The organism is Campylobacter sp. VBCF_04 NA7 (genome assembly GCF_027737405.1).
In the GTDB taxonomy this organism is placed as follows: Bacteria; Campylobacterota; Campylobacteria; order Campylobacterales; family Campylobacteraceae; genus Campylobacter_B.
In genome coordinates, this window is the sequence record NZ_JAOVTT010000009.1 from 1 (window position 1) to 57,671 (window position 57,671).

General features: G+C 39.8%; 55 protein-coding genes, 1 tRNA gene and 2 rRNA genes (1 of these 58 running past the window's edge). 41 read left to right on the forward strand and 17 right to left on the reverse strand.

Going from position 1 to position 57,671, the window contains the following annotated elements; genetic code table 11:
- From OFO00_RS07290 to OFO00_RS07360, 15 genes are all read left to right on the forward strand, one after another.
- Nucleotides 1-87: ribosomal RNA gene (locus OFO00_RS07290) — 23S ribosomal RNA — on the forward strand; the annotation flags it as partial.
- A 125-nt stretch (nt 88-212) separates the two neighbouring features.
- Nucleotides 213-331, forward strand: a 5S ribosomal RNA gene (gene rrf, locus OFO00_RS07295).
- Nucleotides 332-606: 275 nt separating this feature from the next.
- Nucleotides 607-1,050, forward strand: a complete 444-nt coding sequence (locus tag OFO00_RS08055; protein ID WP_442867914.1) for a ComEA family DNA-binding protein — start codon at nt 607-609, stop codon at nt 1,048-1,050.
- A gap of 345 nt (nt 1,051-1,395) precedes the next feature.
- Complete coding sequence (locus OFO00_RS07305; RefSeq protein ID WP_270865488.1) at nt 1,396-1,683, forward strand: type II toxin-antitoxin system RelB/DinJ family antitoxin; 288 nt, start codon at nt 1,396-1,398, stop codon at nt 1,681-1,683.
- A 1-nt stretch (nt 1,684) separates the two neighbouring features.
- Nucleotides 1,685-1,960: a type II toxin-antitoxin system RelE family toxin gene (locus tag OFO00_RS07310; RefSeq protein WP_270863498.1), complete on the forward strand. Its 276-nt coding sequence runs from the start codon at nt 1,685-1,687 to the stop codon at nt 1,958-1,960.
- A gap of 70 nt (nt 1,961-2,030) precedes the next feature.
- Nucleotides 2,031-2,216: a hypothetical protein gene (locus OFO00_RS07315; protein ID WP_270865489.1), complete on the forward strand. Its 186-nt coding sequence runs from the start codon at nt 2,031-2,033 to the stop codon at nt 2,214-2,216.
- 156 nt (nt 2,217-2,372) lie between these two features.
- Nucleotides 2,373-2,930, forward strand: a complete 558-nt coding sequence (locus OFO00_RS07320) for a hypothetical protein (protein ID WP_270865490.1) — start codon at nt 2,373-2,375, stop codon at nt 2,928-2,930.
- A gap of 336 nt (nt 2,931-3,266) precedes the next feature.
- The gene (locus tag OFO00_RS07325) at nt 3,267-5,666 is read left to right on the forward strand and encodes an AAA family ATPase (RefSeq protein ID WP_270865491.1); all 2,400 of its coding nucleotides are present in this window, start codon (nt 3,267-3,269) and stop codon (nt 5,664-5,666) included.
- 248 nt (nt 5,667-5,914) lie between these two features.
- Nucleotides 5,915-6,649: a hypothetical protein gene (locus OFO00_RS07330; protein WP_270865492.1), complete on the forward strand. Its 735-nt coding sequence runs from the start codon at nt 5,915-5,917 to the stop codon at nt 6,647-6,649.
- A gap of 2 nt (nt 6,650-6,651) precedes the next feature.
- On the forward strand, nt 6,652-7,668 hold the full coding sequence (locus OFO00_RS07335) for a DUF1848 domain-containing protein (RefSeq protein WP_270865493.1): 1,017 nt from the start codon (nt 6,652-6,654) through the stop codon (nt 7,666-7,668).
- Nucleotides 7,669-7,681: 13 nt separating this feature from the next.
- A complete protein-coding gene (locus OFO00_RS07340; protein ID WP_270865494.1) occupies nt 7,682-10,771 on the forward strand; it encodes an ATP-dependent DNA helicase in 3,090 nt (1,029 codons plus the stop codon).
- A 136-nt stretch (nt 10,772-10,907) separates the two neighbouring features.
- Complete coding sequence (gene rpsL / locus OFO00_RS07345; RefSeq protein WP_270859212.1) at nt 10,908-11,282, forward strand: 30S ribosomal protein S12; 375 nt, start codon at nt 10,908-10,910, stop codon at nt 11,280-11,282.
- A gap of 74 nt (nt 11,283-11,356) precedes the next feature.
- Nucleotides 11,357-11,827 carry a 30S ribosomal protein S7 gene (gene rpsG / locus OFO00_RS07350; RefSeq protein WP_270859211.1) on the forward strand — a complete coding sequence of 157 codons (471 nt, stop codon included), beginning with the start codon at nt 11,357-11,359 and terminating at the stop codon, nt 11,825-11,827.
- A 9-nt stretch (nt 11,828-11,836) separates the two neighbouring features.
- Nucleotides 11,837-13,912, forward strand: coding sequence for an elongation factor G (gene fusA / locus OFO00_RS07355; RefSeq protein ID WP_270862327.1), 2,076 nt, complete (start codon nt 11,837-11,839; stop codon nt 13,910-13,912).
- A gap of 203 nt (nt 13,913-14,115) precedes the next feature.
- Nucleotides 14,116-14,643, forward strand: a complete 528-nt coding sequence (locus OFO00_RS07360) for a hypothetical protein (RefSeq protein WP_270862328.1) — start codon at nt 14,116-14,118, stop codon at nt 14,641-14,643.
- 141 nt (nt 14,644-14,784) lie between these two features.
- On the opposite strand, the gene fldA is transcribed toward OFO00_RS07360, so the two are convergent.
- From fldA to OFO00_RS07400, 8 genes are all read right to left on the reverse strand, one after another.
- Nucleotides 14,785-15,276, reverse strand: coding sequence for a flavodoxin FldA (gene fldA, locus OFO00_RS07365; protein ID WP_270862329.1), 492 nt, complete (start codon nt 15,274-15,276; stop codon nt 14,785-14,787).
- Nucleotides 15,277-15,279: 3 nt separating this feature from the next.
- Nucleotides 15,280-16,026, reverse strand: coding sequence for a hypothetical protein (locus OFO00_RS07370; protein WP_270862330.1), 747 nt, complete (start codon nt 16,024-16,026; stop codon nt 15,280-15,282).
- Nucleotides 16,027-16,147: 121 nt separating this feature from the next.
- A complete protein-coding gene (locus tag OFO00_RS07375) occupies nt 16,148-18,358 on the reverse strand; it encodes an endonuclease MutS2 (RefSeq protein ID WP_270865495.1) in 2,211 nt (736 codons plus the stop codon).
- A complete protein-coding gene (locus tag OFO00_RS07380) occupies nt 18,355-18,696 on the reverse strand; it encodes a hypothetical protein (protein ID WP_270865496.1) in 342 nt (113 codons plus the stop codon). Before OFO00_RS07380 ends, OFO00_RS07375 begins: the two co-directional genes overlap by 4 nt.
- 9 nt (nt 18,697-18,705) lie before the next feature.
- Nucleotides 18,706-20,013 carry a UDP-N-acetylmuramate--L-alanine ligase gene (murC, locus tag OFO00_RS07385; protein WP_270865497.1) on the reverse strand — a complete coding sequence of 436 codons (1,308 nt, stop codon included), beginning with the start codon at nt 20,011-20,013 and terminating at the stop codon, nt 18,706-18,708.
- An 18-nt stretch (nt 20,014-20,031) separates the two neighbouring features.
- The gene (gene recR / locus OFO00_RS07390) at nt 20,032-20,601 is read right to left on the reverse strand and encodes a recombination mediator RecR (RefSeq protein ID WP_270865498.1); all 570 of its coding nucleotides are present in this window, start codon (nt 20,599-20,601) and stop codon (nt 20,032-20,034) included.
- On the reverse strand, nt 20,598-21,842 hold the full coding sequence (locus tag OFO00_RS07395; protein ID WP_270859201.1) for an ArsS family sensor histidine kinase: 1,245 nt from the start codon (nt 21,840-21,842) through the stop codon (nt 20,598-20,600). Before OFO00_RS07395 ends, recR begins: the two co-directional genes overlap by 4 nt.
- On the reverse strand, nt 21,839-22,510 hold the full coding sequence (locus tag OFO00_RS07400; protein ID WP_270865499.1) for a response regulator transcription factor: 672 nt from the start codon (nt 22,508-22,510) through the stop codon (nt 21,839-21,841). The genes OFO00_RS07395 and OFO00_RS07400 overlap by 4 nt, the downstream gene beginning before the upstream one ends.
- 115 nt (nt 22,511-22,625) lie before the next feature.
- Here OFO00_RS07400 and dnaJ point away from each other — a divergent pair, with 115 nt between their 5' ends.
- From dnaJ to OFO00_RS07425, 5 genes are all read left to right on the forward strand, one after another.
- The gene (gene dnaJ, locus OFO00_RS07405) at nt 22,626-23,720 is read left to right on the forward strand and encodes a molecular chaperone DnaJ (protein ID WP_270865500.1); all 1,095 of its coding nucleotides are present in this window, start codon (nt 22,626-22,628) and stop codon (nt 23,718-23,720) included.
- A 19-nt stretch (nt 23,721-23,739) separates the two neighbouring features.
- Nucleotides 23,740-23,967, forward strand: coding sequence for a FeoA family protein (locus OFO00_RS07410; RefSeq protein ID WP_270859198.1), 228 nt, complete (start codon nt 23,740-23,742; stop codon nt 23,965-23,967).
- A 24-nt stretch (nt 23,968-23,991) separates the two neighbouring features.
- Nucleotides 23,992-26,370 carry a ferrous iron transporter B gene (feoB, locus tag OFO00_RS07415; protein ID WP_270865501.1) on the forward strand — a complete coding sequence of 793 codons (2,379 nt, stop codon included), beginning with the start codon at nt 23,992-23,994 and terminating at the stop codon, nt 26,368-26,370.
- 1 nt (nt 26,371) lies between these two features.
- Nucleotides 26,372-26,533: a FeoB-associated Cys-rich membrane protein gene (locus OFO00_RS07420; RefSeq protein ID WP_270859196.1), complete on the forward strand. Its 162-nt coding sequence runs from the start codon at nt 26,372-26,374 to the stop codon at nt 26,531-26,533.
- 465 nt (nt 26,534-26,998) lie between these two features.
- A complete protein-coding gene (locus OFO00_RS07425; RefSeq protein ID WP_270865502.1) occupies nt 26,999-27,841 on the forward strand; it encodes a hypothetical protein in 843 nt (280 codons plus the stop codon).
- 186 nt (nt 27,842-28,027) lie between these two features.
- Here OFO00_RS07425 and OFO00_RS07430 read toward each other — a convergent pair whose 3' ends face one another.
- On the reverse strand, nt 28,028-29,008 hold the full coding sequence (locus OFO00_RS07430; RefSeq protein ID WP_270865503.1) for a M48 family metallopeptidase: 981 nt from the start codon (nt 29,006-29,008) through the stop codon (nt 28,028-28,030).
- Complete coding sequence (locus OFO00_RS07435) at nt 28,984-30,306, reverse strand: MATE family efflux transporter (protein ID WP_270865504.1); 1,323 nt, start codon at nt 30,304-30,306, stop codon at nt 28,984-28,986. The genes OFO00_RS07430 and OFO00_RS07435 overlap by 25 nt, the downstream gene beginning before the upstream one ends.
- Before the next feature lie 124 nt (nt 30,307-30,430).
- Here OFO00_RS07435 and abc-f point away from each other — a divergent pair, with 124 nt between their 5' ends.
- The 6 genes from abc-f to OFO00_RS07465 are packed head-to-tail and all read left to right on the forward strand — an operon-like array spanning nt 30,431 to nt 37,058.
- Nucleotides 30,431-32,383, forward strand: a complete 1,953-nt coding sequence (gene abc-f / locus OFO00_RS07440; RefSeq protein ID WP_270865505.1) for a ribosomal protection-like ABC-F family protein — start codon at nt 30,431-30,433, stop codon at nt 32,381-32,383.
- An 8-nt stretch (nt 32,384-32,391) separates the two neighbouring features.
- Nucleotides 32,392-33,621 (forward strand): M48 family metallopeptidase, encoded by a 1,230-nt coding sequence (locus tag OFO00_RS07445; protein ID WP_270865506.1) that lies wholly within the window; start codon nt 32,392-32,394, stop codon nt 33,619-33,621.
- Nucleotides 33,618-34,412 (forward strand): peptide chain release factor N(5)-glutamine methyltransferase, encoded by a 795-nt coding sequence (gene prmC / locus OFO00_RS07450; protein ID WP_270865507.1) that lies wholly within the window; start codon nt 33,618-33,620, stop codon nt 34,410-34,412. Before OFO00_RS07445 ends, prmC begins: the two co-directional genes overlap by 4 nt.
- Nucleotides 34,412-35,056: a uracil-DNA glycosylase gene (locus tag OFO00_RS07455; protein ID WP_270865508.1), complete on the forward strand. Its 645-nt coding sequence runs from the start codon at nt 34,412-34,414 to the stop codon at nt 35,054-35,056. The genes prmC and OFO00_RS07455 overlap by 1 nt, the downstream gene beginning before the upstream one ends.
- The gene (locus OFO00_RS07460) at nt 35,053-36,225 is read left to right on the forward strand and encodes a hypothetical protein (protein ID WP_270865509.1); all 1,173 of its coding nucleotides are present in this window, start codon (nt 35,053-35,055) and stop codon (nt 36,223-36,225) included. Before OFO00_RS07455 ends, OFO00_RS07460 begins: the two co-directional genes overlap by 4 nt.
- A gap of 29 nt (nt 36,226-36,254) precedes the next feature.
- The gene (locus OFO00_RS07465; RefSeq protein ID WP_270865510.1) at nt 36,255-37,058 is read left to right on the forward strand and encodes a transporter substrate-binding domain-containing protein; all 804 of its coding nucleotides are present in this window, start codon (nt 36,255-36,257) and stop codon (nt 37,056-37,058) included.
- 172 nt (nt 37,059-37,230) lie between these two features.
- Here OFO00_RS07465 and OFO00_RS07470 read toward each other — a convergent pair whose 3' ends face one another.
- The 4 genes from OFO00_RS07470 to OFO00_RS07485 form a co-directional block, all read right to left on the reverse strand.
- The gene (locus OFO00_RS07470) at nt 37,231-37,641 is read right to left on the reverse strand and encodes a hypothetical protein (RefSeq protein ID WP_270865511.1); all 411 of its coding nucleotides are present in this window, start codon (nt 37,639-37,641) and stop codon (nt 37,231-37,233) included.
- Nucleotides 37,638-38,045, reverse strand: a complete 408-nt coding sequence (locus tag OFO00_RS07475; protein ID WP_270865512.1) for a hypothetical protein — start codon at nt 38,043-38,045, stop codon at nt 37,638-37,640. The genes OFO00_RS07470 and OFO00_RS07475 overlap by 4 nt, the downstream gene beginning before the upstream one ends.
- 160 nt (nt 38,046-38,205) lie before the next feature.
- The gene (locus OFO00_RS07480) at nt 38,206-38,598 is read right to left on the reverse strand and encodes a YbgC/FadM family acyl-CoA thioesterase (RefSeq protein ID WP_270865513.1); all 393 of its coding nucleotides are present in this window, start codon (nt 38,596-38,598) and stop codon (nt 38,206-38,208) included.
- Nucleotides 38,588-39,091 carry a DUF4149 domain-containing protein gene (locus OFO00_RS07485; RefSeq protein ID WP_270865514.1) on the reverse strand — a complete coding sequence of 168 codons (504 nt, stop codon included), beginning with the start codon at nt 39,089-39,091 and terminating at the stop codon, nt 38,588-38,590. Before OFO00_RS07485 ends, OFO00_RS07480 begins: the two co-directional genes overlap by 11 nt.
- Before the next feature lie 171 nt (nt 39,092-39,262).
- Between OFO00_RS07485 and OFO00_RS07490 the strand changes: the two genes are divergently transcribed.
- A tRNA-Phe gene (locus OFO00_RS07490) sits at nt 39,263-39,338 on the forward strand.
- Between the two features lie 48 nt (nt 39,339-39,386).
- Nucleotides 39,387-40,283 (forward strand): metallophosphoesterase family protein, encoded by an 897-nt coding sequence (locus tag OFO00_RS07495; RefSeq protein ID WP_270865515.1) that lies wholly within the window; start codon nt 39,387-39,389, stop codon nt 40,281-40,283.
- A gap of 112 nt (nt 40,284-40,395) precedes the next feature.
- On the opposite strand, the gene uvrA is transcribed toward OFO00_RS07495, so the two are convergent.
- A complete protein-coding gene (gene uvrA / locus OFO00_RS07500; protein ID WP_270865516.1) occupies nt 40,396-43,212 on the reverse strand; it encodes an excinuclease ABC subunit UvrA in 2,817 nt (938 codons plus the stop codon).
- Nucleotides 43,213-43,340: 128 nt separating this feature from the next.
- Here uvrA and OFO00_RS07505 point away from each other — a divergent pair, with 128 nt between their 5' ends.
- The 13 genes from OFO00_RS07505 to tgt all read left to right on the forward strand — a co-directional run bounded on the left by OFO00_RS07505 (nt 43,341) and on the right by tgt (nt 56,223).
- Complete coding sequence (locus tag OFO00_RS07505; RefSeq protein WP_270865517.1) at nt 43,341-44,762, forward strand: TrkA C-terminal domain-containing protein; 1,422 nt, start codon at nt 43,341-43,343, stop codon at nt 44,760-44,762.
- Nucleotides 44,763-44,810: 48 nt separating this feature from the next.
- Nucleotides 44,811-45,845: a 3-dehydroquinate synthase gene (aroB, locus tag OFO00_RS07510; protein WP_270865518.1), complete on the forward strand. Its 1,035-nt coding sequence runs from the start codon at nt 44,811-44,813 to the stop codon at nt 45,843-45,845.
- Nucleotides 45,842-47,509, forward strand: a complete 1,668-nt coding sequence (locus OFO00_RS07515) for a mechanosensitive ion channel family protein (RefSeq protein WP_270865519.1) — start codon at nt 45,842-45,844, stop codon at nt 47,507-47,509. The genes aroB and OFO00_RS07515 overlap by 4 nt, the downstream gene beginning before the upstream one ends.
- Nucleotides 47,510-48,748 carry a tRNA (N(6)-L-threonylcarbamoyladenosine(37)-C(2))-methylthiotransferase MtaB gene (gene mtaB, locus OFO00_RS07520; protein WP_270865520.1) on the forward strand — a complete coding sequence of 413 codons (1,239 nt, stop codon included), beginning with the start codon at nt 47,510-47,512 and terminating at the stop codon, nt 48,746-48,748.
- Nucleotides 48,711-50,501, forward strand: a complete 1,791-nt coding sequence (locus tag OFO00_RS07525; RefSeq protein ID WP_270865521.1) for an AAA family ATPase — start codon at nt 48,711-48,713, stop codon at nt 50,499-50,501. The genes mtaB and OFO00_RS07525 overlap by 38 nt, the downstream gene beginning before the upstream one ends.
- Before the next feature lie 7 nt (nt 50,502-50,508).
- Complete coding sequence (gene mog / locus OFO00_RS07530) at nt 50,509-51,039, forward strand: molybdopterin adenylyltransferase (RefSeq protein ID WP_270865522.1); 531 nt, start codon at nt 50,509-50,511, stop codon at nt 51,037-51,039.
- A gap of 2 nt (nt 51,040-51,041) precedes the next feature.
- A complete protein-coding gene (locus OFO00_RS07535) occupies nt 51,042-51,359 on the forward strand; it encodes an HMA2 domain-containing protein (RefSeq protein WP_270865523.1) in 318 nt (105 codons plus the stop codon).
- Nucleotides 51,360-51,577: 218 nt separating this feature from the next.
- On the forward strand, nt 51,578-51,952 hold the full coding sequence (locus tag OFO00_RS07540) for a hypothetical protein (protein ID WP_270865524.1): 375 nt from the start codon (nt 51,578-51,580) through the stop codon (nt 51,950-51,952).
- Nucleotides 51,953-51,961: 9 nt separating this feature from the next.
- Nucleotides 51,962-52,261 (forward strand): Cys/Met metabolism pyridoxal-phosphate-dependent enzyme, encoded by a 300-nt coding sequence (locus tag OFO00_RS07545; RefSeq protein WP_270859170.1) that lies wholly within the window; start codon nt 51,962-51,964, stop codon nt 52,259-52,261.
- Nucleotides 52,258-52,626, forward strand: coding sequence for a YtxH domain-containing protein (locus OFO00_RS07550; RefSeq protein WP_270865525.1), 369 nt, complete (start codon nt 52,258-52,260; stop codon nt 52,624-52,626). The genes OFO00_RS07545 and OFO00_RS07550 overlap by 4 nt, the downstream gene beginning before the upstream one ends.
- Nucleotides 52,616-54,790 (forward strand): heavy metal translocating P-type ATPase, encoded by a 2,175-nt coding sequence (locus OFO00_RS07555; RefSeq protein ID WP_270865526.1) that lies wholly within the window; start codon nt 52,616-52,618, stop codon nt 54,788-54,790. Before OFO00_RS07550 ends, OFO00_RS07555 begins: the two co-directional genes overlap by 11 nt.
- Nucleotides 54,780-55,076 (forward strand): hypothetical protein, encoded by a 297-nt coding sequence (locus OFO00_RS07560; RefSeq protein WP_270865527.1) that lies wholly within the window; start codon nt 54,780-54,782, stop codon nt 55,074-55,076. The genes OFO00_RS07555 and OFO00_RS07560 overlap by 11 nt, the downstream gene beginning before the upstream one ends.
- The gene (gene tgt, locus OFO00_RS07565; RefSeq protein WP_270865528.1) at nt 55,066-56,223 is read left to right on the forward strand and encodes a tRNA guanosine(34) transglycosylase Tgt; all 1,158 of its coding nucleotides are present in this window, start codon (nt 55,066-55,068) and stop codon (nt 56,221-56,223) included. Before OFO00_RS07560 ends, tgt begins: the two co-directional genes overlap by 11 nt.
- A gap of 5 nt (nt 56,224-56,228) precedes the next feature.
- Here the strand turns inward: tgt and OFO00_RS07570 are convergent, their stop codons facing one another.
- Nucleotides 56,229-57,125: a hypothetical protein gene (locus OFO00_RS07570; protein WP_270865529.1), complete on the reverse strand. Its 897-nt coding sequence runs from the start codon at nt 57,123-57,125 to the stop codon at nt 56,229-56,231.
- A 65-nt stretch (nt 57,126-57,190) separates the two neighbouring features.
- A protein-coding gene (gene glmS / locus OFO00_RS07575; RefSeq protein ID WP_270865530.1) for a glutamine--fructose-6-phosphate transaminase (isomerizing) crosses the window boundary here: on the reverse strand, nt 57,191-57,671 show its end. Its footprint extends 1,343 nt past the window's final position; 481 of the gene's 1,824 nt are visible here — the last part of the coding sequence; its start codon lies beyond the right edge, outside the window — the gene reads right to left on this strand; the stop codon is at nt 57,191-57,193.

A 57,671-nucleotide genomic window follows, 5' to 3' on the forward strand; every position in this document is an offset into this window, starting at 1 on the left:
AGAAAGACTATCTGTTTGATAGGCCGGATGTGTAAGTGATGAAAGTCATTTAGCTGACCGGTACTAATAGCTCGTTTGCTTATCTTTTTAAGCATTACTTCCTTGTTAAAGGTATTAGAAATCCTTTGACAATATGGTAAAAGATTTTATTAGGCTTGATGACTTTTGCAGTGTTAAAAAAGCAAACTTACAAAGTTTCCTTTTTTAACACTGTCCGTGACTATACAGATGAGGAAACGCCTTGCTCCATACCGAACCAAGAAGCTAAGCTCATCATGGCTGATGATACTCTCCGTTACTCGGATGTCGGGAAAGTAGGTCGTTGCGGACTTTGTTTTTATTCTTTATGCTTTTTTAAATCAATTAAAATTTTATATCAATCAAATTTTAAATCAATTACAATGAAATTTTTAAAATTTTACTTGTAGTTTTTAAATTTTAAAATTCCAGATTCTATAAATTTTATCTTTAAATTTAAAATTTCACTTTGCGAATTTAACTTTATCGCTAAATTTTTAAATTATTCTTATCAAAATTTAAAAAAATTATTAAATTTTAAGTGGCTTAAATTTAGAATTATTTCTCAAATCAATTAAAGGAGAAAAAATGAAAATCTTTAAAATCCTATCAACAACCGCAATCTTTGCAAGCCTAGCTTTCGCTGGGATTAACCTAAACACCGCTACAAAAGACGAGTTAATGGCACTTCCTGGCATTGGCGAAGCCAAAGCAGAGGCTATCATCGAATACAGAAAAAGCAATAAATTCAACTCAATCGACGAGATTAAAAACATTAAAGGTATCGGCGAGAAGCGCTTCGAGGCTATCAAGGACGACCTAACTCTCACCGGCAAGACAGATACTAGCGATCTAAAATCTACCGTGAAAAAAGAAAAAGAAAAAGCCACAAAAAAAGCCGATAAAAAAGTCAAAAAAGAGATTGTGGATTTAAAAGATAAAGCCAAAAATACAGATACAGCCAAAAAAGCCAAAAAAGCAAAAGATACAGCAGACGAAGTCAAAAAAATCAAAAAAGCTGTGAGCGAGTAGGAAATTTAGAATTCATAAATTCTGCAAAATTTTCAAATTTCCAAATTTACGCTATGGGTTAAATTTTAAATTTAGCCCATAGCTTGAAATTTGAATTTTAAAATTTCTCATATTTTGTTATTGTAAGGAGCTATGCAATGGGCATGTAATCCAATGTGGCGGTTTTTGTAACCGAAATTTTATATCTTTATATCGGAATTTCGCTTTGTCTTTTAGCCACCGGTGGCGGACGCTTTGCGATTATTAAAGACTGAATTTATAATTTATTTTGACATTTCTTATTTGTATGAATTAAAAATATGATATAATACAAAATCAATCAAATTTCATACAAAAGGATTTAAAATGGCTACAAGTTTAATACAATTAAGAGTAGATGAAAAATTAAAAAAACAAGCAGATGAGTTGTTTGCTGATTTGGGACTTGATACTACAACGGCTCTTAGAATATTTTTAAAACAAGCTTTAAAAGTAGGCGGTTTGCCGTTTAAAGTTTTAAAAGAAAAACGAGATGGCTATTCGCTAGATGAAGCCCCGAGTATCAAAGAAATAAGAGCCGAAATTCAAAAAATGCCAATATCGGAGCAAGAAGCATTAAGAGCAGAAGTTAGAGCCGAAATGTTTGGTGAATAAAATGTATAAAATCAGACTTGTAAAAAAAGCAGACAAACAACTTACAAAAATTAAAATTGGTGATAAAAAAAGTGCAGAGCGAATTGTGATATTTTTGGAAGAGCTTGAAAAAATAGAAAATCCATTTGCGTTGAAAAACTGTGGCAAAATGGAAGGATACGAAAATCGCTGGAAATGGTATGTAGGAATTCATTACCGAGTAATCGGCGAAAAACACGATGATATACTGACAATCGAAGTTATTGAAATCACAACAAGAGAAAATGCGTATAAGTAAAATTCACAATGGTTTGTAATTGCGTTTTTTTTGATACAATGCCGAGTTTATAACATAACAAAGGATAAAAATGAAAAAATTTGTATTATTTAGTTTAATATTTGCAATAATGTTTGCAGACGAAGTTTCAAATTTAGAAACTTCTTGCGAAAAAGGCGACGGTAAAAGTTGCTATGAGCTTGGAATTTTGCACGGACAAAATAAAAAGGTAAAAAATGCTAGTAATGAAAATTCTATTGTCTTACGAAGCCGATAAACCTTAAAATTCCAAAAAAATTAGCTATATGCAAAGCCAAAATACTATAACAAATCTACTTCTTAAAAATTTTTAAGCATATATCTATATATATATCTGTATAATTCGTAAATTTCAATGAAAATTGTAAAAAATTTTATTATTTAGGAGTAAGTTATGGCAACTACATTAAATGAAATCAGAAATTATTACTTCAACGCAATGGGTCGTGGTTTGATGGAAATTAGCAATGGCGATCCTGATCCTGATCAATTAATTCTTACTAATTTTGTGGAATCATCGCCAGTTAAGACAATCGGTCACAATATTCAGACATATAATGATGGTACGATTGTTAATTTTAGATTGAAGCCACTGTTAGTGGGTATGGAACCTATCAAAATAGATAAAAATGCAAAATATTTTAATTTCATAATACAAGAACTTTTCGAATTGAACTCCCACTATGCTTGTGGTGCATGGGAGATTAATAGAGCTGGGGACCTTAATTATAGAGCGATGATTATTTTGGAAGATAATCCACTTACATTTAACCTTTTTAAAAGTGTCTTAGACTTTGTTATGGATTCGGTTGCCGATGTTAACAAAATTCTATATATGTTAGAAACAGGCGAACCAGTGCCTGAAAATTTTGATAACTCGTTTAAAATAGATAGAGGAGATGAATATAATTTTGCTTTCCCTACAACAGAGGAAGATGAATCTTCCATTTAATGAGAAAAATTTATGACAATAAAGGATATTTTTTTAGTGGCGAAAGCCATTGCAATTTTAAAACAAAATAAGGAAATTAGTAAAACTACCTTTTTTGAAGCTTTAAATCATTTTTACATAAAAAATGGAAAATTTTTAAAGCTTCTTAAAAGTCAGGGTTACGAGCCAAAAGAATTCGAAATAGAAATTAATAGAAATAAAATTCTGGAAGCTAAATATAGTGGCGAAGTAAATTTTACCCAAGAAATAATAGCTATAAGAAGGCTTTTTTTAGAAAATAATTTCTATATAGAAAAAACCGACATAGGAACCTTGAAGTCTAATACAAAGAGCCTTTTGGCTAAAATCAAGGATACAAAAGTCAAGCTAAAAGATAGAATTTTTTCGCAAGATATGGCAATTGATGCGGTTATGAGCAAGATAGCTGGGGTAAGCTCGAAAAATGCTAATTCTATAAGAGGAATTTTCTTTTTTCTAGGACCACCGGCTACTGGTAAAACCGAGCTTGCGAAGACTTTAAAGGATTTTTTTGACGGATATAGATTTAAAGAGTTTAGCATGGCGCATTATAAACATGAAGACGATGCTAGCTTTAAACTAGTCGGTTCAACGCCTGTGTGGAATAGAGCAGCCGAGGGCGAACTAACTAAATTTGTAAAAGAAAATCCAAGGTCTATAATCTTATTTGATGAAATTGAAAAAGCCTATATAAATGTCCAAGATATATTTTTAGATATTCTTGGAAGTGGTTTTACGAGAGATCAATTTAGCGATGAAGAGATCGATTTTAGGGAGTGTATTTTTGTATTTACCTCAAATGTCGGAAGTGAGCTTTATCGAAACGAAAGTTTCTTGAAACTTTTGGATGAAAATGCTAAAAACGCCGAGGATATGATTTTAGAAAAATTATCTTCCGAACACAATTATAGAGGGGAAAATTTATTCAAACCTGAGTTTTTATCTCGTATCTCTCAGGGCGAGATTGTGCTTTTTAATAAGCTAAATTACGAAGCTTATGAAAAAATCGCAAAACTTATCTTGGATGATAAGATTGCAAATTTTGAAGAAAATTTTGTAAAGATTAAATTTAATGAAACAGCAAAAAAAGAGCTAATTAAAATTTTAATCTTAAATATGCTTCCGTCATTTGATGCAAGAGGGCTAAAATCTAAATTTTCGCAAAAAATGTTTAAGCTTTTGCAAGATCGTTTGATAGATAGATTAGATCTTGATATCAAAGAAATTTGTATTAGTGTCGAGCAAGAGCTTATCAAATCGATTGATAAAATTCTAGAAAATACAACGATTGATAAGTTTATAAATGATTGTTTTAGAAAAAATCAAACAGTTGATTTAAAGCATAGCATTGATGTAAAAGACGGAATTTTAAATTTAACCTATAAAAATGCCGAGCTCAAAAAACTACCCAAATCAAGCGATTTTGGAGGGGGAGTTGGTTCGATTTTAGTCGATTTGCCAGATACTTGTTTTGAGGATATTGCAGGACACAATAAGGTTAAGGCTAGACTAAAAGAGATTACAAGGCTTTTATTAAACAAAGAAGAGCTCAAAAAATATGGAATTCACGCTCCGCGCGGAATGCTTTTGTATGGACCTCCTGGGACTGGTAAAACAATGCTTGCAAAGGCGTTTGCACATGAGGCTGATTTGCCTTTTATCCAGACGACTGGAACTGAAATTTTAGATATCGAAACCATGCAAAATGTCTTTAAAAGAGCAAGAGAGTATGCACCTTCTATCATATTTATCGATGAAATCGATGTTTTCGGTAGTAGAGAAGATGGAACGAGATTTGATGTGCAGATAAATCAACTCTTAACTGAAATCAATGGATTTTCAGACGGGGCTGACATTTTTATCATAGCTGCGACAAATTTGCCAGAAAAACTAGATCCAGCCATTACTAGAAGCGGTCGCATTGATTTAAAGGTTGAGGTTGGAATGCTAGACCCAGAAGCTAGGGGTTATTTTATCGATAAAATTTTAGAGCTCCCAACAGCTGGTAAAATCGATAGAGAAAAACTTATCAAATTTAGTTCGTTTATGAGTGGTGCCGATCTTTCCAAAGTCAAACGAGAAGCTTCGTATGAGGTCATAAAACGAGGTCTTGACGGAATTTCGCAAGAAATTCTTTTAGAGCAGATAAATACCGTGAAATATGGCGAAAAAATATCTAGTAAAAGTATCCAAGATGAGCTTAGTGCCACAGCATATCACGAAGCTGGGCATGCTGTGATTTCGCACTTATTGCGTCCTGAGATTAAAATCGAGCAGATTACGGTTATGCCAAGGGGCAAGGCACTTGGATTTGTTTCCTATAACCAAGATGAAATGCAAACTAGTAAAAGCTTTGAGGACATAAAAAACGAAGTTTTGATTTGTCTAGCTGGTAGAACTGCCGAGAAAAAAATCAGTGGCGAAAAGGGCATAAATAGCGGGGCTTCAAACGATTTAGAAAGAGCAACAAATTTGTTATTTTGGGCTACTAAAAATCTCGGCATGGGCAAATTTGGCTCGTTAAATTTAGCCAACCAAAGCAAAACTGGCTATATAGCGGAGTTAGCCGAAAAAGAAGTTTTAGAACTTATGGCAGAACTTAGCAAAAAATGCGAAGCATTAATCGAAGAAAACTGGGATAAAATCGATAAAATCGCAAAAACTCTTATAGAAAAAGAGATGATTGACGAGAGTGAATTTTTAGAAATTTTAAAATAGATGTAGTCATAACTTAAAGCAACAAAAGTAGCTTTAAGACAAGTAGGGTGGGCGTCCTTGCCCACCAAAATCAAAAATTTTTAGCCACTGGTGGCGGAAAATTTGCGATTATTAAAGACTAAAAAAATTATTGAATTTATAATTCAAATTTGATAAACTTCAAAACTAAACATAAAAAGCGTTGAGTTTTGATTTAAGGCTGTATTAAGCCTTTTTAAATTTGTGAATAGTCAAATAAAAGGAATCTAATGACATATAAAAAAGCTATAAAAGATTGTAAAAGTTTTAAAGACATTATAAAATGGCACGAGAAGAATATCCCAGGAGATTTGGCTACCTACTGCACAAATCGCGGAGAGAATATTTTAGAAAATGATACACAATTAGAAGCCTATATGCGGGATTATGGCAAGATGCATAAGCAAAAACTCGATTTCGCTCTTAAAAAAGGGTGGAAAGATACTTTTGATAATTGTAAAAGCATAAATGTGATTGATTATGGTTGCGGGCAGGGTATCGGGACTGGGTGTTTGATAGATTTTTTACAAGATAAAAATTTATCCATTTCTGCTAAACTTATAGAAGCTTCGAAAAAAGCTCGCGATAGGTGTGAAATAAATTTAAAACAGATTTCACCAAATACCAAATTTGAATTTATTCAGAAAGAATTTACAAATATTACAAAAGAAAATTTAGAATTTAGCGAAATTGCCGATTTAACGGTGCATATTTTTTCAAATGTTATAGACTTAGACGACAGTGTTTTTAATATAGAAAAAATTACTCAAACGATTAAAAATGCGATTAGTGGGCGAAATTTATTTATTTGTGTTAGCCCGGATATTAAAGATTATAAGCGAAAAGATAGAAATAAACGGTTAGATGACTTTATAAGTAAATTTATTACAAGTAATTTTGAAAAATTTAAAATTTCAGGCAATAAAATTTACGGATATGGTTTTGAATATTCATCAAAAGAATAGAAATGAGTTGGGAAAATAAAAAAATCATAATAAACGGCGAAGCGATAAATGCTTTATCTCCGATTATTATTTCTGCTTCTAGGGCTACTGATTTACCTGCGTTTTACGCTGATTGGTTTGTAAAGTCCCTTGAAAAAGGTTATTGCGAGTGGAAAAATCCATTTAACGGCAAAATTCATTATATTTCATTACAAGAAGTCCAAATGGCAGTGTTTTGGAGCAAATTTCCAAAAAATATTTTTAAATATTTAAATTTTATAGAAACCAAAATTCCAAATTTTTATTTTCAATATACTTTAAATGATTACGACGCCGAAAAAATAGAAAAAAATGTTCCGATTTTGGACACAAGAATAAAAGCTTTTAAGGAGCTTTCAAATTTGATAGGCAAAGATAGAGTTATTTGGCGATTTGACCCGCTTGTTTTAGGCGGTGCATTAGATATAAAAACCTTGCTTTTACGCATAGAAAATATAGCAAATGAGCTTGTAGGTTATACGGAAAAATTAGTTTTTAGCTTTTTGGATTTGTATGAAAAAACCCGTCGAAATTTGCAAAATGAAAATATAAAATTCAGCGAGTGGAACGAAGAGCAGATGAGTGAGTTTGCTATGAAATTAGCTCAAATGAATTCTCAAAAATGGAATTTTAAACTTGCGACTTGCTCTGAAAAGATAGATTTTAGCGAATTTGAGATTTCGCATAACAAATGTGTAGATGACGAGTTGATTTTGCAAATTCTTGCCAAAAAATATGAAAAAACAGGTGGGAAATTTGAAAAACTGGCAAATTTTTTGGGCTTTAAATATAGCCAAAATTTATTCGGCGATATTTTTGAAAAGATAAATGAAAAAGATTTAAAAGACAAAGGGCAAAGGACGGAGTGTGGCTGTATAATGTCAAAAGATATAGGATTTTACAATAGCTGTCCGTTTGGCTGTGCGTATTGCTACGCTAATGTTTCGCCAAATTCTGCTATGCAAAATTATAAAAAAATTCAAACCGAAAATGGTTTTTGATAAAGGATAAAATATGGAAAATTTAGAAATAATTAATGCGGAGATTGAAAAATTAATAGATGAAAATTCATCGTCGCAAGAGGATTTTTTAAAAAAAATGCAAGAGCTTTTTAGAGCTTGTTTGAAACATATAACAGGCAAAAAATTTAACATAGATTTTTATGAAGCTTTGCCTGAAAAATTGCAAAAAGATTTTAGATTTTTAAAGACACTTTATATGTATTATCTTGGTAGTTATAAATATGATAAAAAATTTGACGAAGAAGATACAGACGCAGCTGCAATAGAAGCAAATGCATATGGCGAAAAAGATGAAAGCAAGGGCGATGCAAATGAAAATAAAAGCAATGATATTAAATCATATATCGCTAAAATTTATCCTCAGTTAATAGAATTTAAAAATTTACTCAAAGATAAATGCGATATAAATATACTTAATAACATAGAAATTTTAAAGCCAAAAATAAATAAAAATTTGCAAAAGTATTACGAAAGTGTTTTTGAAAAACTGCAAATTCCAAGCAAGATTAAAACAGGACGGCAATATTATCTCACTAAACAAAAGGCTATCGTTTTAAACAACAATAAAATAATTTATGAAATTTCTCTTGTTAAAGCAACAGACGGTGCTAGCAAATTTAATCGTTTCATAGCTTTTAGTAAAGATAGGATTAATGATAATTATGCCTTAAATATCGCACTAAGAGCTGATAGCGTTGAAGTAAATGGAAAATCTATGCCGATTTTTGTAGTTGTTTGGCATAAGGTTGCTATCAGAACTTGTGAATTTAATAATTTTATTAGATTATTTGGTTTAGGACTAAAAATAGATAAAAAAGAAAAAAATAGAATTAATAATTATATGACTGAATATGGGGTAAGTTTATTTGATATTATCAAATTTAGCGATACAAAATATAATGAATTTGCAAATATAATTGAATATGGAAATGTGGGTAAAAGTCGTAAAATAGATGATCTAAATTTTATAAAACCAATATTGGAAAAATGTCGAGAGAAAATTAACAGAATGACATATTACTACGAAGAAGAAAAAGAAAAAGCAAAACTAAAAACAGGAGAAAAAATTATGTTATCGTATTTGCTTTATACGATGAAGAATAAGGTTCTAAAAAATCAACGAGACGATCGGGGGGAAAAGATAAAAAAAATGACCATATTTGATAACATATTTCATGAAATAAAATTCGATTATTTTAATCTTGTTTATTTTAATTCTGACAGTCTTCCTTTTAGACTAGCCCCATTTTGTATGAATCCAGCTGGACAAGGAAGCGAAACTAGGCTTATAGATTTGCTTCAATGTTTAATTTCAGGAGGCAGAGAAGATGAATTTTTATATAATCGTTTGTTAGAAAATACTGAAAAATTTGGTAAATTATATACAAACGAAAAATGTTTGCAAGATTTTTTGGATGAAAAAGATGTGCAAAATTTTACGAAATGGAATTTAAAATATCTTGAAGAAAAATTTAATAAAAAAGAGCTTTTTGAAAAAATAGACCATTATAACGGAAGCTATTTTATTGTATCAAAAGAAGATGAAATAGTTGAAATTATTACAAAACTTCAAGAAAAAGTAAAGCAAGGTGGTATTTCTGATTACACACAAAAAGCAACTAAATGGCTAAAACTTCATAAAGAAGAATTAGATGAAAAAGATGAAAATGGTAATAAAAAATGTAGTGATGAAAAACAAGAAATTATAAAATATTTATTTGACAAGTCAAAAGTCGTCTTTATTTATGGCTCTGCCGGAACTGGCAAAAGTGAGCTTATGAAACATATTTCAAATTTACATAGCGATGAAAAACAAATTTTTCTAGCACATACGGCTTCGGCAGTTCAAAATTTAAGAGATAGAATACCAAAGGCAAAAAATAACGCTAGAACATTAAAATCATTTTTATATAAATATAGATATAGATACATACCAGAATATTTTGACATTATATTTATCGATGAGTGCAGTATGGTTAGCAATTATGATATGCTTGAATTTTTAAATAAAAATGCATTTAAAAAACTTGTTTTGGTCGGAGATGATTATCAAATAGACGCTATACAATACGGCTCTTGGTTTGATATGGTAAAAATTTTCTTACCTATATTAAAAAAGGATAAGATTAGGAAAGATAAATTTAGCCAAAAAAATTCTGTTTGTCAGTTTGAATTAACCAAAACTTTTAGGGTAGAAATAGGAAGTGAAGAATTATTGGATTTTTATAAAGATGTTAGAGAAGCCAAAACAGAACAAGCTAAAACAAAACAACCCAAAAGAGATATTTTAAAAGCTAGTTTAAATGGAAGCGGAAAATATAGTAAATATTTTTTTGATTTAGATAAAAGCAGAGATAAAATTTTTGAAAAACAAGATGAATTAGATGAAATTTTACTTTGTCTAAATTACGACGGGCTTGATGGGATAAATAATATGAATATGTTTTTGCAAGTAAAAAATCAAGGTAAATCTTGCAAAATAGGTGTCTTGGAATTTAAAGAAGGAGACCCTGTTGTATTTGTCAGTGGAAATCGTTTTCTTAAAAATGAAGAAAACGAAGATATTTTGCACAACAATCTAAAAGGAAAAATAGTAAAAATTTCAGAATTGTCAAATAAAATATGCTTTGATATAGAAGTTAATAAAATTTTTGAAAATAAACAAGTCGGAAAGATATTGTCAAAGGCAAAAATAGAATATAATCAATGGGACGAAAAAGATAAACTAAAATTATTGGAAATTAAAGAAAAAACTTCCGTGATAAGATTTTATGAACCAAAGAAGACAAAAGTAGATAAAGACGGTGGTGGCGATATGCCGTTTGCACTGGCTTATGCTATATCTATCCATAAATCACAAGGCTTGGAATATGATAAAGTAAAAATTGTTATACCAGATGAAGCAAAAAATTTAATAACCCATAATATTTTTTATACTGCTATTACAAGAGCAAAGAAATATTTAGAAATTTATTGTTCAAAAGAGACTATGGAGCATATCATAGACAACTTCGGCAGAGATAGTATAAAAGCTGACGCTGCAATGCTAATCAATCGTGGAAAATTGGAGTTTTGTTATTAATCCGTATTATTAAGGTTGCAATATTTTGCAACCTTTATTTATAAATTCTACCTTATTTTCAACCACATTTAAGTAATTTTTTTGTAAAATCAATCTCTTTTTTATTTAATAAATTTTTTGATGAAAGGAATTTACTGTGCCAACCATAAATCAATTGGTCAGAAAAGAGCGCAAAAAAGTGACTGTAAAGTCAAAATCACCTGCGCTAAAAGAGTGTCCTCAAAGACGCGGAGTTTGCACCAGAGTTTATACAACAACTCCTAAAAAACCAAACTCAGCTTTGAGAAAAGTTGCCAAAGTAAGGCTAACAAGCGGTTTTGAAGTCATCAGCTATATCGGCGGTGAAGGTCATAACCTACAAGAACACAGCATTGTTCTAGTTCGCGGCGGTCGTGTAAAAGACTTACCGGGTGTTAAATATCACATTGTTCGTGGTGCGCTTGATACCGCAGGTGTCGCAAAAAGAACAGTTTCTAGATCTAAATACGGTGCTAAACGCCCTAAAAAATAGTTTAGCTAAGACAGATTTAACCCTTGGTTTTGGTTAAATTTGAGTAAAATTTTCAAATTTGAAGGAATAATAAAATGAGAAGAAGAAAAGCTCCCGTAAGGGAAGTTATGCCTGACCCAATTTATGGCAACAAAGTAATCACTAAATTTATTAATTCACTTATGTATGACGGCAAAAAAAGCGTTGCGACTGAGATTATGTATGGTGCGCTTGATTTAATCGACAAAAAAGGCGGCGAAGCCAAAGGTATCGATGTTTTCAACGACGCTATCGAAAATGTAAAACCACTTATGGAAGTTAAATCTCGCCGTGTGGGTGGTGCAACTTATCAAGTTCCAATCGAAGTTCGCCCAGCTCGCCAACAAGCTTTGGCAATCCGCTGGATCATCACTTTTGCTAGAAAAAGAAGCGAAAGAACTATGATTGAGCGTTTAGCTTATGAGCTACTTGATGCAGCGAATTCAAAAGGTTCTTCATTTAAGAAAAAAGAAGACACTTACAAAATGGCAGAAGCTAATAAAGCATTTGCTCACTATCGCTGGTAGGAGAAAACTATGGCAAGAAAAACTCCACTTAATCGTGTTAGAAATATCGGAATTGCCGCTCATATCGACGCCGGTAAAACAACAACAAGCGAAAGAATTCTATTTTTCACAGGTATGAGCCACAAAATCGGCGAAGTGCATGAGGGTGCTGCTACTATGGACTGGATGGAGCAAGAGAGAGAAAGAGGTATTACTATTACTTCTGCTGCGACTACTTGCTTTTGGAACGATCACCAAATCAACCTAATCGACACCCCAGGCCACGTTGATTTTACTATCGAAGTTGAGCGCTCAATGCGTGTTCTAGACGGCGCTGTTTCTGTATTTTGTTCAGTCGGTGGCGTGCAACCACAAAGCGAGACTGTTTGGAGACAAGCAAACAAATACCAAGTCCCAAGAATTATTTTCGTAAATAAAATGGACCGTGTAGGCGCAAATTTCTTCAATGTCGAGCAACAAGTCCGCGATAGATTAAAAGCTACACCAGTTCCGATTCAAATTCCAATCGGCGCAGAAGACAACTTCAAAGGCGTAGTTGATTTAATCACTATGAAAGCCCTTACTTGGGACGATGCAAAAGGCCCAAGCGCACCAGAAGTAGGCGAAATTCCAGCTGAATTAAAAGAAAAAGCACAAGAATATCGCGACAAAATGATTGAAGCGGTTGCTGAGACTGATGAAGCTTTAATGGAAAAATATTTCGCAGGCGAAGAGCTAAGCGAGGCAGAGATTAAAGCTGGTATCAAAAAAGGCTGCCTAAGCCTAGCATTTTTCCCTATGATGTGCGGAACAGCTTTCAAAAACAAAGGCGTTCAACCACTACTTGACGCTGTCGTAGCCTATCTACCAGCTCCAAACGAAGTTCCAGCTATCAAAGGCGTTTATGAAGACGGAAGCGAAGCAGAAGTTCTATCTACTGATGACGGCGAATTCGCAGGTCTTGGATTTAAGATTATGACTGACCCATTTGTCGGCCAGCTAACTTTCGTTAGAATTTACCGCGGTATGTTAGAGAGCGGAAGCTATGTAATCAACTCTGGCAAAAACAAAAAAGAGCGTATTGGACGACTTTTGCGTATGCACTCAAACAAACGCGAAGAAGTCAAAGAGCTTTACGCTGGCGAAATCGGCGCGATTGTAGGCCTAAAAGATACACTTACTGGTGATACACTAGCTAGCGAAAAAGACAAAGTTATCTTAGAGCGTATGGAATTCCCAGATCCAGTTATCAGCGTCGCAGTTGAGCCAAAAACAAAAGCAGACCAAGAAAAAATGGGTATCGCACTTCAAAAACTTGCACAAGAAGATCCAAGCTTCCGCGTAGCAACTGACGAAGAGAGCGGTCAAACAATCATTAGCGGTATGGGTGAGCTTCACCTTGAAATCATTGTCGATCGTATGCTACGCGAATTCAAAGTCGATGCAGAGGTTGGCCAACCACAAGTCGCTTATCGCGAGACTATCCGCAAATCTGTCGAGCAAGAATACAAATACGCTAAACAATCAGGCGGTCGCGGTCAATACGGCCATGTATATTTGCGCTTAGAGCCATTAGAGCCAGGTAGCGGATATGAGTTTGTCAATGACATCAAAGGTGGTGCGATTCCAAAAGAATATATCCCTGCTGTCGATAAAGGCTGCCAAGAAGCTATGCAAAGCGGTGTTTTAGCAGGATATCCAGTAGAAGATGTCAAAGTTACCGTATATGACGGAAGCTACCACGAAGTCGATAGCTCTGAAATGGCGTTTAAACTAGCTGCTTCAATGGGCTTTAAAGAGGGCGCACGCAAAGCTGGTGCAGTTATCTTAGAGCCTATGATGAAAGTCGAAGTAGAAACCCCAGAAGAGTATATGGGCGATGTAATCGGCGATCTAAACAAACGCCGCGGCCAAGTAAATAACATGGGCGAACGCGGTGGAAACAAAATCATCGACGCTTTCTGCCCACTTTCAGAGATGTTTGGTTACTCAACTGACCTTAGAAGCCAAACACAAGGAAGAGCTACTTACTCAATGGAATTTGACCACTACGATGAAGTTCCAAAAAATGTAAGCGAAGAAATTATCAAAAAACGCAACGGCTAAAATTTAGCCCGTTTGATACTTCACACAGGGATTTGGCGAATTTGCCAAATCCCTTTTTTATTTCTGTAAATTTACCCTTTGAAATTTTAAACTCGTAGATTGACTTCGTTGCTTTGCTCCTTGCAATGATAATACTGCGTGAAATTTGCAAATTTAAACAAAAAACAGGTAAAATTCGGCGAATTTTAAAAAAAGGAAATTTTATGAGTTTTAAATTTAACGAGCCAGATATAAAAGCCTTAGATAGCGTTTTAAAGCCGTTTTCAAGCGTAGGAAAAGAGTGGATGCTAGTTAGCAGCGGCACTAGCGAAAAATACCCACACTACAACACAATGACCGCCTCATGGGGTGGATTTGGCTATCTTTGGGAAAAGCCAGTAGCGCACATCTACATCCGCCCGCAACGCCACACCTTCAAATTTAGCGAAAAAGGCGAGCTTATGAGCCTTTCGTTTTTTGAGCCTGGACATAAAAAGGCTCTGGCATATTGTGGCAAAATCAGTGGAAAAGACGAGGACAAGGCCGCAAATTGCGGGCTAAATTCGGTTTTGTTAGAGCGGGATTTAATCGGTTTTAAAGAGGCAAATTTGATACTAAAATGCAAAAAACTCTATACTTCGTATTTTAAAGAAGAGGATTTCATAAGCTCGCAAGAGCCTGAAATGTGGTACTCTAACAAGGATTTTCATAGAATTTACATTTGCGAAATTTTGGGATTTTACACAAAATAAATTTTAAAATTTAGGTTTAGAAGTGGCGAGATTTCGCCACTTTGGTTAAAATTGCGCCACTAAATTTCGCGGCGCAGTATCTTAAAAAGGCGCACAAAATTTTAAAATTTCGCGGCACAGTATCCCCCAAACTAGATAAATTTACGCCAAATTTGGCTTTATTTGCTCCACCCACGCGCTAATTCTAGAATCCGTCAAATCGCTTTGGTTGTCGTTATCTAATGCAAGTCCTACGAATTTGCCATCTTTTACGGCGTTGCTAGCGTCAAACTCATACCCCTCAGTGCTCACCGCGCCTACGATTTTTGCGCCTTTTGATGTGAATTGTTCGTATAATTCCGCCATTGCGTTGCAGTAGGCGTCCGAGTAGCTAGCACTATCGCCCATGCCAAAGATCGCCACAGTTTTGCCTGTAACTTCAAGAGCGCTAAAATCGAAGCTCGCCCAATCGTCCTGCAACTCGCCGTCGTTCCAAGTCGAGCTTCCTACGATGAGCGAGCTGTATTTGCCAAGCTCGCTAGGGGCGATATCGGCGACATTTACGACCTCATTTTCTATGCCAAGTTGCGCTGAAATCGCCTTTGCGGCGTCCTCTGTGTTGCCCATAGAGCTACCAAAAATAATTCCTACCATGTTTTATCCTTTCAAAAAAATTTTATTATTTATGCTGTAAGGGACGAGTTTGAGAGTGAAATCCGGCGCGAAAGAGTGGGATTTGACCTCGATATGACGGCGAAAATGCTCACTTCTAGGATAGACTAGATATAGCGTGTCTAGATTTAGGTGCGAATTTTGCGAGATTGCAAGGGCGATGTCGCTTTGAATACCTGCGCCGTTTGCGTCGCCAACCTGCCTAAAAAAGGGCAAAATTCCAAGGCGAAATTCGCCCTTTTGTATGACGATAACCTCGCCATTTAGCGAGATTTGGCAGTTTTTGTTTTTGTATGAAATTTTGTCAAACACGAAATTTTTAAATCCGCTTGAAGCATCGAAATTAATGCCAAATTCGCCGTTGTTTTGAAGCAGGGCGATGATTTTGGCGACTTTGAGTTTTGGCAAGCTCGCGCAAAGTGGAGCCTTTTTGCCCTGTAAAAATGAGTAAATGATTAAATTTGAAGTAAGGCAAAATTTGGTTGTTTTTTTGAAATTTAGGCTGTTTTTGGCGAGTGAAAATTTGATAAATTTATCAAAAATTTGGCGAATTTTGGTGCAATTACGGCTAAATTTATGCGGGATTTGATAAGCGCTACCAAGATTTGCGTTATACAGCGTCAAAAAAATTTGGCAAACTTGCTCTTTGCAAAATTCTTTAAAAATATCTGGCACGAAATCTTTGTTTCCAGCAAAGCCGAAAATTTCGTTATTTGGTGTGAAATTTTTCATCGCTAACCTTTTATATTTTGATATTTGATATTATTATAGTGGATTGTAGATTAAATTTAACTGATACCAAATATCATAAAAGCAAAAATTTCACACTAAATTTTGAAATTTCACGCAAATTTTAGAGTTTGACGACCTTGCTTCCAAAACCCCCTTCGTTCGGGGCTCCGTCGCGGAAATCTTTCACGCTTGGGTGTGATTTGAGAAACTCTTTTACGGCGTAGGCTAGTTTGCCAGTGCCGATTCCATGCTTTACGATAACCTCGTCAAAGCCCATTACAAGGCTTTGGCTGATGAATTTATCAAGGCGCGTTATCGCCTCATCGGCGCGCAGTCCGTGCAAATCTAGCACGAGCGAGGCTTCGCGCGGTTTTTCGACCTTTATGCTGATTTTATTTGGCGCTGGGGCTGGCTGATTTCCGCTTAGTTTTAGCATATCGCGTGGCACACGAAGCCTTATTCCGTCGCTTTCAATCATTGCTATAGTTTTATTTAGGCTTACGATTTCGCCCTTGATTTTGCCGTATTTTACGCGATCGCCGACCTTGAAATCCACAGGCTCGCTGGCACTAAATTCCGGTTTAGAAATCGCCTTAACTAGCTCGTTTGCGTGGTTTATACTGCGTTGCTTTTCTTTGGTATCATTTAGCCTAACCGTGCGTTTGGCCTCGTTTATAGCGTGGTAATACTCGTTTTCTAGCCTAGAAATCGTGGCAGCTAGCTCGTTTTGCGCGTTTTCTTTTTGCTCTTTTAGTGTGGCGGTTAGGGCGTCTAGTTTGCGCTCTTTTTGCTCGGTGGTGATTAGTTTTTGCTTTAATTCTAGCTCTAAATTTATCGCTTTTGAGATTGCTTCGTTTAAATTCTCTTTATTTTCGCCGTAATTTTGGCGTGCGGCTGCGACTAAATTTTGCGCTATGCCATATCGTAGTGCCGTCTCAAAAGCGTATGATTTGCCGATAATTCCCTTTAAAAATTCGTATTTTGGGACGCTGTTTTTCTCATCATACAGCGCGGCGATTAGCTCGACATTGGCGTCTTTTGCCAAAAGCATTGCGAGGCGTTTGTGGTGGGTGGTGATGACCATTTTGATATCGTTTTGCATGAGACGCTCTATCATCGCGCTATACAGGCTCGCAGCCTCTTCGAAATCAGTTCCAAGCTCGATTTCATCGACGCCTACAATCATATCCTTGCGCCCAAAAAGCTTGCTAAATGCGACCATACGCCCAGCAAATGTGGAGATATCGTTTTTGGCATTTTGCGGATCTTCCATGATTAGCTCAAATTCCTTAAACGAGCCAATCTTGCTTTTTGGGGCGCAAATTCGCATAGGAAGCAGGTATTTGCCTAGCAGGCACGCACTCATTATGCTTTTTAAAAGCATTGATTTTCCGCCGGCATTTACGCCAGTAATCAGCAAAATTTTGCCCATAAATTCCACGCTGATTTTTTTAGGATTTTTTAGCGCAGGGTGTGCAAATTCGCTAATTACTATATCTTTTGAGCTATCAGCTAGCACGATTTCGTAGTCATTTGCCCTCATCATCTGCGCTCTTGCGATAAGTCCGTCAATCTCATCGAAAGATGAGTTTATAAATTTCAAAAACGGTAAATTTTTGGTGAAATTTGAACTAATTATTTTACAATGCTCGAAAATGATTTCTTCTTTTTTATCCAAAATCGCACTTTGAGCCGATTTGAGCGCGGTTACAGCATCAGGTGCGACATAAAAATATCCGTTTGCTGAGCGCCCCAAAACTGCGCCTTTTAGCGCGTGGTTAAATCCGCCTCGCACCAAAAGCGTCTCGCTGTCGTTGATATAGTGAATCTGCGTGTCGGCTAGGTAGGGCGAAATGGATTTTGTGTAGATTAGCTTTTTTAGGGTTTGATTAATCTCTTCGCGCTTGATTTTGTATGCCTCATTTAGCGCGATGAAACGCTCATCGACGCTGTCTTTGAAGGCGCCGTTTTCGTCAAAATAGTCTTTTATGGCTTTTATGCTATCTGGAATTTCGATTTTATCGAGATACGCGCGCAGTTTTCCTTCGAAATTTTGCCTTTTTAGATACAAAAAATAGCGGATAATCTTGCTAAATTCGTAAATTTCGCTTATGTGAAGCACGGCGTGTTTGCCAAGGCGCATTAGCGCGTCATCGAGGTTGGCTACGCTTTCGCATGGGCTTAGGTCAAATTTAGCGAATTCATTTATTTTTTCGAAATTTATCTTGCTATCGCCGTGCAAAAATAGCGGTTTTTCGCGCGCCAAATATGAGTTAAATTTCGCCAAATACTCGCTTAAATCGAGTTTTTTAAACAGCTCGTCTATGTTCATAATTCACACTCTTTAATCTCGTAAATTTTGCCGTTGTATGGGTGTGGGGCGTCTTTTTTGGCGATGAAGGAATTTAGCGAAAACGAGTAGGTAAAATGCGCGCTCTCCACGCTCTCGCCACGGCATTTCACGCTTTTTCCAGCGTTAAAGGCATTTACGATTTGCTGGGAATTTTTAGCAAAATTTGCGCTAAAATTTTCGTAAAAATAGACGCTACCTCCCACGCATAAAATAATCGCAGTAAGCAAAATTTTAAATTTTGTATTTAAAATTTTATTATCCACGAAAAAAATCGCCACTATGAATAAAAAAGCAAAAATAAAAATTAAAAATCGCACAACTTTTCCTTAAAATTCGCCACGCAACTGATATGTGATATCACCTGCGCCAAAGCCGATTACTAGGCCGTCATTGATGATATGGCGCACGCCAAAAATATCGCTGAATTCGATCTTTTCGCCATTTCTAAATACTCTCTCGGCAAAAAGCGGATTAAGAGCTTTAAACTCCTCTTTTAAATCCACGCCGTTTGGGTTCTCGCCGGCTGCATACACAGGCAAAATCACCAAATCTACGCCTTCTCCAAAGCACTCTTTAAACCCGGCTAAATTTGCCTTTAACCTGCTGTATCTGTGTGGCTGGAAAATCGCCGTAATCTTGCTAATGCCTAGCAAGGCGGCGTATTCTTTCGCGCTTTTTAGCGTAGCGGCGATCTCTGTGGGGTGATGACCATAGTCGTCGATTAGGACGAAATTTGGATTGGCGCAGAGTATGTCAAAACGCTTTTTAATGCCTTTGTAGTTTAATAAATTTTGGCGTATGTTTTCTAGCCCCGTTTCGCACGCAGCGGCTAAAATCGCTAGCGATGCGTCGATCGCGATATGCTCGCCAATCCCAAAAACCTCGAATCTGCCAAGCTCTTTGAGATTGAAGCTAAGATAGGGTTGATTATCACGCAAAACCATTTTTAAATCCGTGATATCGCGCGAAGGGTAGAGTTTAATCGCGCTTAAATTTAACGAGCCTAAAAATTCGTCCTCGGCGTTTATTACGCGAATTTTAGCCCTTTCTAAAAATCCACGATATGCGGCGTGAAATTTGTCTAAATCATTATCGTAATGATCCATGTGCTCAGGTTCTGCGTTGGTTACCACGGCGACATAAGGGTTGGAGTTAAGAAAGCTAGAATCGCTCTCGTCGGCTTCAAAAATGATATTTTCGCTGTTTTCGTATTTCATATTTGAGCCAAACTGCTTGCTAATCGCGCCGATGATAACCGAGCCATTTATCAGCGATGAGGCAATCGCGCTCGTGGTGCTTTTGCCGTGCGCCCCAGCCACGGCAAATACATGCTTGTCTTTTAGCACATAAGGCAAGGCTTCTTTGCGTGATAGGCATTTGATACCGCGCCTTTTGGCTTCGACTAGCTCGACATTATCCTCTTTGATAGCGGCTGAATACACCACGACCTCTTGATCTTTTATCGCCTCTGCGCTGTGTGGGGTGTTGATATCCATACCGCTTTCGCGTAGTTTTATCGTAGTAGGGCTTTCTGAAATATCAGAGCCTGAAATCGTGTAATTTCGCTCCTGCAAAAATCTAGCTAGCGCGCTGATTCCGATACCGCCAATGCCTATGAAATGAACTTTTTTCACTATTTTTTCCTTTTAAATTTATATATTTGTGCGCCCGTTGATTGCCTTCATAAGCGAAAGCATATCTATATTATCCAAGCTTACGCCAGTTGGCACGCCTTGGGCAAGCTTGCTAAAACGCAAATTTAAATCAGAGAGTTTATCCTCGACATAGAGCATAATCCCGTCTGAATTTATACTAGGCGTTAGCGCAAAAATCAGCTCATTTGCGCCATTTTGGATTATCATGGCGCGAAGTTTGTCGATGATTTCTTCGCTAGCGTCTTCTAAGACAAAATATTTGCCGTTAAAAATTTTATTACTCTCAAAGATAAAAATATCTTTCGGACTCTCTACAATGGCGATTTTCTCGCTCTCTCGCTCCTCATCGGCGCAGTATTCGCAAATCTCGTCCTCACAAATCGCACCGCAAATTTCGCATTTTTTTAGCCCCCGCACAGCTTCTTCGATATTGTGAGCTAAATTTAGCCCGAGGGTTGAATTTTGCACGCCGACATAATACGCAAAACGCAAAGCCGACTTTTTGCCCACGCCCGGGAGCTTTTCGAAGCTAGCAACTAGCTCTTCAAATTTATCATTTGCACTCATTTTTTACTGCCTGGATTGTTGAAAATTATAGAAAAATAATGTGTATTATCTGAATAATTATAAGTAAAGCTAAATTTGTGAAGTTCGCAAATTTTATCTATGATATACAGCCCAAGCCCCATGCCAGTGGCCTTTTCGTTTTTGTTGCGAATAAAGGCTTGTTTATAGTGCTCGAAGGATTTTTCAAGCGCGGCTCCGTGGTTGGCTACGCTGATTTTATTCTCGTCGCAAATCACGCTGACATGGTGATCGCTGGAATATTTTAGGCCATTGTCGATTAAATTTTTAATCGCCAAGGCAAAAAGCCCAAAATCGACATTGATAATGGCGTCATCTTCGATATTTTCGGCAACCAAGCTATCCCATTTATCTAGCATTGACATATCGCGAACCTGCTCTAAAATCAGGCTGAAATGGTATTTTTGGTAATTTAGCGTGTAGCTTTTCGATAGTAGTTGCTCGATTTTTGCAAATTCATTAATCAAAATTTCAAGCCGCTCAAAAACAGCCACAAGACGCGTCTTTTGCGTCTCGTCATCGAGCATTTCGGTGATTAGTCTGCCTTTGCCAATCGGAGTTTTTAGCTCGTGCATTATAGTGCGTAAAAACAGCTGTCGAGAGCGGATAAGCTCTTGAATTTTAATAATCGCGTTGTTAAATTCATGCGCTACTTGGCCGATTTCGTCCTCTCTGCGAATTTGTTTTAAATCAATCTCCAAATTTCCAAGTGAGAATTGTTTTATGTTTTTGCTAAGCTTTTTCAGTGGCGCAAAACTGCGTAAAATCGAGAGATACAGCGAAAACAAAACCACAATAGTAATCAAAAATCCCACCCAGAGCGGATCGTTTAAATTTTTGGTGCCAATGCTCTCAAAAACCACGACCATTGAGTTGTTTTTGATATTTAAAAACAGAGTGTTGTTATACTCGATCGAGCTAATCTCGCCTATGGCAGTTTCTTGCGCGAAGTATTTTTTGCCCGAAATAAGGACATTTTGGACTAAATTTTTATCCTTGACAAGCTCCAAGCCAAAATTTGAAAAATAGCTTTCGATATCTTGTGGCGGGTTGTTTCGTTTGTAGGATTCTAGCAGGTAATTTACGGCGTTGATTTGGTTTGCTTGCATGCTACCTAGGGCTTTGTTCATTTGAATTCGCCCAAATGTGATAAACAGCACGCAAACCAAAATTATCGCAGTTACGAAAAATATCGTAATTTTCGTGATTAAAGAGTGCTTCATCCGATGAGCTTATATCCGATTCCGCGAACTGAAAAAATATGTTTTGGTGATTTTGAGTTGTCTCCGATTTTGGTGCGAAGGCGACCGATAATGACATCAAGGCTCTTTGAGTCTTTGTCTTTTAGGCTCTTGCAGTGATATACTAACTGCTCGCGAGAAACTGAAAAGCTGTGTTGTTTGATGAGATATTCTAAAATTTCATATTCAGCCGGAGTTAGCACGAGTGCCTCTTCGCCAAAGTAAATTTCATGGCGTTTTTCATCTATGCGAAATACACTATCAGCGACGGTTTCTTCTTTTTCGATTGTTTTTTTGTAACGGCGAATTAGGCTCATAATGCGTGCGTGCATTTCCTTTGGATCGTAAGGTTTAGGTAGATAATCATCTGCACCGATTTGCAGACCCACGACCTTGTCGCTGACATCAGATTTGGCCGAGCTAATGATGATTGGAATATCGTATTTTTCGCGGATTTCTTTGCATACTTCCAGTCCGTCCATGCCAGGAAGAGTTAAATCCAAAATTAGCAAATCATAGTTTTTGATTCCGGCACTTAGTCCGATATATGGGTCTTCGAAATTTGTAACATTGATATTAAATTTAGCCAAATATTCACTTAGCAAAGTAGCAAATTCGCTATCGTCTTCGATCATAAGCACATTTACCATGACGCGTCCTTTATAAAAATTTTGAAATTTTGCATTATATTGTAAAATAGTTAAATCTTAACTTGCATTTTAGCAAATTTAGATAAAATTGAGCCTTTTTAGTTTAGGAGAGATAATGGAAGAAGATTATTATGATATTTTAGGCGTGGCGCGCGACGCGGACGCTGAAACGATAAAAAAAGCATTTCGCAAACTAGCCTTGCAGCACCACCCAGACCGCAACCAAGGCAACAAAGAGAGCGAAGAGCAGTTTAAGAAAATAAACGAAGCTTACCAAGTCCTAGGCGATGAAGAAAAACGCAAAATGTATGATAGATACGGCAAAGAGGGCTTATCTGGCGGATTTGGCGGTGGCGGTAGCGCAGGAGATGCCTTTGGGTTTGGTTCGATGTTTAGCGACTTTTTCGAGCAAGCCTTTGGCGGAGGCGGTAGCAGAGCCAAACGAAGTGTCGATCCGTATGGCATAGATACAGAATTAGCCGTTACTTTGGAATTTAAAGAAGCTCTGCGCGGTGTGCATAAAGATGTCAAATACAAAATCAAAAAACCATGCCCTACCTGCGACGCAACAGGCTCAAAAGACAAGAAAAAACACACCTGCCAAACTTGTGGTGGTTCTGGACGAATTATGGCAAGGCGTGGATATATGAGCTTTATTCAGACATGCTCGGCGTGTGGTGGAAGCGGAGAGAGCATAAAAGAAAAATGCAAAGATTGTGGTGGCAAGGCATATATCGAGGAGGAAATCAGCGTCAAATTTGACATACCAGCAGGAATTGATGATGGACAAAGAATTCGTCTAGCTGGTAAGGGAAATGTCTCTAAAACGGGCGAGGTCGGCGATGTTTATGTGCTAATTAGAGTGCGCGCTGATAGCCATTTCGAGCGCGACGGCGATGATTTGTATATCGAAGTGCCTGTGTTTTTCACCCAAGCGATTTTGGGCGAGAGTATCGAAGTGCCAACCCCTGAGGGCAAGACCGAGTTAAAATTAAAAGTAGGAAGCAAAGACAAAGATAGATTTGTAATCCATGGTGAAGGTGCGCCAAATATCAGAACGAAGCAAAAAGGCGATTTGATTGTGCAAATCAGCGTCCAAACCCCAAAGAAACTAAACGACAAACAAACCGAGCTTTTGCGCGAGTTGCAAGCTAGCTTTGGCGAAAATGACGAGGGAATTTTAAGCAAAATCAAAAATTTCTTTAAATAATGAAATTTATGGAGAATTTATGCAAAGGCTAAACGAGGTAAAAATCGGCGCAAGTGTCAAGGTGGTCAAAATCCACGGAGACGGCGCACTTAGGCGCAGGATTATGGATATGGGGATTACAAAAGGCATTGAGATAAAGCTAAAAAAAGCTGCCCCCTTAGGCGATCCTTTGGAGCTAGGCGTGAGAGGATACGAGCTCTCGCTACGCAAGGCTGACGCGTCATTGATAGAGGTCGAAAATTTATAAAATTTGCAATTTTAAAGAGTAAAAATGATAAAAATCGCACTTGTAGGAAATCCAAATTGTGGCAAAACGACATTTTTTAACGCCCTAACTGGGGCAAATGCCTTTGTGGGCAACTGGCCGGGCGTAACGGTTGAAAAAAAAGAGGGCTGTTTAATCGGCAAAGAAAATATCATAATCACCGATTTGCCGGGCATTTACTCGCTCTCGCCATACACGCCAGAAGAGATTGTGGCGCGCAATTATTTATTGCACGAAAATCCAGATGTGATTTTAAATATCATCGACGGGACGAATTTAGAGCGAAATTTATACCTTAGCACGCAACTTTTGGAGCTTGAAATTCCAATGGTAATCGCTGTGAATATGACCGATATTTTGCGCAAAAGAGGCGATAAAATCGATTTAAAACTTCTTAGCAAAACCCTTGGCGCGCCGTGCGTGGAGATTTCTGCGCTTAAAAATATCGGCACGAATTTATGCGTGGAGCTAGCAATCGAGACTAGCAAAAACCCTGCCCCGCACCCAAAACACGATTTTTGTGGCGCAGCCGAACACGCGCTAGCACATATCGAAGACGCTGTTTTAAAGGGCAAAAAGGGTGATAGGTGGTATGCGGTTAAAATTTTTGAGCGCGATGAGAGCGTGCTAAAAGAGCTAAAAATCGAAAAAGCCAAATTTAGCCTAATCGAGGAAAAAATAAAATCCTGTGAAACCGAGCTCGATGACGATAGCGTGGGGATTATCGCAAACGAGCGATACAACTATATCGCGCGTGTAAAAGAGGCGTGTTTTATCAAAAACACAGATTTCGTGGCAAATGCCAGCGAAAATATCGACAAGGTTTTGACGCATAGAATTTTCGCTTTGCCGATTTTTGCGGTGATTATGTTTATCGTGTATTACACTTCGGTTACGGGCGTGGGTGGGCTGATGACGGACACCGTAAATGACGGGATTTTTGGCGACGGATTTTTCGTGGGAAGTGGCGAAAAATACGAGCAGGCTCTTAGCGAGCATTTGCAAAGCAAAATTTGCACGAGCGAATTTGTAGGCGCGCTAGATTTGATAAATCCTGAATTTAGCGCAGCCTCAGAAAATCTCAAAACTGCTTGCAATGAAGGTGATTTTGGCGCATTTAGCGAAAATTTTGACGCGCTAAGCGGTGAAATTTCGCAAATTTCAAACGCAAATTTAAAAGAGCAAATTTCACTAGCTAGTGCGAATTTAGAGGCCCAAATTTTGCCAAATCCTAGCGAGTATGGGCTGTATTTGCGTGGGCTTCCTGTGGTAATGGACGAGTTTTTGGAGCGCATAAACTGCGCGCAGTGGCTAAAAAGTCTTATAATCGACGGCGTTATTAGCGGTGTGGGAGCGGTGCTTGGCTTCGTGCCACAAATGGCGGTGCTTTTTATCTTTTTAGCGTTTTTGGAGGCGTGCGGATATATGACGCGCGTGGCTTTTGTGCTGGATCGCGCATTTCGTAAATTTGGGCTTAGTGGCAAGTCCTTTATCCCTATGCTAATCGGCACAGGCTGTGGCGTGCCTGGCGTGCTAGCTACGCGCACAATCGAGAGCGAAAAAGACCGCAAAATGGGCATTATGACGACGACATTTATGCCGTGTTCGGCAAAAATGCCGATGATTGCGCTCATTTCCGCTGCGCTTTTTGGCGGAGTGTGGTGGGTGGCACCTAGTGCGTATTTTCTAGGGATTTGCGCGATTGTGATTTCAGGGCTAATGCTTAAAAAAACGCCGATGTTTGCGGGCAAACCTGCGCCTTTTGTCTTGGAGCTGCCGCCATATCACATGCCGACGCTCAAAAATATTTACCGAAGCGTCAAAGAGCGCGTTAGCTCGTTTATCAAAAACGCTGGAACGATAATTTTCATCTCATCGGTGCTGATTTGGTGCGGATCGAGGTTTGGCTTCGCGGACGGAGGCTTTGTCTTTGACATAGAGCTTGATTTAAACGATAGCTTTATCGGTAAAATCGGCGCGTTTGTGGCGCCTGTGTTTGCGCCACTGGGCTTTGGCGACGCGAAGTCTGCAATCGCCACGCTTATGGGCTTAGTAGCCAAAGAAGAGGTCGTGGCGGTCTTTGGGATACTCGATTTCTCGGGGCTTGACACGCTTAGTGGATATGCGTTTTTGGCTTTTAACCTGCTTTGTGCGCCTTGCATAGCGGCAATGGCGACAATCGCAAAAGAGATGAGAAGTGCGCGCTGGACGGCGTTTGCGCTTGTGTATCAGACGCTGTTTTCTTACGCGGTCGCGCTTATGATTTATCAATTCGGCAGATTTTTTAGTGGTGCGCAAGGCGTGGGAGTGGGGCTTTTCGTGGCGTGCGCGTGCGCTGTGCTGATGATTTTAATGCTAGCAAAACCTTATAAAGAGAAAATTTGATATGCAAACTTTAACACAAAATATCGGAACAATCGCGGTTTTAGTGGTGCTTGGTGGGCTTTTGTTTTTGGCGGCAAGAAGCTTTGCGAAAAACAAAAATTCCTGCAACAAATGCGAGGGCTGTGGCTGTAATAACCCGCAAGAGTGCAAAAAAGACGAGTGAGGGTGATTTTGCCTTTGCAAGGTGCGCTTGGCGCGAATCTATGAACCCTGCGCCTGATTTGCCGTTGCGCGGTAATCAAAGCGCAAATTTTGCTTAATCTGTCATTGCGAGAATTTTTGCGAAGCAAAAATTCGTGGCAATCTACGATTTTAAAATTCCAAAACGCAAATTTCGTGTAATTGCGAAATTTTAGTAATAAAATTGAAGCGATAAACTCGCTAATTGCCACCATAGAAGCCAAATCAGAGCTACAAGCTCACATACTAAAATCAAATTTAACGCTTAAAAAGCTTAGCTTAATCGCAGAGCAAAGCAAGAAGTGTGAGTGAGGGAGAGATGATTAAAAATGCAAATTTAAATTTTACTAGTTGCTTGAATTTCAAAATTCAGAAGTAGGTTTAAATTTGTGAATTTAAAAAATTCAGTATCACAGATACTGACCGAGATTTTATAAAAGGATTAAATTTGGAAAACAGAAATTTCAAAAACGATATTTTTAATAAAAATAAGAATTTGAGGGATTACGATAAAGAGCCGTTGGTTTTGCGTAATTATACTAGCTGGGCTTTGGCTTTCAATTTTTTACTAATTTTTGCATTTTGGGTTATTGCTTCATTGTTTATTTTAAACAAATTTGATGAATTTGAATACGGATATTTAGAAATAGGCGAAACTATACGAACAATTGTTATTTTTGGATTTATAATGATTTTTATGTTATTGCTTGATTTTTTAAATATTTCTAATATGAAATCACACTATACTTATTTCTACAACTCAAAAGCTGTATTTTACAATCATAAAAATCAAGTCGATGAGACAATACATTTCCGAGTTATGGGAGATAGGATTGTGCTTTGCAATCCTTATGATAATCCAATCAGTTATGATATTTCGCATGTAAAAAAAGAAGAAGGCAAAATGGTATTTTGTTCTTTTTTACGCATAATCTTTACAGAGGCTTTTGGCTGGATATTTTTAAGTGGATTTATAATAGCAAATTTGGGTTCTAGGGATAGTTTTGGACTATTCTTATTGAGTGTGCTTATCACAATATTTATGTTATTTGTAGCTGAATTTTTAGAAATTTTAGTCTTTATGGGAATTTATAAAAAATCAAACAAAAGTCTTAAAAATTTTTGGAAATATGCTAGAAAATTTCAAATAAACATAGAGTGGGCTTCGATCGAAAGGTGGAAAGTTGCTCCAACTATCAATATGTTTTATTTTAATCAAAAAGACCACGACGAATTAAGAAAATATGTATTAAGCATATTTCACAGAGATATTGACAATAATTTAAAATAAAAATTTTCTAATAAGGAGACAAAAAATGAGTAATTCTAGTAGAATTCACAAGGCTACTAGTGAGCTAAACAAAGCAGAATAGAGATTATAAATTTTGATAAATTTTAAAAATTCTCTAAATTTTGCACGCGTAGATTGCTTCGTCAAGGCTTGCGCCTTTTCTCGCAATGACAACAGGGGCACAAATTATCTATTTTTCACCAGATTAATTCGCTCTTTGAAATCAGGCATAATCCCAGCTATGAAGTCGTAAAATTCGCGCCTGTGGTGGGCGTAGATGAGGTGAGTTAGCTCGTGAAGCACGACATAATGGACAAAGCGCAAATCTTTTTCGACCAATTTTAACGACAAATTTATGTAGCCCTTCGTGCTGTTGCAGCTGCCCCAGCGCGTCTTCATATCGCGCACGACTAGGCGATTGACACTCTTTTGCACGAACGGCAAGTAGAGTTTAATCAAATCTTTGTATAAATTTAACGCCAAAAATTTCTTAAATTTCGCAAATTCTATCTCGTTTGCGCAGTAAATTTCGCTTCCTAAAACGGCGATTTTGCCGTTAAATTTCGCCAAATTTTGCGCCAAAATTTCGTTTGGCGTGGCTGGCGTGGCTGGCGTGGCTGGCGTGGCTGGCGTGGCTGGCGTGGCTGGCGTGGCTGGCGTGGCGTTCGTGGCGTTCGTGGCGTTCGTGGCGTTCGTGGCGTTCGTGGCGTTCGTGGCGTTCGTGGCGTTCGTGGAATTCGTGTTTGGCGTGGCACTCGGCGCACTATCACTCGCAAAATTTGTGTCAAATTTTAGCGCACTATCACTCGCGCTACTCTCACTAAATTTCGGCGCAGTATCGCCACCGCTAAAATTTTGCGCACTAAATTTCGGCGCAGTATTCCACAAATCCGCAAATTTCTCGCCAAATTTCAGCTCATAAATTTGCCCTAAAATTTCTACTTCATTTTCATCTAACGCCAAATTTTCGTATTTTTCTAAGGTTTTTTTAATCCAAATTTCATGCGATGCGATAAATTCCTGCGCCCTTTTCGCGCTCCAAAACCACGGCACGCTAGCGCGCACGGCGCAATCAGGACTAATGCGAATCCTAGCGTATTTGACGCGCTTGAAACTAGCCACGACGCAAATTTCGCCCAAATTTAGACTAATCGTTTGCTCTGCCATTTTTTGCTAATCCACCGCCAAGTATTCGCTCCGCCTCTGAGCCACTCATCGCACAAAAACCCAATCCAAACGCCCAAAATCCCGATTCCAAGCGAAATGCCTAAAAAATACCCCACCGGAAGCGACACGCCCCACATAAAGATTAACCCCATTAAAAACGGAAATCTCGCATCGCCACTGGCGCGTAGAGCATTTACGAAAACGATATTGAAAGTGCGCCCAAGCTCTAAGATTATCGTTAGATAAAACAGCGGCCGCATGATTTCTTTGTGCGCCCCACCCAGATTTAGCACGCTCATGATTAGCTCGCGCGTGAAAAAGACGACCGCGATGAAAAACGCCGTGACGATTAGACCGATTTTTAGCGCGTGAAAGGTGTGTGAATACGCGCGTTCTGGCTCTTTTGCGCCCACTAGGCGACCTACGATGACCTCGTTTGCCATGCTAATGGCACTTCCGCCAAAGAAAATAAAGCTTGAAATCTGAAAATAAATCGTCTGCACCGTAAGACTTGCCTCGCCCATACTCGCTACAAAGGCAAAGGCGACTAGATATTGCGTGATCCAAAGCAGATTTTCCCCAGCGCTCGGCAGTCCCACGGATAAAATTTTGCGTAAAATTTCAAATTTTATTTTCAAAAACATTGAAAAGTAAAATTTTAGTTTTATGATTTTTACGGCAATTAGCGCGAAAAGTATCACGCCCACAATCCGCCCGATAATCGTGCTAATTCCCACGCCAAAAAGCCCATAAAATGGCAGTCCAAAGGGCTGGAAAAGTGCGATAAAATTTCCAACCAAAGTGATGATATTCATCGTTACTGAGATGATGATTATGTAGTTTGCATAGCCATACACGCGGATTATCGCGCTAAAAACTATCGCCACAGCGTCGATTGCAAAGACAATGCTAATGATTTTTAGATAAATCGTGCTATCAGCGAGAAGTTCGCTTGGCACCTGTAAGGCACGGAGTAAAAGCGTGGCGCACGAAAATACAAAAACCCCGCTAAGTCCGCCGATTAGGGCGTTAAAGGTAATGCTAGTATGTATTGCGCGCAGGGCTAAAATTTTATTCCTAGCCCCCAGAGCTTGGGCGACCACGACCGAGCAACCCACAGCCAAAAACCCAAAAACCGTGATAAAAAGCAAAAATACCTGATTGCCAGCGCCCAGCGCGCCTACGAGCCTGACATCGACAAGGCTTATCATATAGGTGTTAATCAGCGCGGTAACTAGGCGCAAAAACATATCCGCATAGATTGCTAGGCTTAGTTTTGTTAGTGAAATTTCCTTCATTAATTCTCTTTTTTTAAAATAAGAAGCGCATTTTAGCGAAAAATTCATAGATTAAATTTAGAAATTATTCAAATTTAATATTTTTTTTACTACAATCGACAAATTTTATCTATAAAGGCAAATTTTGGCATTAGTTGATTTGATTGATGTAGTTAAAAAATTCGGTTCAAACACTGTCCTTGACGGCGTGAATTTCAGCCTAAGCTCTGGCGAGAGAGTCGCAATCATCGGCAAAAACGGCGGCGGAAAATCTACGCTGATGAAAATCATCGCTGGTGAGTATGAAATCGACGGCGGTCGTGTCATCACGCAAAATGGCATAAATATCCAAATGCTAGAACAAAGCCCGAAATTTGACGATAATCTCTCTGTCAAAGACGCCCTAAAACGCGAACTCAAAGAAATTTACGATGCCATTGATGAATACAACCAAATTTTAGAACAAATCTCAAACGACCCCCAAAACGAAGCACTTCTAACCCGCCAAAATGAGCTAAATAAATTTATCGACGCCAAAGATGGCTGGAATATCGACAATAAAATCGAGCGAATTTTGGAGCATTTTGGGCTTAAAATTTACGAAAACCGCTCGGCTTGCACGCTAAGTGGGGGCGAAATTCGCCGCGTGGCACTTGGTGCGCTGGTGCTAAAAAAGCCAGATATTTTGCTACTCGATGAGCCGACAAACCACCTTGATGTCTATATGGTGAGATTTTTGGAGGATATGCTTTTAAATTCGAAGCAAACCATACTTTTCATCTCGCACGATCGCTATTTCATCGACAAACTTGCGACCAGAAGTATCGAGATAGAGGAGGGCAAACTAAGCTTTTTTGATGGCGGATACGAAAACTATTTAAGGCGCAAACAAGAAATTTTAGCTAGCTTGCAAAAATCCCATGAAACGCTTTTAAAACAGCTAAAATACGAAGAAGAGTGGCTTCATCGTGGTGTCAAAGCTAGGCTCAAACGCGACGAGGGTCGCAAAGCCCGCGTGCTAGCCATGAGAGAAGAAGCCAAAAAAAATCCGGGCGTGATAAGGCGCGTGAAATTGGAGCTTGAACGCGCTAGTAGGAATTTCAACGGCACAGGTGGCGAGAACCGCAAAAAAATGCTTTTCGAGTGCAAAAATGTAAGTAAAATTTTAAATGGAAAAGACCTTTTTAAGGGCTTTTCGGCTAGGGTTTTGCAAGGAGAGAGGATTGGCATAGTCGGCGCAAATGGTGCTGGAAAATCGACATTATTAAAAATGTTAATTGGCAAAACTCGCATTGACGGGGGCGAGATCAAAAGGGGCGATATTAAGATCGGCTATTTTGATCAGGCTAGGTCTGAAATTTCAGGCGATAAGAGTTTGATTGAGATTTTTTGCCCAAATGGCGGAGATCACATTATGGTGCGCGGACATTATATGCATGTTTATGGCTATCTTAAAAATTTCTTATTCCCAAAAGAATTTTTGGATAAACCAGTAAGCGTGCTAAGCGGTGGCGAAAAAAACCGCGTCGCCCTTGCCAAGCTTTTTACCGAGCAATACGACTGCCTTATTTTAGATGAGCCGACGAACGATTTGGATATCGCTACAATCAACATTTTGGAAGATTATTTGCTCAGCTTCGAAGGTGCAGTTATCATCGTAAGCCACGATAGATATTTCATCGACAAAATCACAAACAAGCTTTGGGCGTTTGAAAAGGGCAAAATCGAGCAGATTTATATACCATACAGCGAGTATTTGGAGTATGAAGACGAGATAAAAGACCTTGAAATTTATGAAAGCGAGGTCGCTTCTAGCGCGGGGGATACTGCGCCCGAAATCAAAGAAAATAAAAAAGAAAAAACCGCCACGACTAAACTTAGTTATAAACAAAACAAAATTTTAGAAGAATATCCAGCCAAAATCGAAGAGATAGAAAATAGAATAAAAGAGCTAAATCACGCTCTTTCAACCCCTGAAATTTACCAACAAATCGGGCTTCAACCGCTTTTTGAAGAGCTCGAAGAGAAAAAGGGCGCACTAAATCAAATGGAAAACGAATATTTCGAGGTGCTCTCGCTGGCTGAAAATTTAAAATAGGAAAATTTATGCTTTATTTTTTGATAATCATTTATATAATTTACACGATTTATAAAATTTCATTAGCCCTTTTACAGCTAAATTTTATCAAAGAAAACGCCAAAAAACCAGCCGTGATTTTAAGCGAAGCAGACTATCAAAAGGCTGGAATTGTCAGCATTACAAATCTGAAATTTGAAATTTTTAGCCTTGCGTTTGGGCTTTTGGTCGCGATTTTTTGGATTTGTTATGGTGCGGGTGCGTTGCAGGAATTTATCTACGCCAAATTTGGCGGGTGCGGCGTAAATTTGGAGGGCGGCGCAAGTATCCTAATCCAAAGCGTTTTTGTTTTAGTTTTCATCATACTTGGCGGGGTGATTGATTTGCCGTTTGAAATTTACGCCACTTTTATCAAAGACAAAAAACTAGGATTTTCCACAATCACGCCTAAAATTTTCATCGCTGATAAGCTAAAAGCCCTTGCGCTAACGCTAATTTTTGGCTTTTTGGTGGTTTTTGCGCTAGTTTTTTGCGTGCAAAATTTGGGGCAGTTTTGGTGGGTGTATGGGTTTGGATTTTCGTTTGGGCTAATTTTGCTGATAAATTTGATTTATCCTACACTCATCGCGCCGCTATTTAACAAAATGTCGCCACTAGCTGAGGGCGAGTTAAAATCGCAAATCGAGATTTTACTCGCAAAATGTGGCTTTAAAAGTAGTGGCGTTTTCGTCATCGACGCAGGCAAGCGCGATAATCGCTTAAATGCGTATTTTGGCGGACTTGGGGCGAGTAAAAAGGTCGTGCTTTTTGACACTTTGATAAAAAAGCTAAGCCAGAGTGAAATTTTGGCAGTTTTGGGGCATGAACTAGGGCATTTCAAACACGGCGACATACTCAAAAATATCGCGCTTGGGGCGTTTATGCTGATTGTGATTTTTGGCGTGTTTGGAAATCTGGCTACAAATGGGGTTTTTGACGCGCTAAATTTAGTGCGCGACGGCGGTGCGACGCTGATTTTTATCATGCTATTTTTGCCGATTTTGCAGAGTTTTTTGGAGCCTGTGATGTCGAAATTTAGCCGTATGCACGAGTTTGGCGCGGACAGGTTCGGCGCAGATAATGCGAGTAAAAATGATATGATTAGCGCACTTAAAAAACTTGGTAGCGAAAACAAAACTTTTCCGATTTCTCACCCGCTTTACAGCGCGATTTACCACTCGCACCCGAGCCTGTATGAGCGTATCAAGGAGCTAGAATGAAAATTTTCGAGGCGTTAAAATGGGCGCACGGCAGGACAAATTCTAGGTATGTTTCAAGGGAGCTTTTGAAATTTAGCGAAAATTTAAGCAACGAAGAGTTTGTAATGCTCTTTAACCACGCTATGCGAAATGAGGAAAAATTTCGCCAAAGTGTCGAAATTTACGCTTCTGGCGTGCCACTTGAATACATTACAAACAAGTGCAAATTTTTCGATTTTGAGTTTTTCGTCGATGAGCGGGTGCTGATACCTCGCTTCGAGACTGAAATTTTGGTCGATAAGGCTTTTAGCGTGGCTCATCTTTTCAAAACTCCGCGCATTTGCGAGGTCGGCACTGGAAGCGGGATAATCTCGATTTGCCTTAAAAAATTTTTCCCAGACGCGCAAATTACCGCCACTGATATCAGCGAAAGTGCGCTTGAAGTAGCGCGCAAAAACGCCCAAAATTTGGGTGTGGATATTGAATTTGTGCATTGTGAATACCTAAGCGGGGTGCAGGGGGATTTCGATATCGTAGTATCAAATCCGCCATATATCGCCTCCTCGTATAAGCTCGATGAGAGAGTGCTAAAAGAGCCAAATTTGGCGCTAATCGGTGGCGAGAAGGGCGATGAGAAGCTAAAAAAACTAATCTTTTTAAGCGAAAATCGCACGAAATATCTGCTTTGCGAAATGGGCTATGATCAAAAGCAAAGCATGCAAGAAACACTAAGCGAGCATGGATTTGCCTTTGAATTTTACAAAGATTTAGCCGGGTTTGATCGCGGATTTGTCGCAAGGAAAATGAAGTAATGCAGGGCTCGAAACTTCATAGATTGCTTTGCTACAAGGCGTTTGGTTACAGGTATATCGACGCTGGAATCCTTGCTAGTGGCGAGAGATTTTTTAGCGATATTGATAGCCTTTCGCATAGCGTGCAAAACTGCGCGCTGTGCGAACTATCCAAAACACGCACCCACGCCATGGTGCCTTATGGCGATAAAAACGCTAAAATAATGGTAATCTCTCAGTGCCCAACGCACGCAGAAGATGAGAGCGGTGAGCCATTTAGCGGGAATTTGGGCGAGAAATTTAGGGCTAGTTTGAAGGAGTTTTGCGGTTTGGAAATCGACGAAATTTACGCGTCGTATCTGATAAAATGCGCCCTAAATTTAAATAAAAAACTCACCTCTGAAATCATACTCAAATGCGCTCCCTACGCTATCGACGAGATTAAAATAATCCGCCCCAAAGTCGTGCTATGCCTTGGCGAGCTGTGCGCTAAAATTTTGCTTAAAAACAACAACCTCCCAGATATCAGGCTGATTCACGGCACGCCATTTCGTGAGGGCGGGATTACCTTTATACCGACATTTGATCTAAATTTCCTAAGCCAAAACCCAAGCCAAATTCCACTTTTTCACGATGATTTGCGTAAGATAAAGGAATTTTTGTGAGAGCGATTTTTGCGCTTTTAATCGCTGTTTTTTGCTTGGCGCACGATGACGAAAATATTTCGCTAAAAGATTTAAATTTTACGATAAATGATGATGAAAATTCTAGCACCCAGATTTTGTTTGAGGGCGAGGATTTTATCCAAAAAAGCCTAGATGAGGGATACACGCTCTGGGACCCAGACAGCGAGAAAGGCGAGGTGTATAATCTCGTGGCAAATGCGATGAGTGCGACGATTGAAAACTCGCAAAATTCGGGCTTTAAAGTGGGTGTTTTAATGGCGCAAAATATCCTTGGCTCGCGCGCAGATAGCATTGCAAATGCGCTTTTAGCCTTTGTGAGTGAGAAAAATTTGCAGGCAAATTTGCGCTTTTATTACATAGGAAATGAGAGCGAGGAGGGCATTGTAGCGGCACTTGAAGCTATGGAGCGCGATAATGTCGCCCTCATAATCGCTCCCTTAAATAGATCTGGCGTGGATATGGTAGATGAAAACTCGCAGTATAGTAGTATGGTTTTTGTGCCGACGCTAAATCAAAATTTAAGCGGGTTCGTGTCGAATAATATATATTTTGGCGGTATTGATTACAGCGAGCAAATGCAGTATCTGCTGGGGCGTTTCGCTGAAAATTTATACGCTATCGGCGATGAGAGCGCGCTGTCGCAGGTGCTAAACGATATGGCGTTTGATAGTCGCAATATCGAGGAATTTTACACGATTAAAAGCAACCGAAATGCGGTGTTTGATTTTGAGGGCGAACTGCCACAAAATGCGAATTTTATCCTAAATTTGCCTAGTTCTAAAATACTCTCCGTAATCGGCGAAATTTCGCACAAAAAGCTAAACACGCAAAACCTGCTTGCCACGCAAGTGGGCTTTGACGGCGAGATTATCGGTGCGCTTCCAAGCGCGATTGGCGGGAAATTTTACCTTGCAAACTCCATTTCGCCGGTTTCAAACTCGCTTCTTCATCGCGCGCTTAGCCTTGGCGTGGATTTGCGCTACGAGTGGATTGCATACAGCGCGCTTAGCGGGTTTGACTATTTTTATTCAAATTTTGCATTAAACCGCTATGAGCGGGCATTTAGCGAGGAATTTTACGATAACGGCCTTAGGTTTGATACCAAAATTTACGAGGTCGGCGAGGGTAAATTTCAAAAATTAAATTAAAATTTCAAATTTTTTTAGAAAGGAATTGCATGAAAAAGTATTTCAAAACACTTTTTTTAGGGCTTTCGTTTTTGTTTTTGCTCGCTGGTTGTGCGAGTAATCAACCCGCGTTAAACCAACCTACGCTAGATCAAATCAAATCTCGCGGAACTATCCTAGTGGGCGCTACTGGGGATTATAAACCGCTAAGTGTGCGCGAGCAAAACGGCACGCTATGGGGATTTGACATCGATATCGCAAAGGCAATCGCCGAGAAGCTTGGCGTGGAGCCTGAGTTCGTCGCTACTAGCTGGCCAAGTCTGAGCGAGGATACGCAAGCAGAGCGCTTCGATATCGCGACTACGGGCATTACGATTAACGAAACACGCAAAAAAACTATGCTAATGAGCGATGGTTACCTTGCTAGCGGTAAGACGATTTTGTGCCGCAAGGGCGACGCTGCGAAATTCACAAGCTTAGAGAGTATCGATAAAAAGGGCGTTCGCGTGATGATAAACCCAGGCGGAACGAACGAGAAATTTGCGAGGGCAAATTTTAAAAACGCTAAAATCATCGTCCATAAGAAAAATGCCGAGATCCCAGCGCAAATCGCAAAAGGCGCAGCCGATGTGATGATCACAGAGACCACTGAGGCGCCGTATTATGTGGCAAACAACCCTAAACTAGCCGCTCCGCTACTAGAAAGTCCATTTACGCGCGATGAAATCGGGGCTTTGATGTCGCAAAACAAGGGCGATTTGCAAAGTTTCGTAAATAAAGTAATCGCCGAAATGAAGGCAAACGGCGAGTTGAAAAAAATCACTGAAAAATACGGATTAGTTTATTCGTATTAAAATTTTAAAATTTCGGTTGTGAGAACTGCTTTTGCTTTTCGCAACCGCTTTTAAAATTCCACGCTGAGGCAATCTTGGATACTGCGCCGAAATTTTAGTTGTAGTGTGGCAAGAGTTGCCTAGCGAAAATTTTGGTAACATTATGGTGGGCAAGGTGCTCACCCTACGATACTTATTTCTTTTTCCTTTCTTCTTTGATTTGTTTTATCCACTCATCTTGGAATTTCTCAGCTTCTTTAAATTCGTCTTGTTTTTCTTTTTCAAATTCGGCATAATCTTGGAGTTTGCCACCACATTTAGGGCAAATCATATCTTTTGTGTCGGAAAAATTATAAACTTTTTTGCATTTTTTGCAACGAGCGAATTCAATATATTTTTTTATGTTTTTTTCAGAGCGAAAAGCAAAATAAAACCCAAAACTACCCAAAATAAAAAATGCAAATACTGGCAAAAGATAAAAAATACCCATATCACTAAAATCTAAATATTTTACGCCAATAGAAACTTTTTGTTTGTATAACAGACTAAAAGCATGTAAAAAAGCCATAATGCCAACAAATAAGGCAAAAAATCTATCTATCATTTTTTTATTTTTCTTTTCTTATGTTTTTTATTGCGTTTGTTTTCATTTGTTTTATTCTCGTCTAATCTTTGTTTTCTATAATACATTTCAATTTCCATTGTTTCTCCGTTACATTTAGGACATTTACCTTCTTTTGTATTCATATATTTACATACTTCACCGCACTCTAAACATTTCATATAATCCTGCTTGTATTTTTTTGTGTTTTTTTCGGAGCGAAAAGCTAGATAAAAAAATGCGAAACTCATCATAAACGCCGCAATAGCTACAAAAATATAAAAATAACCTGCGTTTGAAAAATCATGTTCTATTGCAAATCTTTTGAATTTTTTATTTGCAAATATTCCAAGAGATATGGATAAAAATCCAAAGCCAATAAATGTATAGCAAAATTTGTAAAACATAGTTATTTCTCTTGATTAGTACCGTAGGGTGGGTATCCTTGCCCACTGAATTTTATATTTTTATCAAATTTTATTTTAGCCCCTTTAATTCTTTTAAAATTTCGGTAGATAAAAGCAAGTTTTTATATTTTAAATTTGCAAAATTTAGCCCTGCCAAACCTCACAACCCCTTGAAAAACTCCACGATTTCGTCGCTGAATTTCACTGGTTTGCCGTTTTGCAGGTATGCGACTCTGACATCTTGGGCGAAGATTAACTCGTCAAATTCGCGCCCATTTATATCTTTTAGTTTGTAGATTTTTTGTGTCAGCACCGCGCTTGCGTTTTTTAGCTCTTTGAGCGTGGTTTTGATTTCTAGTTCGTCGCCCAGCACCGCAGAGCGCAGGAATTTCGCCTGCAAATCGCTCACCACGAAATGCGAGTGCTCGCCAAAAAAACTCACGCCCGCACGCATTAGCGCCTCGCTTCTAGCCCGCTCGCAAAATTTTATGTAGTTTGCGTGATAGACGATGCCCTGCGCGTCGGTATCGTCGTAATAAATCCTAAATTTCATCGCCTCTGCCTATGCGCAAGTTTGGCACCATTTTTAGGAAAAACAGCACCGTTTGCGCGATTATCATTAGCTTGGCGCACCACTCGCTGGCTTTGTGGATTTGGGCGAATTCGGCTGTTTGCGTGCCTGCTTCGCCTAGCTTTTGCGCATCAAGGATAAATTCCGTGAAATACAGCACGAAAAGTGTCGCTAAAATGAGGTTTATAAGCGCTAGCATAAGGGTTGAGAGTTTTAGGTTGAAAGGCTGGGATTTGTTGTTGTTGAAATTTACCATTTCAAAAATTAGGCAAATTATCGAAAACGGCATTAAAATGGCGTTGTATTTGACAAAAATCGCGCTCATCATCTGACCGCTTTGGAAGTGGCTAAGCACGCCCTCGCCAATGAGGCTTTGCGGGTAAAAAATCGTCGGAGCCACAAGCGCGCCAAGGCTAAGCTCGATACCGATGAGCGCGCCAAGAGCGAGGATATAAATCGAAAAAATCGTTTTCATAAAAATCCTTAAATTTGTAAATTTCGTAAATTTTGTAATTTCGCGCCATTATACCCTAAAATTTGTCTTTATTTGGAAATTTTGAGTAAATTTGGCTGGAATTTAGCCGAATTTCTCAAATTTTATCATTATTTAAGCAATGTTTAAATAAAATAATTTTTCTTTTTTCGTGGTTGGATAGCTCAGTCGGTAGAGCAGCAGACTGAAAATCTGCGTGTCGGCAGTTCGATTCTGCCTCTAACCACCATTTTTATTCAAATTTAAATCCCAAAATCAGTGAAATTTAAGGCGCGCAATGGCTAGGATTTTTATCACGGGCGATACTCACGGCGGATACAAAAGTGGCGGTGCTAAGCTCAAAAAATTCGTCCAAAACCACAGATTTAAAGACGATGATTATCTCATAATCGCTGGGGATTTTGGCTTTATTTGGGAAAACGAGCCAGACGAAAAGGAAAAGCAGTGGTTAAACTGGTTTGATGCGCAGAAATTCACAACCCTTTTTATCGACGGAAATCACGAGAATTTTAACAGACTAAAATCTTATAAAACGAGCTTTCAATTCGGTGGCGTGGTGCAAAAAATCAGCCAAAAAGTTATTCATTTAATGCGTGGCGAGATTTACGAAATAGCTGGTTTTACGCTGTTTGCTATGGGTGGCGCGCTAAGCGTGGATAAGTGTAGGAGGCGCGAAAACATCTCGTGGTGGAGTGCGGAAGCTATCACGCAAGACGAGGTTAGCACAGCGTGGGCAAATCTAGCTAGCGTGGGTCGTGAGGTCGATATCGTCATCACGCACACTTGCCCGAGAAATCTCGCTTGCGGGCTTATTTCTGCGCGCAATTATAAAAAATCGCAAGATATAAATATGGATATTTTGCAAGGTTTGTGCGAGGGTATGAAATTTAGGAAGTGGTATTTCGGACACTTTCACAAAAATCGCAAAATAAATCGTAAATTTAGCTGTCTTTATAATGAAATCGAAAAGATAAATTTGAAGCCAAGGGCGAATTTTGTGCCGAAATTTGCGAATTTGCCAGGCAGGATTACAGAGGCGATAGCGAAATTTTATGACGAGCCAAAATTTGCGGGTGAGTTCTTGCAAATTTTGGATAACGCCTGCAAAAACGGCGAAATTTCACGCGCGTGCAAAGATGAAATTTATCGTAGATTTTTAGCCGAGGAATTTTAGGCTAAATTTGAAAATTTGGGAAAATTTGCGCAAATTTCATGCAAATTTTAAACTAAATTTGTCAAATTTAACTCCAAAATTCACGCTAAATTTCCCCAAATTCACCCAAATTTTACCCTGCAAATTCTTCGTTTAGAAACTCCCCAGTATATGAGCGCGTTTTTTTGTAGTTTTTCGCCAGCTGTTTTGGTGTGCCTTGCGCTACGATTTTTCCGCCACCATCGCCACCCTCTGGCCCCATATCTATGAGATAGTCGCAGTTTTTGATGATGTCCATGTTATGTTCGATGACAAAGACCGAATTGCCCAAATCCACGAGGTGATGAAGCACCTGCACCAGCCTATCGACATCGGCGAAGTGTAGGCCAGTGGTTGGCTCATCGAGGATATAAAGTGTATTGCCAGTATCTGTGCGACTAAGCTCTTTTGCGAGTTTGACGCGCTGAGCTTCGCCTCCGCTTAGCGTGGTTGCAGGCTGACCTAGCGCGATATAGCCAAGGCCTACATCTTGGAGGGTTTTTAGCTTTTGGTGTATTTTTGGCACAGCTTTGAAAAACTCCAACGCCTCGTCGATACTCATCGCCAAAACTTCGGCGATATTTTTGTTTTTGTAGTAAATTTCGAGCGTCTGGGCGTTGTAGCGCGAACCACCGCATGCGTCGCAAACCACGCTAATATCGGGCAAAAAGTGCATTTCGATTTTTATTTCACCCTCTCCTGCGCATTTTTCGCAACGCCCGCCCTTGACATTGAAGCTAAATCGCCCGATTTTATACCCCCTCATCATCGCCTCTTTTGTCTGCGCAAAGAGCGCACGGATCTCGTCCATGACGCCAGTGTAAGTGGCTGGATTGGAGCGTGGGGTGCGACCGATTGGGCTTTGGTCTAGGTAGATGACCTTGTCTAAATTTTGCAGGCCTGAAATTTTGGCATTTTTTAGAATTTTAACATTTCTGGCGCGGTTAAGCTCCTCTAATGCCGCTGGCAGGATTGTTTGAAGCACGAGTGAGCTTTTGCCACTGCCACTAACTCCGGTAATTCCGACTAAATTTCGCAAAGGAAATTTTGCGCTTAGGTCGTGGATATTGTTGATTTCGACATTTTTTATGCTTAACCACTCCTTTTGCGGGCGGTTTTTTTGGTAATCAATCGTTTTGTGATTGTTCATATACAGCGCGGTTTGCGTGTCGCTTTTAAGCAGATTTTCCACGCTTCCGCTAAATACGACCTCGCCGCCGTATTTACCAGCCCCAGGTCCGATATCTACGACGAAATCAGCTTGTTGTATGGTTTTTTTGTCGTGTTCGACGACGATTACGGAATTTCCTTTTTGTTGCAAATTTCTAAGTGTATTGATTAACTTTTGTGTGTCGCGCTCGTGAAGCCCGATACTAGGCTCATCTAGGACATACATTACCCCGCTTAGTCCGCTTCCAATCTGGCTTGCGATGCGGATTCGTTGTGCTTCGCCACCGCTGATTGTGCGTGCATCGCGCCCGAGGGTCAGGTATCCAAGACCAACATCGTTTAAGAAAAATAGCCTTTCGTTGATTTCTTTTAAAATCGGCGCCGCGATTTGTGCCTCTTGTGGGCTAAAATGGGCGAAATTTTTCTCATTACCAAAGAATTTGACATTTTCTTCTATGCTTGTCTTCACCACTTCGCCAAGCCCTTTGCTAGCGACTTTTACGGCTAGGCTTTGGGGTTTTAGACGCAGTCCGCCACAAGCAGAGCAGGTTTTTTCGCTCATATATTCGTCTAAATCGTTTTCGTTTTTTAGCAAATCATAGGCGTATTTTATCGCGCCCTCGAATTTACGCATTAGTTTGTGTGATTTCCAATAAAACGGCACCTCTTTCGCGCTTCCGTATAAAATGAGCTGTTTTTGTGCCTCGTCAAGCTCGGCGTATGGGACATCTGTGGGGATATCGTTTGAGGCGCAAAATCCGAGCAAAAATTTATAATAATAGCTTTTGTTAAACCCTGACATTACCTTAATCGCGCCGTTTTCGATAGAATTTGCTTCGTTTATGATTTTAGCTAAATCTAGGCTAAATTTAATCCCAAGCCCGTCGCACTCCTCGCACGCACCTTTGGGGCTATTGAAGCTAAAAGTCAGCGGTTCGAGCGGTGTAAATGAAATTTTGCAATCAAAGCACGCCATGTGCTCGCTGTAATGGATATGATCGTGCGCAAGCCCGAATTCATCGGCATTTGCGATATCTATTTCGACCTCGCCAAAGCTAAGTTTTAAGGAATTTTCGATGTCGCTTGCGATTCGCGTGGCGTTTTCTTCGCTGATACTAACGCGGTCGATGACGACTTTAATCGTGTGTTTTTTGGTTTTGGCTAGTTCGATTTCTTCGTCAAGCCTAACCAAAACGCCGTCAATCTGGGCTCTGACATAGCCTTTGTTTCGCATATCTTCGATCAAATCAGCAAAAGTGCCCTTTTTTTCGCGCACGAGCGGGGCAGAAATTGAAATTTTCGCGCCATTTGGGAGTTTCATAACCTCGGCAATGATATCAGATGAGCTCATTTTTGAGATTGGTTTGCCACATTGGTGGCAGTGTTGCACGCCTGTTCTAGCGTAAAGCAAGCGCAAATAATCGTAAATTTCAGTTATCGTGCCCACGGTCGAGCGCGGGTTTTTGGAGGTGGTTTTTTGATCTATCGCAATCGCTGGAGTTAGGCCGTCGATTTTGTCGATATCTGGCTTGCCAACGCGGTCTAAAAACTGCCTAGCATACGCCGAAAGGCTCTCTACATAGCGTCTTTGCCCCTCAGCGTAGAGTGTATCAAAGGCCAGCGTGGATTTGCCAGAGCCGCTAAGGCCGGTAAAAACGACTAATTTATTTTTTGGAATTTTTAAATTTATATTTTTTAGATTATGTTCTCTTGCGCCGATAATTGTGATTTTATCGTTCATTTTAGCCTCTTTTTTGTGAAAATTAACCTTTAATTATATCTTAAAATTCTTTGAAAGAGTTTGCAAAAACGCTTAAATTTCAGCCATGTTTGATATAATTTTGAAAAATCAAAATTTAATGGATAAAAATGAAAAAAGTTTTAATCATAGCAAGTGGCGATTTCGCGCGCCATTTTTTAAATAGAATTTACAAATCCAAAGATGTTATCCACGAATATTTCATTATCGCAAAAGACAGCTCCTGCGTGCCTGAGGGGATTTTGGGTATGCAAAATTTCAGCGTGGAGATTTTCGATCCTACAAGCATAGAAAGGCTAAAATTAGTAGTAAATCAGGGCGAATTCGATAGGTGTATAATGATAATGGACATTGAATTTGACGCTAGGGTGAGCCTAAATAATCTCAAAGAAATTGCGCCAAATTTGGAAATTTATCTTGCGGATTTTTGGGATTTGGTGCAAGAGTATAAAGAAGAAAAGCATATTAAAATTTTAAATGTTTTATCGCTAAATTCATCTCGTTTTATGGGTTGTCTGCCAGATAGCCCGGTTTTTGCGCAGTATGTGGGGCTTGGCAGGGGCGAGATAATGGAGGTAAAAATCCCTGTGGGAAGCTCGTTTGCCTATCGCAAGGTAGGCACTCTAAGCTCGAAGCGATACAAAATCCCGATGATTTATCGCCACAACACCTACATAATCACCACAAAAAGCACGGTGATTTATCCAAACGATACGATTTTGGTCGTGGGCGAGCCAAGTGCTTTGCGCGCGGTGTTTGCGCAGGTCAAACAGCAAAACGGCCAGTTTCCATCGCCATTTGGGATAAATATTTATGCGCTAATTGATATGAAGGAAATGAACGAGAGCTCGATTTATAAGACGCTAAGAGCGGTGGAGTATCTAGATAGCAGGCTCCAAAATCACAAAATTTGCATTAGGGTGGTAAATCCCAAAATTTCGCCTAGTTTCGAGGAAATTAAGGCCAAAAGCGATGACGAAAAATTTGAAATTTTAATTGATTATAAAGAGAAAAATATATCGAATTTAAACGGCGATGTGAGCGAAAATAAGGCTGGTTTGGTCGTGTGCGTAAGGGAGATTTTTGAAAAAAACAAAGCCTATTTGCAAAGTCTTGGCGTGCCGATTTTAAGCCTAGGGCAGAGCGAGTTAGACGCGATAAAACGCAGTGTGGTGGTAAATGGCGGAGCGAATATGGACGAGGAATCAAGCGTGGTTTTTGATATCAGCTCGCAGCTTGGTATGAATATTCACCTGTATATTTTTAACGAAAACGGCGGCAAAGGTGGCGAGTTTGTGCAAAATTATCTAAATTTATCAAAGCTTTTTTCAAAAGAGCTCATAATCCACGATGATATGAGCAAAAACCCATTAATCGAGCTTAGCTCAGAGAGTGATTTCTTGCAGTTTGTGCCATTTAGCGATAAAATTTTAGCCCCGAAATCGACAGCGATTTTCAAAAAAGACCTTGATAAAATGTATTTCAAACTAAGCCACAATCACCAAATTTTTCTTCCATGCGATATGGGGTAAAAAAATGCAAAATTTATGCTACAATAAGGCAAATAAAGGGGTTAGAATATGAAAATTGATATTGATTTGAAAGAGAAAAGTTACAGCGTTTTTATCGACGAATTAGCCAAAATTTCACTTCCTGGTAAGGTCGCAATCATTACAAACCCCAAGGTTAGCGGGCTTTGGCTCTCGTATTTGTTGGAGAGATTGGAGTGTGGGCAGAAATTTATCATCACAATTCCTGATGGCGAAGAGTATAAAAATCTATCCAGCGTCGAGCAAATTTTAGAGCAACTTTTTAGCTCCAAGCTAGATCGCAAAAGCACGCTAATAGCACTTGGTGGTGGCGTGATTAGCGATATTACGGGATTTTGCGCGAGTATTTATGAAAGAGGGATAAATTTTATAAATATCCCAACCACGCTTTTAGCCCAAGTAGATGCTAGCGTGGGTGGAAAAACTGGCGTAAATAACCGCTTCGGCAAAAATTTAATCGGCTCATTTTATCAACCACGCGCCGTGTATTGTGAGAGTAAATTTCTCTCAACCCTTCCAGCGCGTGAATTTGGCGCAGGTGTGGCGGAAGCTGTGAAAATGGCGGTAACATTTGATAAAGAGCTGTTTGAGTATTTTTGCGAGCATGATTTGAAGAGTGATAGCGAAGTAGCTCATATCATCGCAAAATGCGTGGAGATAAAAGCCGGTGTCGTGGCGAGAGATGAGCGCGAAAACGGCGTGAGAGCGGTGCTAAACTACGGACATACCTTCGCGCATGTGATTGAGAATTTGACGAATTATTCTGTGTATTTGCACGGCGAGGCTGTGGCGATTGGCATGGTTATGGCAAATGATTTGGCTGTAAGACTTGGCAAACTAAGCGCAAACGAAGCAGAGAAAATTCGCGCAGTGCTTGCTAAATTTGGACTTCCGCTAAGCTATAAAATCCAAAATGTAGATAAATTTTACGAAATGTTTTATCTGGATAAAAAAAGTGCCTCAGGCAAGATAAAATTCATCATGCCAAAGGGAATTGGTGATTTTTTCGTATCTGATGATATCGATGAAAATCTCGTAAAATCGACATTAAGAGCGTTTCAATGAATAGATTTTTAACTCTTTTTTTATTTTTTGTTTTTGCTTTTGGCGAGGGAAATTTAAGCGAAAATTTAGCAGAGCAAAATTTAAGCTTATCAGAGCAAAACAGCTCCGCCACTAGATTAAATAAAGAATATGTCAATTCGAGCGAAAGTGCCGATGTAGCGATGATTGCTCCGCTTGGCGAGCAGATTAGGGCGATTGATGAGGAGATTAAAAACAATCTTTGGGTTAGCAGATTTGCGAATTTCATCGGTTACCAAGAGCTTTTAAAACAGCAAAAAATCCTGCAAGATGAGCAAAAATCCCTAAGCGACACGGACGAGATCAACGAAATAGGCAAAAAACTTCGCGCCGTCAATGAGCAACTCTCGCTTTTAAAAGAGTATGAAAAAAGCCCATTTTTGGACATTGTCGCTATGCCAGAGACCCCAGAGCCAGAGCGTGTGAGCAATCCTTTTTCGATAATTACGGGCTTTTCGACGATTCGAAATCTGCAAGAGCAAAAATTAGAGCAAAAAAGAAAAATCGAAAATTTAAAGGTTTTGATAGAAAAACTCGAAACCAAAGCCGAATTATACGCCAAAGTGGAGAAAATTTCCCCAGATGATAAACTCATCAAAGATTACGAAAATTTAAAATATGAAATCGGCGAATTTAGCTCTGCTTACGAGCTTGCAGGCACTACTTATGATGTGTATGAGAAAAAAATCAACTCCCAAATCACCGCGCTAACTGCCGATATCACGGCGCAAATCAAGCGCGCTGGAAATATCCTTATATGGATTGGTATAGTTTTAGCGTTGGCGTTTTTAGCCAAATTTATCGCCAAACGATATGTCATAAATGATGAAAATTTCTACCTTGTAAATAAAATTATAAATGTCATAAATTTCACCATTATCGTGCTGATTTTGCTATTTTCGTATATTGATAATATGACGCATTTTGTCACCGTGCTGGGCTTTGCTTCGGCTGGTTTGGCGATTGCGATGAAGGATATGTTTATGAGCTCGCTTGGCTGGCTCGTAATCGTATTTGGCGGCACATTTAGGGTAGGGGATCGCGTCAAAGTCTGCAAAAATGGCGTCGTGTATGTGGGCGATATCATCGATATTTCCGTGCTTAGAATGACGATTTTTGAAGATGTTACGATGACTACATGGCGAGAAAACAAACGCGCCGGCAGGGTTGTATTTATACCGAATAACTATATTTTTACAGATTTGCTGGCTAATTATACGCACTCTGGGTTAAAGACCGTTTGGGACGGCATCGATATCTTACTCACATTTGATAGCAATCACAAAAAAGCTATGTATATCATCAAAAACATAGTCAGGAAGTATTCGAAAGGCTACACCGATATCGCCAAAAAGCAAATGTCAAAACTCCGCTCTCAATACAGCATAAAAAACCCAAATGTGGAGCCTAGAATTTTTAGCTTTTTTGAGCCTTATGGTATTCAAATTTCGGTTTGGTATATGACGAATTCATACGCTACTTTGGGGCTTAGAAGCAATATTTCAAGTGAAATTTTAGAAAGCTTGCAAAAAGAAGATGATATCAAAATCGCTTACCCAGCTTACACGCTTTACAACGGCAAAACTTACGGCGCAAACAAAGCGCCAAATTTCGAGCCAAACGAGCCACCTATGGGGGAAGCATAGGTGAGGGTGTATTTTAAGACCTTTGGGTGTCGCACGAACATTTACGATACTGAATTAATCAAAAAAATGGTGCAAAACGCGCAGATTGCGGGCAATGAGAGTGAAGCAGATATCATTGTGGTAAATTCATGCACCGTTACAAACGGCGCAGATAGCGATGTCAGAGGCTATATTTCGCGTATGAATAGGGCTGGTAAAAGGGTGATTTTAACAGGCTGTGGAGCCAAATCCCAGGGGCAAAATTTGCTAGCAAAAAATCAAATTTTTGGCGTTTTTGGTATGAGCCAAAAGGCCAAAATCGATGAGTATTTGCGCGCAGATACGAAATTTTATGATATCGGAGATTTGGAGTATAAAGAAAGTAGCGTGCTTGGCGATTTTGAGAATCACACGAAAGCCTTTATCAAAATCCAAGAGGGTTGCGATTTTTCATGTGCTTACTGCATAATCCCCTCTGTAAGGGGGCGCGCGCGCTCTATTGATGAGAATTTGATTATAAATGAGGCGCAAAATTTAGCCCAAAATGGTTTTAGCGAAATCGTCCTAACTGGCACAAATATCGGAAGTTATGGCAAGGATAGCGCCACATCTCTTGGGGCTTTGTTGCAAAGGCTTGGCAGCCTTTCAGGCATAAAGCGCATTAGGCTAGGTTCAATCGAGCCAAGTCAGATTGATGAGAGTTTTCGCGAAATTTTGGGCGAGAGCTTTTTGGAGCGACATTTGCATATCGCTTTGCAGCACACTTCGCAGACTATGCTTAGCATTATGCGTCGCAGAAACACGGCATTTAGGGATTTGGAGCTGTTTTTGGAGCTAGGCGAGAGGGGCTTTGCGCTAGGCACTGATTTCATCGTCGCTCACCCTGGTGAGAGTGAGGAAGTCTGGGGCGAGGCGGTTGAGAATTTCAAAAAATTCCCGCTTACGCACCTGCATGCCTTTATTTTCTCTCCACGCCGGGGCACAGCTTCTGCTTCGATGAGCGGTAGGATTAATGGCGAAGTGGCGAAAGCTAGGCTTAAAATGCTTAAAAATATAGTAGCGTTAAATAATTTCGAGTTTCGCAAAGCTCACAAATCGCCACTTTCGGTGCTAGTAGAGCGCAAAAACGGCGAGTGTTACGAGGGATACGATGAGTTTTATAATAAAATTTTGATAAAAAGCGAAAAAGATTTATCTAAAAAATGGGTAAGGATAGAAGATTATGAAGTCAAATTTGAGTCAAATGTGGCAGAAATTTAAGGCAAACAAGCTAAATTTGATCCTTGTGTTTTTGGGATTGCTTATCGTTTTGCTTAGTATTGTGTATTTCAAAGATGACGCGCAATACATCAGCGAGCGCGAATTTAGCGAGCTTATGCAAAGGGATTTGATCAAGCGAGCCCATATCGAGGACGGCGCGCTAAATTTCATTTACGAGGGCAAAAGATACCGCATTTTAGCCGATATCGTCGATCTCAAAGAGCTAGCAAATCACGCAGTTATCAGCAAATCGCACGGTAATAGTGGCGAAATGACAATCAGCGCGATTTTGGTGATTTTTACTTTTGCGTTTTTTCTTTTTGTCTATTATTTCGAAACCGTGCTTTCACGCCGTAAAAAAGGGCAAAATTTAGCTTCGCAAGCCCAAAATACTGCGCCGCAAAATTTCGCACCAAACTCATTTGAACCAGTTAAAAGCGATGTGAAATTTAGCGATATCGCAGGTATTAGCGAGGTCAAAGACGAGCTAATTCAAATCGTAGATTTTCTAAAAAATCCGCTCAAATACCAAAAATTTGGCATAAAACTCCCAAAAGGCGTTTTGATGATTGGAGCCCCTGGTGTGGGAAAAACGCTAATTGCAAAGGCCGTAGCTGGCGAGGCTGGCGTGCCGTTTTTTTACCAAAGCGGGGCGAGTTTTGCTGAGATGTTTGTCGGAGTGGGCGCAAAGCGCGTCAGGGAGCTCTTTGCTAAGGCAAAATCGTGCGCGCCTGCGATTATTTTCATTGACGAAATCGACGCTGTGGGCGGTAAAAGGGGCGTTGGGCGAAATGACGAGAGAGAGGCTACGCTCAATCAGCTTCTAACAGAAATGGACGGATTTGAAGAAAATAGCGGTGTAATGGTCATCGCCGCGACGAATAAAATTGATTTGATCGACGAGGCTCTGCTTCGCTCTGGCAGGTTTGATAGGCGCATTTTTATCTCACTACCAAACTACAAAGACAGGATTGAAATTTTAAAAATTTACCTTGCGGATAAAAAATTTGATTTAAATATAACCAAGGTTAGTCGCCTTTGCGTGGGATTTAGTGGGGCAGGCGTGGCGACATTTGTCAATGAAGCTGCGATGAAGGCATTGGAGAGGGGAAGCGATAAAATCGAGCTAATAGACTTCGAAAATGTGCGCACAAAGGTATTTTATGGTGTGCAAAAAAGCCAAATTTTAACCGAAAACGAAAAAGAAATCCAAGCATTTTATCAGGCTGCAAAGGCGCTAATTGCGTATTGGTATTCGATGAATTTCGATAAAATCGAGCTTTTAAACGATAAATTTTTAAACGATGATTTCGAAATCCGCTCCAAAACCCAAATGCTAAATCAAATCAAAGTCCTACTCAGCGGTACAGCAGCCCTTGCGATACACAAAAACGACGCCTTTACAAACGGCTCAAACGATGTCAAAGAAGCCACCGAGCTGGCGCAAAAAATGGTCTATGAATACGCTATGGGGGATAGTTTCGTGCCAAATCCAGCCAGCGTCAATGAGATACTAAACTCGTGTTTTGAAGATGTGGGCGAGACGCTTCGCACTATGCAAGAGGCGCTAAATTTGATAGCGAAGCAAATTTTTGTTTATGAGTATATCACTCACTCTGGCGTGCGCTCGATTTTGCAACCAGAACTTGATGAGGACGAGGAAAATTTGGGCGAAGAGCAGGGTGAAATTCAGAGCGAAATTCACAGCGAAACACCTGCGCCTAGAAGCGATAGATTAAATTTCGATGATTAGGAAAAATATGCAAAAAAAGGTAAAAATAGGAATTTTAACCATTAGCGACCGCGCTTCAAGCGGGGTTTATGAAGACCTTGGTGGCCCAGAGATAAAGCGCATAATGAGCGAGTGGATAGAGGGCGAGGTGGAATTTGACTACCGCATAATCGCCGATGAGCGCGCGTTAATCGAGAAAAGTTTGCGAGAAATGTGTGGTAATGGGTGCGACGCTGTATTTACCACAGGTGGCACAGGTCCAGCCCTGCGCGATGTCACGCCAGAAGCTACCGAGGCAGTGTGCGAAAAAATGCTACCGGGTTTTGGCGAGTTAATGCGCGCTGTGAGCCTAAAATATGTCCCAACCGCCATTTTATCGAGGCAAACGGCTGGGATTTACAAAAACTCTCTTATCGTAAATTTGCCGGGCAATCCAAAGGCAATTTTGCAGTGTTTAGAGCCGATTTTTCCGGCGATTCCATACTGCATAGATTTAATCGGTGGCGCTTATATCGAGGTAAGCGATAAAATCACAGCCTTTCGCCCAAAAAAGAAGTAAAAATGCAAATTGAGAAAAACGATATTTTAAATTTCGCCAAATATTTTACCAAAATCGCCCATACAAGGGGGCGTTTGCGAATTCGCGTAAGCCCCAAGATTAGGGAGATTAGTGGGATTAGCGAGGCGGAATTAAAGGCGAAAATCGCTAGTATTAGCGGGATAAAAGAGTATAAATTTAACCCGTTAATTGGCTCTTTGACGATTTTTTATGACAGCGAAATTTTTAAGCCACATTTGTGGGAGGAGTTTTTGTCTGGGCAGGTTTCGCCTGAGCTAATTTCGCTTGTAAATTCTACGGCTAATGATATTTGCTCTTAAAATTTCCATAATTAAATGAAAATCGTTTTTATAAATTCAGTTAATTTTATACAAAAATATTCTATTATTTCACACTAAAAATTTGATAAATTTATCGTTTAAAACGCCTTGAAATTTTGATTTTAAGGCGTTTTGGCGTAAAATCAAATTTTACTTTTTCTAATTATGATAGCAAAAATCATAAGTATGTAAATTTCAAAATTTTAAAAGGAGAAATTATGCCGATTAGATTTTTTTTAGGTTTAGTTTTTGGCGGGGCTGGTGTCTATGCGCTCACAAATCGCAAAAAAATCGCACAAGGTCTTAATGAGCTTGCCACAAGCGAGGGCGCACAAAAGCTAAAAGATAAGGTAAAAAGTGCGAGCGAGAGTGTCAAAACCACGCTAAATAGGGCAGGCGATGAGATTAGCGAGAAATTTAAAAACGCAAAAGGCGAGCCAGAAAAAACTGCTGGTGAGCCAAAAAAATCCGCAAACAAAAAAAGCAACGAAAAATCAGTCGAAAAACCAGCGAAAAAACCGCGGGCGAAAAAATCAACCACCCCTAAACCTCGCACCAAACGCGCAGGCACTGCGACTGAGACGCAAATTTAAGGTTAGGGTATGAATACCAAACTAACTCTATCTCGCTCGCCAATCGATAATGCCCTAAGCGGCGCGCTAGCTGGGGCAATCGCTGGGGCTGCGAGCGAGATTGCAAATGTCAAAAAAGGCAAAAACAAAAAGCAGGCCATGCGCGACGGGCTAAATTCGGCGCTTCGTGGAGGCATCATTGCAGGCGGGGCGATTTATAGCGCGAATAAACTAGTCCAGGGCGAGTATTTAGGGGCGCTTGTGGGCGCAGTTTTGGCGACATGCGCGCTAGAAATGAGCGAAAATTTAATCACAAAGGAAGCAAAATGAGCAAAAAAAAGATTTCTAAAAAAGAGTTAAAACAAATTTTAAAATATTGCGAAAACAGCGCAAATGGCGAGCTTGGCGAGCTATCAAAATGGATAAATAGCGCACTTGGTGGCAAAAAATCCAAAAGCCTTTCAAATTTTGCTGGGCTAAATCAATTAGGCAAAAGCAAATTTTTTAAGAAAAATTCATTTCTAAATGGCGCAATTTTGGGCGCTGCGGTTGTGTATTTTTTCACTAACGAAAATGCGCAAACAAACCTTTTTAAATTTATCGCAAAGGGCTCGGAGCTCTTTGAAATGGGGATTGAGGAGATGAAGGAGCGTTTTTTGGACGCAAAAGCGCAAATGAGCGAAAATGAAATTTGAGATAAAACACGAGTGTGCGGGGCGAATCAGGCTTAAAATTTGCGCTTTTAAAAATTTAAATGAGGGCGAATTTTTAAAAGAAATTTCAAAATTTGGCGGTGTTAAAGAGTGTAGATTTAACGCTAAAATCGGCGCTTTGATTATAAATTATGACAAAAATTTTGCTAGGTTAGCTTTCAAAAATACTGCCCGCAAAGGCAAGGGCGAGAGTGAGGGCTCCCGCAATAGCGCAAATTCCCGCAAGAGCACAAATACTAGCACTCGCGACGAGTTGATAAAGCACCTAGCGAATTTAGACTTAGCCAAATTTAAGCGCGCCAAAAAGCGCGAACGCTCACATGCCCCTAGCAAAAACGCTTTGATTGTCTCAGCCGCTGCGCTTGGGGCGAATTTTTTCTTTCGAAATTCAGCATTTGTGCGACTTTTTAGCTTGATTGCTTGTTTGCCGCTACTTAAAGAGGGGGCAAAAGAGAGCCTAGCGCATGGACTAACTTCTAAAACGCTTGAAGCTTTGGCTGTGGGGATCTCCTTTGGCAGGGCCGATACTTTCGCGGCAAATAGCACAAATACAATGCTAGCCCTTGGCGAGTATATGGAAGAAAGCACCGTTTATAAAAGCGATGATTTGATAAAAGAGCTAGCCAAACCTGATATTAGCGAGGCGTGGGTTGAGGTAGAGCAAAACGGCGAAAAAATCGAGATGAAAATCCCAGCCAAAGAGCTTAAAACAGGCGATATCGTCGTGGTAAGATCTGGCGATATTATCGGTGTAGATGGCCATATTTTAAGCGGAGAGGCGCTGATTAATCAATCCTCCATGACAGGCGAAGCCTTGCCAGCGCGCAAAAGTAGGGGAGATATGGTGCTTAGTGGGACGATAGTCGCTGAGGGGGCGATTAGGATTTATGCCCAAAGTGTGGGCGATGAAACATCTGCGCACAGTATCAAAAAATACATCGCAAACGCACTCAAAGAGCGTTCGCAAATCGGCGCGCGTGCGATGAGGCTGGGCGATAAGCTGGTGCCTATTACCTTTGGGCTAGCTGGGGTTTCGTATCTGATAAATCGAAATTTCACTAGCGTTGCCTCTGTTTTGCAGGCTGATTATTCCTGTGCGCTCAAACTCCCAACGCCAGTTGCCTTTAAATCGAGCATTTCAAAGGCTGGCAAGGCTGGAATTCTCATAAAAGGGGCGAAAGCCTTAGAAAGCCTTGGAGCTAGCGATACTTTTGTCTTCGATAAAACAGGCACGCTCACACACGGGAATTTAGAGGTCGTAAAAATCATATCCTTTGATAAAAATTTCAGCGATAAAGACATTTTAAATTTGACGGCGAGCGCCGAGGAGCACTATTTCCACCCAGTCGCCCAGGCTATCGTTGAAGCAGCCAAAAAGCGCGGATTTATCCATGTCAGCCACGATGAGGTCGAATTTGTCGTAGCGCACGGGGTGAAGACAAACATAGAGGGCAAAATTTTAATCATTGGCTCGAAGCATTTTTTACAAGATGATGAGATGATAGATTTTTCGCCGTTTAAAAAACGGATTGAAAATTTAGAAAATCGCGGCCTCTCGCTACTTTTTATAGCATTTGACGGCAAGCTTTTGGGCGTGATTGGACTGCGTGATAGGCTTCGCGATAATGCTAAATTTGTGATTTCCCAGCTTCGCAAAATAGGGGTCAAACAAATCATAATGCTAAGTGGCGATGTGAAGCAAAAAGCCGATGAAGTGGCGCGCGAGTTGGGGCTTGACGCGGCGTATGGGGAGCTTTTGCCGACGCAAAAAACCGAGATTATCAAAGATTTGCAATCGCGCGGGCATAAGGTTACATTTATAGGCGACGGCATAAACGATGCTCCTAGCCTAATGGCGGCAGATGTGGGGATAGGTATGCCTAGCTCTGCGCATATTGCAAAGGCGAGCGCGCAAATTTTGCTTTTGAAAAACGATATCGAGGGCGTGGCGAAAATCAAAGCCGCAGCAGATGATACGCTAAGGCTGATTAGGCGGAATTTTAACGCCACCGTTGGGGTAAATTCGGCGATTTTGCTTTTGGCTACGCTTGGGATTTTAAACCCGATATCCACGGCGATTTTGCATAATGGCACGACGATTGCTCTGCTTTTAAATTCGATAAAAGGGGCTAAATTTGAAAAATAAGGATAAAATTTTGGATTTGCAATTTCAGCGAAAATTAGCCAAAAATAGCCTTGCAGTGAGTATGGGAATCTGCGCGTTTAGCGGGTTTAAAAAGGGCAAAGCATGGCGCAAAATCCATAAAATAAGCGGAATTAGTATGCTTGGATTTGCGATTTGGCACGCAAGTCTGTATGGCACGAGATACAGCGAGTATTTAAGCGGACGCAAAAATTTCAAAAACTCTAAAAAAGGCAAAAACTTTGGTAAAATAGCGCAAAATTTACCAAAGGAAAGTAATGAAATTTAAAATAGACGCAAAAGACGGCGCAGCGCGCGCCTGCACCCTAGAAATGGCGCACGGCGTGGTGCAAACGCCGATTTTTATGCCTGTTGGCACGGTTGGTGCTATCAAAGGCCTAGACGCGCACGATGCGAGCGAAATACTAGGCGCAAAGATAATTTTAGCAAACACTTACCACATGTATCTGCGCCCAGGAGCTAGCGTGGTAGAGGAGTTTGGCGGACTTCATGGATTTAGCAAATTTGGGGGAAATTTCCTAACAGATAGCGGTGGATTTCAGGCATTTTCACTGCGGGCAAACACCAAAAACGACGAAAACGGCATAAAATTTAAAAGCCATATTGATGGAAGCACGCATTATTTCACGCCTCGCTCTGTGATAGAGACGCAATACGCGCTAAATTCGGACATTATGATGATTTTAGATGATTTGGTCGATTTGCCACGCAATCCAAACGAGCTTGAAAGCGAGGCTAAAATCAGACTTAAAAAGCGCATTGATTTGAGCGTGAAACGCACGATAAAATGGGCAAAGGAAGCGGTGGAATTTCACAGCGAAAATAAGGCGCGCGGATCTCACACTCACCAAAATATCTTTGGTATTATCCAAGGCGGCACGGATTATGAGGCGCGAAAAGAGTGTGCGCTCGCACTTTGTGAAATGAGCTTTGACGGGCTTGCAATCGGCGGATTGAGCGTAGGCGAGACAAACGAGCTAATGTATGATACGGTCGAGGGGGTCATGCCTTTCATCGATGAGGCTCGCCCAAGGTATCTAATGGGCGTGGGCACGCCAGAGGATTTGGTCGAAAATGTCGCGCGTGGCGTGGATATGTTTGATTGCGTAATGCCTACGCGAAATGCGCGCAATGGCACGATATTTACAAGCAGGGGCAAATTTAGCATTAAAAATGCCTGTTTCGTCCATGACCATGGACCACTTGATGATGAGTGCGATTGCTACACTTGCAAAAACTTTTCGCGCGGGTATTTAAACCACCTATTTCGTGCGCACGAGCTGACATTTTACCGCCTAGCAAGTATCCATAATCTGCATTATTATCTAAATTTAGTAAAACAAATGCGAGAGGCGATAATGCGGGGCGAATTTGCTAAATTTAGGCTAAATTTTTACGCCAAAAGGGCCAAATAAAACGCCTAAACAAGGCGTTTTATCAGCAAAAATGAAAGTATATAAAGTGGCGCGATAACCGCACATATTGCGACATGTTGCCACCAAATCAAATCAGGGTTAATAAAGCCAAAAAATCTGTTTAGCACATTTGCGCTAAATATAGCTACGAAATCCACAATCAGGGCTAAAATGAAGAGTTTGACCCCTGTTTTTTTGCTAAGATAAAAAAATGCCTTGGCTTTGTAAAAATATCCGCAAAACCCTAGCACGCCTAGCGCGCACAGCACGCCAAGGCCGTATTTTTGCAGCCCAAAGAAATTTTCCATTTCTGCAAGTGCGACAATCAAAGTTAGGATAAAAAATAGATTAAATGAGTTGATTTGGCGTTTGGCGTATAGATCGTGCGTGGCGACTGCAAGGCCGTTAAACACCAAATTTAGCGGTATTAAATACGCAAGTAACCAGATAAAAACTATGGCTAAATCTACGCAAATCCCAACCGAAGCTGAGCTTATAAAGCCCAAATTTGCGCTATTAGCGAGCAAAAATGAGATTATTTCGCCTTTGAAAAACATTAATCCCCCAGCGAAAATCAGTGGCAAAATGCACGAGAGAATTCCGTGTTTGCGTATGAAATTTGAATAAATTTTGCTCTCTAAATTTTCGTTTTGTTTAGGCTCGATTTCGACGAATTCGAAATTTACCTCTTTTTTGAGAAACGAAGTCTCGTCCTGTGGCTCTGGGCTTACGCCGTCTTTTATGTATTTGATAAAAACTGCTTTATCTTTTTCGGCGATGAAGCTTACAAAATCGCCGATTTTTAAATTTTCGTCGTGGAAATCAAAGGTAGAGTAGCTGTATCTTTTGCCATCGTCGCCCAAGATTACAGATTTGTTTAGAATTTGTCCTGCAAGTTTCATAAAAACCCCGTGAAAGTGAAATTTCACGGAATTTTATAAATTTAAAGTAAATAAATATTTAAAATTTATTCTACGGTTACACTTTTTGCCAAATTTCGTGGCATATCCACATCGTTGCCAAGGCGCACAGAGATTTCAAGCGCTAAAAGTTGCAAGATTATCATCATTTCGAAAAATTCAGCCATTGAGCTGGTTTGGTCGCTGGTTTTGATAAAATCGTCTGCTAGGTCAAATTCCTTTGGACTAATCGCCAAAATATACGAATCCCTAGCGGCAAGTTCTTCGACATTGCTTTTGGTTTTCTCATACAGCAGGGATTGTGGCATTAGCGCGATTGTGAAAAGGTGCTCGTCAGCCAGCGCAATCGGACCGTGTTTCATCTCGCCACTTGGGTATCCTTCGGCGTGAAGATATGAAATTTCTTTTAGTTTGAGCGCGCCCTCTAATGCTAGTGGATAAAAAATATCCCGTCCGATAAAGAAAAATCCATGTCCGTGCAAATAGTGCTTGCTGAGGCGGTAAATTCGCTCTTGCAGGCGCGGATCA

Coding starts and splice junctions, on each gene's coding strand:
- OFO00_RS07495 (WP_270865515.1), top strand. CDS start 39,387: ATGGCTAGGATTTTTATCACGGGCGATACTCACGGCGGATACAAAAGT.
- OFO00_RS07545 (WP_270859170.1), top strand. CDS start 51,962: ATGAATACCAAACTAACTCTATCTCGCTCGCCAATCGATAATGCCCTA.
- OFO00_RS07395 (WP_270859201.1), bottom strand. CDS start 21,842: ATGAAGCACTCTTTAATCACGAAAATTACGATATTTTTCGTAACTGCG.
- fldA (WP_270862329.1), bottom strand. CDS start 15,276: ATGGTAGGAATTATTTTTGGTAGCTCTATGGGCAACACAGAGGACGCC.
- rpsG (WP_270859211.1), top strand. CDS start 11,357: ATGAGAAGAAGAAAAGCTCCCGTAAGGGAAGTTATGCCTGACCCAATT.
- OFO00_RS07515 (WP_270865519.1), top strand. CDS start 45,842: ATGAATAGATTTTTAACTCTTTTTTTATTTTTTGTTTTTGCTTTTGGC.
- OFO00_RS07445 (WP_270865506.1), top strand. CDS start 32,392: ATGCTTTATTTTTTGATAATCATTTATATAATTTACACGATTTATAAA.
- OFO00_RS07465 (WP_270865510.1), top strand. CDS start 36,255: ATGAAAAAGTATTTCAAAACACTTTTTTTAGGGCTTTCGTTTTTGTTT.
- OFO00_RS07370 (WP_270862330.1), bottom strand. CDS start 16,026: ATGAAAAATTTCACACCAAATAACGAAATTTTCGGCTTTGCTGGAAAC.
- OFO00_RS07485 (WP_270865514.1), bottom strand. CDS start 39,091: ATGAAAACGATTTTTTCGATTTATATCCTCGCTCTTGGCGCGCTCATC.
- OFO00_RS07305 (WP_270865488.1), top strand. CDS start 1,396: ATGGCTACAAGTTTAATACAATTAAGAGTAGATGAAAAATTAAAAAAA.
- OFO00_RS07550 (WP_270865525.1), top strand. CDS start 52,258: ATGAGCAAAAAAAAGATTTCTAAAAAAGAGTTAAAACAAATTTTAAAA.
- OFO00_RS07310 (WP_270863498.1), top strand. CDS start 1,685: ATGTATAAAATCAGACTTGTAAAAAAAGCAGACAAACAACTTACAAAA.
- OFO00_RS07340 (WP_270865494.1), top strand. CDS start 7,682: ATGGAAAATTTAGAAATAATTAATGCGGAGATTGAAAAATTAATAGAT.
- OFO00_RS07410 (WP_270859198.1), top strand. CDS start 23,740: ATGCAAAGGCTAAACGAGGTAAAAATCGGCGCAAGTGTCAAGGTGGTC.
- mog (WP_270865522.1), top strand. CDS start 50,509: ATGCAAAAAAAGGTAAAAATAGGAATTTTAACCATTAGCGACCGCGCT.
- OFO00_RS08055 (WP_442867914.1), top strand. CDS start 607: ATGAAAATCTTTAAAATCCTATCAACAACCGCAATCTTTGCAAGCCTA.
- OFO00_RS07335 (WP_270865493.1), top strand. CDS start 6,652: ATGAGTTGGGAAAATAAAAAAATCATAATAAACGGCGAAGCGATAAAT.
- OFO00_RS07430 (WP_270865503.1), bottom strand. CDS start 29,008: ATGGCAGAGCAAACGATTAGTCTAAATTTGGGCGAAATTTGCGTCGTG.
- OFO00_RS07540 (WP_270865524.1), top strand. CDS start 51,578: ATGCCGATTAGATTTTTTTTAGGTTTAGTTTTTGGCGGGGCTGGTGTC.
- aroB (WP_270865518.1), top strand. CDS start 44,811: ATGAAAATTGATATTGATTTGAAAGAGAAAAGTTACAGCGTTTTTATC.
- OFO00_RS07480 (WP_270865513.1), bottom strand. CDS start 38,598: ATGAAATTTAGGATTTATTACGACGATACCGACGCGCAGGGCATCGTC.
- OFO00_RS07320 (WP_270865490.1), top strand. CDS start 2,373: ATGGCAACTACATTAAATGAAATCAGAAATTATTACTTCAACGCAATG.
- OFO00_RS07555 (WP_270865526.1), top strand. CDS start 52,616: ATGAAATTTGAGATAAAACACGAGTGTGCGGGGCGAATCAGGCTTAAA.
- OFO00_RS07420 (WP_270859196.1), top strand. CDS start 26,372: ATGCAAACTTTAACACAAAATATCGGAACAATCGCGGTTTTAGTGGTG.
- OFO00_RS07535 (WP_270865523.1), top strand. CDS start 51,042: ATGCAAATTGAGAAAAACGATATTTTAAATTTCGCCAAATATTTTACC.
- prmC (WP_270865507.1), top strand. CDS start 33,618: ATGAAAATTTTCGAGGCGTTAAAATGGGCGCACGGCAGGACAAATTCT.
- OFO00_RS07330 (WP_270865492.1), top strand. CDS start 5,915: ATGACATATAAAAAAGCTATAAAAGATTGTAAAAGTTTTAAAGACATT.
- OFO00_RS07435 (WP_270865504.1), bottom strand. CDS start 30,306: ATGAAGGAAATTTCACTAACAAAACTAAGCCTAGCAATCTATGCGGAT.
- OFO00_RS07525 (WP_270865521.1), top strand. CDS start 48,711: ATGAAGTCAAATTTGAGTCAAATGTGGCAGAAATTTAAGGCAAACAAG.
- OFO00_RS07375 (WP_270865495.1), bottom strand. CDS start 18,358: ATGAACATAGACGAGCTGTTTAAAAAACTCGATTTAAGCGAGTATTTG.
- OFO00_RS07570 (WP_270865529.1), bottom strand. CDS start 57,125: ATGAAACTTGCAGGACAAATTCTAAACAAATCTGTAATCTTGGGCGAC.
- tgt (WP_270865528.1), top strand. CDS start 55,066: ATGAAATTTAAAATAGACGCAAAAGACGGCGCAGCGCGCGCCTGCACC.
- feoB (WP_270865501.1), top strand. CDS start 23,992: ATGATAAAAATCGCACTTGTAGGAAATCCAAATTGTGGCAAAACGACA.
- recR (WP_270865498.1), bottom strand. CDS start 20,601: ATGAGTGCAAATGATAAATTTGAAGAGCTAGTTGCTAGCTTCGAAAAG.
- OFO00_RS07505 (WP_270865517.1), top strand. CDS start 43,341: ATGAAAAAAGTTTTAATCATAGCAAGTGGCGATTTCGCGCGCCATTTT.
- OFO00_RS07455 (WP_270865508.1), top strand. CDS start 34,412: ATGCAGGGCTCGAAACTTCATAGATTGCTTTGCTACAAGGCGTTTGGT.
- OFO00_RS07400 (WP_270865499.1), bottom strand. CDS start 22,510: ATGGTAAATGTGCTTATGATCGAAGACGATAGCGAATTTGCTACTTTG.
- uvrA (WP_270865516.1), bottom strand. CDS start 43,212: ATGAACGATAAAATCACAATTATCGGCGCAAGAGAACATAATCTAAAA.
- OFO00_RS07470 (WP_270865511.1), bottom strand. CDS start 37,641: ATGATAGATAGATTTTTTGCCTTATTTGTTGGCATTATGGCTTTTTTA.
- fusA (WP_270862327.1), top strand. CDS start 11,837: ATGGCAAGAAAAACTCCACTTAATCGTGTTAGAAATATCGGAATTGCC.
- OFO00_RS07315 (WP_270865489.1), top strand. CDS start 2,031: ATGAAAAAATTTGTATTATTTAGTTTAATATTTGCAATAATGTTTGCA.
- dnaJ (WP_270865500.1), top strand. CDS start 22,626: ATGGAAGAAGATTATTATGATATTTTAGGCGTGGCGCGCGACGCGGAC.
- OFO00_RS07360 (WP_270862328.1), top strand. CDS start 14,116: ATGAGTTTTAAATTTAACGAGCCAGATATAAAAGCCTTAGATAGCGTT.
- OFO00_RS07475 (WP_270865512.1), bottom strand. CDS start 38,045: ATGTTTTACAAATTTTGCTATACATTTATTGGCTTTGGATTTTTATCC.